The sequence below is a fragment of the Methyloligella sp. GL2 genome, assembly GCF_013341275.1.
Lineage (GTDB): Bacteria > Pseudomonadota > Alphaproteobacteria > Rhizobiales > Methyloligellaceae > Methyloligella.
In genome coordinates, this window is sequence record NZ_CP054476.1 from 871828 (window position 1) to 928199 (window position 56372).

General features: G+C 63.9%; 55 protein-coding genes (2 of these 55 only partly in view). 23 read left to right on the top strand and 32 right to left on the bottom strand.

Annotated features, from left to right (window positions below; genetic code table 11):
* The 7 genes from HT051_RS04095 to HT051_RS04125 all read right to left on the bottom strand — a co-directional run.
* Window positions 1-439: the start of an HlyD family type I secretion periplasmic adaptor subunit gene (locus tag HT051_RS04095; protein WP_174540852.1), read on the bottom strand. Its footprint begins 872 nt before the window's first position; 439 of the gene's 1311 nt are visible here — the first part of the coding sequence; it begins with the start codon at window positions 437-439; the stop codon falls past the left edge of the window.
* 10 nt (window positions 440-449) lie between these two features.
* The gene (locus tag HT051_RS04100) at window positions 450-2090 is read right to left on the bottom strand and encodes a type I secretion system permease/ATPase (protein WP_371740599.1); all 1641 of its coding nucleotides are present in this window, start codon (window positions 2088-2090) and stop codon (window positions 450-452) included.
* 274 nt (window positions 2091-2364) lie between these two features.
* Window positions 2365-3153: a copper resistance protein B gene (locus tag HT051_RS04105; RefSeq protein WP_174540854.1), complete on the bottom strand. Its 789-nt coding sequence runs from the start codon at window positions 3151-3153 to the stop codon at window positions 2365-2367.
* Window positions 3153-5048, bottom strand: coding sequence for a copper resistance system multicopper oxidase (locus HT051_RS04110; RefSeq protein ID WP_174540855.1), 1896 nt, complete (start codon window positions 5046-5048; stop codon window positions 3153-3155). Before HT051_RS04110 ends, HT051_RS04105 begins: the two co-directional genes overlap by 1 nt.
* Window positions 5049-5154: 106 nt before the next feature.
* Complete coding sequence (locus HT051_RS04115) at window positions 5155-5598, bottom strand: hypothetical protein (RefSeq protein WP_174540856.1); 444 nt, start codon at window positions 5596-5598, stop codon at window positions 5155-5157.
* A gap of 159 nt (window positions 5599-5757) precedes the next feature.
* Complete coding sequence (locus HT051_RS04120; protein ID WP_208454381.1) at window positions 5758-6153, bottom strand: hypothetical protein; 396 nt, start codon at window positions 6151-6153, stop codon at window positions 5758-5760.
* The gene (locus tag HT051_RS04125; protein WP_174540858.1) at window positions 6150-8555 is read right to left on the bottom strand and encodes an RND family transporter; all 2406 of its coding nucleotides are present in this window, start codon (window positions 8553-8555) and stop codon (window positions 6150-6152) included. The genes HT051_RS04120 and HT051_RS04125 overlap by 4 nt, the downstream gene beginning before the upstream one ends.
* 322 nt (window positions 8556-8877) lie before the next feature.
* Here HT051_RS04125 and HT051_RS04130 point away from each other — a divergent pair, with 322 nt between their 5' ends.
* Entirely contained in the window at window positions 8878-9114 is a 237-nt protein-coding gene (locus HT051_RS04130) for a hypothetical protein (protein ID WP_174540859.1), read from the top strand.
* A 78-nt stretch (window positions 9115-9192) separates the two neighbouring features.
* On the opposite strand, the gene HT051_RS04135 is transcribed toward HT051_RS04130, so the two are convergent.
* On the bottom strand, window positions 9193-9984 hold the full coding sequence (locus HT051_RS04135; RefSeq protein ID WP_174540860.1) for an alpha/beta fold hydrolase: 792 nt from the start codon (window positions 9982-9984) through the stop codon (window positions 9193-9195).
* A gap of 179 nt (window positions 9985-10163) precedes the next feature.
* Here HT051_RS04135 and HT051_RS04140 point away from each other — a divergent pair, with 179 nt between their 5' ends.
* Window positions 10164-11153 (top strand): aldo/keto reductase, encoded by a 990-nt coding sequence (locus tag HT051_RS04140; RefSeq protein ID WP_174540861.1) that lies wholly within the window; start codon window positions 10164-10166, stop codon window positions 11151-11153.
* Window positions 11154-11162: 9 nt separating this feature from the next.
* A complete protein-coding gene (locus HT051_RS04145) occupies window positions 11163-11639 on the top strand; it encodes a MaoC family dehydratase (RefSeq protein WP_174540862.1) in 477 nt (158 codons plus the stop codon).
* Window positions 11640-11648: 9 nt separating this feature from the next.
* Here the strand turns inward: HT051_RS04145 and HT051_RS04150 are convergent, their stop codons facing one another.
* On the bottom strand, window positions 11649-13331 hold the full coding sequence (locus tag HT051_RS04150; protein WP_174540863.1) for an FAD-dependent oxidoreductase: 1683 nt from the start codon (window positions 13329-13331) through the stop codon (window positions 11649-11651).
* 136 nt (window positions 13332-13467) lie between these two features.
* Entirely contained in the window at window positions 13468-14487 is a 1020-nt protein-coding gene (locus HT051_RS04155) for an XdhC family protein (RefSeq protein WP_174540864.1), read from the bottom strand.
* Between the two features lie 71 nt (window positions 14488-14558).
* Between HT051_RS04155 and HT051_RS04160 the strand changes: the two genes are divergently transcribed.
* The gene (locus HT051_RS04160; RefSeq protein ID WP_174540123.1) at window positions 14559-14729 is read left to right on the top strand and encodes a hypothetical protein; all 171 of its coding nucleotides are present in this window, start codon (window positions 14559-14561) and stop codon (window positions 14727-14729) included.
* 22 nt (window positions 14730-14751) lie between these two features.
* Here the strand turns inward: HT051_RS04160 and HT051_RS04165 are convergent, their stop codons facing one another.
* Both HT051_RS04165 and HT051_RS04170 read right to left on the bottom strand, forming a co-directional pair.
* On the bottom strand, window positions 14752-15765 hold the full coding sequence (locus HT051_RS04165; protein ID WP_174540865.1) for an alpha/beta fold hydrolase: 1014 nt from the start codon (window positions 15763-15765) through the stop codon (window positions 14752-14754).
* A gap of 29 nt (window positions 15766-15794) precedes the next feature.
* Window positions 15795-16388 (bottom strand): LysE family translocator, encoded by a 594-nt coding sequence (locus HT051_RS04170; protein WP_174540866.1) that lies wholly within the window; start codon window positions 16386-16388, stop codon window positions 15795-15797.
* A 256-nt stretch (window positions 16389-16644) separates the two neighbouring features.
* Here HT051_RS04170 and HT051_RS04175 point away from each other — a divergent pair, with 256 nt between their 5' ends.
* The 4 genes from HT051_RS04175 to HT051_RS04190 are packed head-to-tail and all read left to right on the top strand — an operon-like array spanning window position 16645 to window position 20250.
* Window positions 16645-17607, top strand: a complete 963-nt coding sequence (locus HT051_RS04175; RefSeq protein ID WP_174540867.1) for a metal ABC transporter substrate-binding protein — start codon at window positions 16645-16647, stop codon at window positions 17605-17607.
* On the top strand, window positions 17604-18548 hold the full coding sequence (locus HT051_RS04180) for a manganese/iron ABC transporter ATP-binding protein (protein ID WP_305798176.1): 945 nt from the start codon (window positions 17604-17606) through the stop codon (window positions 18546-18548). The genes HT051_RS04175 and HT051_RS04180 overlap by 4 nt, the downstream gene beginning before the upstream one ends.
* The gene (locus tag HT051_RS04185) at window positions 18545-19420 is read left to right on the top strand and encodes a metal ABC transporter permease (RefSeq protein WP_174540868.1); all 876 of its coding nucleotides are present in this window, start codon (window positions 18545-18547) and stop codon (window positions 19418-19420) included. The genes HT051_RS04180 and HT051_RS04185 overlap by 4 nt, the downstream gene beginning before the upstream one ends.
* Complete coding sequence (locus tag HT051_RS04190; RefSeq protein ID WP_305798177.1) at window positions 19417-20250, top strand: metal ABC transporter permease; 834 nt, start codon at window positions 19417-19419, stop codon at window positions 20248-20250. Before HT051_RS04185 ends, HT051_RS04190 begins: the two co-directional genes overlap by 4 nt.
* A 6-nt stretch (window positions 20251-20256) precedes the next feature.
* Here the strand turns inward: HT051_RS04190 and HT051_RS04195 are convergent, their stop codons facing one another.
* Window positions 20257-21027: a helix-turn-helix transcriptional regulator gene (locus tag HT051_RS04195; protein WP_246810172.1), complete on the bottom strand. Its 771-nt coding sequence runs from the start codon at window positions 21025-21027 to the stop codon at window positions 20257-20259.
* Window positions 21028-21119: 92 nt separating this feature from the next.
* Between HT051_RS04195 and HT051_RS04200 the strand changes: the two genes are divergently transcribed.
* Window positions 21120-22133, top strand: coding sequence for an MBL fold metallo-hydrolase (locus HT051_RS04200; RefSeq protein WP_174540870.1), 1014 nt, complete (start codon window positions 21120-21122; stop codon window positions 22131-22133).
* Window positions 22134-22403: 270 nt separating this feature from the next.
* On the opposite strand, the gene HT051_RS04205 is transcribed toward HT051_RS04200, so the two are convergent.
* The gene (locus HT051_RS04205) at window positions 22404-22787 is read right to left on the bottom strand and encodes a response regulator (RefSeq protein ID WP_174540871.1); all 384 of its coding nucleotides are present in this window, start codon (window positions 22785-22787) and stop codon (window positions 22404-22406) included.
* 656 nt (window positions 22788-23443) lie between these two features.
* Here HT051_RS04205 and HT051_RS04210 point away from each other — a divergent pair.
* The 3 genes from HT051_RS04210 to HT051_RS04220 all read left to right on the top strand — a co-directional run bounded on the left by HT051_RS04210 (window position 23444) and on the right by HT051_RS04220 (window position 26613).
* A complete protein-coding gene (locus HT051_RS04210; RefSeq protein ID WP_174540872.1) occupies window positions 23444-24760 on the top strand; it encodes a porin in 1317 nt (438 codons plus the stop codon).
* Window positions 24761-25021: 261 nt separating this feature from the next.
* Window positions 25022-25801 carry an ABC transporter ATP-binding protein gene (locus HT051_RS04215; RefSeq protein WP_174540873.1) on the top strand — a complete coding sequence of 260 codons (780 nt, stop codon included), beginning with the start codon at window positions 25022-25024 and terminating at the stop codon, window positions 25799-25801.
* Window positions 25798-26613 carry an ABC transporter permease gene (locus HT051_RS04220; RefSeq protein WP_174540874.1) on the top strand — a complete coding sequence of 272 codons (816 nt, stop codon included), beginning with the start codon at window positions 25798-25800 and terminating at the stop codon, window positions 26611-26613. Before HT051_RS04215 ends, HT051_RS04220 begins: the two co-directional genes overlap by 4 nt.
* A gap of 42 nt (window positions 26614-26655) precedes the next feature.
* On the opposite strand, the gene HT051_RS04225 is transcribed toward HT051_RS04220, so the two are convergent.
* From HT051_RS04225 to HT051_RS04245, 5 genes are read right to left on the bottom strand one after another with little or no spacing between them, the layout of a single operon-like run.
* Window positions 26656-27408: an ABC transporter ATP-binding protein gene (locus tag HT051_RS04225; protein ID WP_174540875.1), complete on the bottom strand. Its 753-nt coding sequence runs from the start codon at window positions 27406-27408 to the stop codon at window positions 26656-26658.
* A complete protein-coding gene (locus HT051_RS04230; RefSeq protein WP_174542859.1) occupies window positions 27368-28156 on the bottom strand; it encodes an ABC transporter permease in 789 nt (262 codons plus the stop codon). The genes HT051_RS04225 and HT051_RS04230 overlap by 41 nt, the downstream gene beginning before the upstream one ends.
* A 5-nt stretch (window positions 28157-28161) precedes the next feature.
* Window positions 28162-29139, bottom strand: a complete 978-nt coding sequence (locus HT051_RS04235) for an ABC transporter substrate-binding protein (protein ID WP_174540876.1) — start codon at window positions 29137-29139, stop codon at window positions 28162-28164.
* 3 nt (window positions 29140-29142) lie between these two features.
* Window positions 29143-29877, bottom strand: a complete 735-nt coding sequence (locus HT051_RS04240) for a response regulator transcription factor (RefSeq protein WP_174540877.1) — start codon at window positions 29875-29877, stop codon at window positions 29143-29145.
* Window positions 29874-31469: a HAMP domain-containing sensor histidine kinase gene (locus HT051_RS04245; protein WP_174540878.1), complete on the bottom strand. Its 1596-nt coding sequence runs from the start codon at window positions 31467-31469 to the stop codon at window positions 29874-29876. The genes HT051_RS04240 and HT051_RS04245 overlap by 4 nt, the downstream gene beginning before the upstream one ends.
* 443 nt (window positions 31470-31912) lie before the next feature.
* On the opposite strand from HT051_RS04245, the gene HT051_RS04250 reads away from it, so the two are divergent.
* Both HT051_RS04250 and HT051_RS04255 read left to right on the top strand, forming a co-directional pair.
* Window positions 31913-32716, top strand: coding sequence for a hypothetical protein (locus tag HT051_RS04250; protein WP_174540879.1), 804 nt, complete (start codon window positions 31913-31915; stop codon window positions 32714-32716).
* Window positions 32706-33530: a hypothetical protein gene (locus tag HT051_RS04255; RefSeq protein ID WP_174540880.1), complete on the top strand. Its 825-nt coding sequence runs from the start codon at window positions 32706-32708 to the stop codon at window positions 33528-33530. Before HT051_RS04250 ends, HT051_RS04255 begins: the two co-directional genes overlap by 11 nt.
* Window positions 33531-33545: 15 nt before the next feature.
* On the opposite strand, the gene HT051_RS04260 is transcribed toward HT051_RS04255, so the two are convergent.
* Genes HT051_RS04260 through HT051_RS15110 form a run of 4 tightly spaced genes read right to left on the bottom strand, consistent with a single transcriptional unit; the run spans window position 33546 to window position 36056 of the window.
* Complete coding sequence (locus HT051_RS04260; RefSeq protein WP_174540881.1) at window positions 33546-34301, bottom strand: energy transducer TonB; 756 nt, start codon at window positions 34299-34301, stop codon at window positions 33546-33548.
* 33 nt (window positions 34302-34334) lie between these two features.
* Window positions 34335-34775: a biopolymer transporter ExbD gene (locus HT051_RS04265; protein WP_174540882.1), complete on the bottom strand. Its 441-nt coding sequence runs from the start codon at window positions 34773-34775 to the stop codon at window positions 34335-34337.
* Window positions 34775-35398, bottom strand: a complete 624-nt coding sequence (locus HT051_RS04270) for a MotA/TolQ/ExbB proton channel family protein (RefSeq protein ID WP_174540883.1) — start codon at window positions 35396-35398, stop codon at window positions 34775-34777. Before HT051_RS04270 ends, HT051_RS04265 begins: the two co-directional genes overlap by 1 nt.
* A gap of 58 nt (window positions 35399-35456) precedes the next feature.
* The gene (locus HT051_RS15110; RefSeq protein ID WP_246810173.1) at window positions 35457-36056 is read right to left on the bottom strand and encodes a hypothetical protein; all 600 of its coding nucleotides are present in this window, start codon (window positions 36054-36056) and stop codon (window positions 35457-35459) included.
* A 735-nt stretch (window positions 36057-36791) separates the two neighbouring features.
* On the opposite strand from HT051_RS15110, the gene HT051_RS04280 reads away from it, so the two are divergent.
* Window positions 36792-39344, top strand: coding sequence for a TonB-dependent receptor (locus HT051_RS04280; protein WP_246810228.1), 2553 nt, complete (start codon window positions 36792-36794; stop codon window positions 39342-39344).
* Window positions 39345-39497: 153 nt separating this feature from the next.
* Complete coding sequence (gene pqqB / locus HT051_RS04285; RefSeq protein ID WP_174540885.1) at window positions 39498-40430, top strand: pyrroloquinoline quinone biosynthesis protein PqqB; 933 nt, start codon at window positions 39498-39500, stop codon at window positions 40428-40430.
* 22 nt (window positions 40431-40452) lie between these two features.
* On the opposite strand, the gene HT051_RS04290 is transcribed toward pqqB, so the two are convergent.
* The 9 genes from HT051_RS04290 to HT051_RS04330 all read right to left on the bottom strand — a co-directional run bounded on the left by HT051_RS04290 (window position 40453) and on the right by HT051_RS04330 (window position 52676).
* Window positions 40453-41454: a CHAD domain-containing protein gene (locus tag HT051_RS04290; RefSeq protein WP_174540886.1), complete on the bottom strand. Its 1002-nt coding sequence runs from the start codon at window positions 41452-41454 to the stop codon at window positions 40453-40455.
* A gap of 154 nt (window positions 41455-41608) precedes the next feature.
* On the bottom strand, window positions 41609-42217 hold the full coding sequence (locus HT051_RS04295) for a thiamine phosphate synthase (RefSeq protein WP_174540887.1): 609 nt from the start codon (window positions 42215-42217) through the stop codon (window positions 41609-41611).
* A gap of 16 nt (window positions 42218-42233) precedes the next feature.
* Entirely contained in the window at window positions 42234-43028 is a 795-nt protein-coding gene (locus HT051_RS04300) for a thiazole synthase (protein ID WP_174540888.1), read from the bottom strand.
* Window positions 43029-43039: 11 nt separating this feature from the next.
* On the bottom strand, window positions 43040-43237 hold the full coding sequence (thiS, locus tag HT051_RS04305) for a sulfur carrier protein ThiS (protein ID WP_174540889.1): 198 nt from the start codon (window positions 43235-43237) through the stop codon (window positions 43040-43042).
* Window positions 43221-44222 (bottom strand): FAD-dependent oxidoreductase, encoded by a 1002-nt coding sequence (locus HT051_RS04310; RefSeq protein ID WP_174540890.1) that lies wholly within the window; start codon window positions 44220-44222, stop codon window positions 43221-43223. The genes thiS and HT051_RS04310 overlap by 17 nt, the downstream gene beginning before the upstream one ends.
* 4 nt (window positions 44223-44226) lie before the next feature.
* Window positions 44227-45990 carry a gamma-glutamyltransferase gene (gene ggt / locus HT051_RS04315; protein WP_174540891.1) on the bottom strand — a complete coding sequence of 588 codons (1764 nt, stop codon included), beginning with the start codon at window positions 45988-45990 and terminating at the stop codon, window positions 44227-44229.
* Window positions 45991-46051: 61 nt separating this feature from the next.
* Window positions 46052-50035, bottom strand: coding sequence for an error-prone DNA polymerase (locus HT051_RS04320; RefSeq protein WP_174540892.1), 3984 nt, complete (start codon window positions 50033-50035; stop codon window positions 46052-46054).
* Window positions 50036-50152: 117 nt separating this feature from the next.
* Entirely contained in the window at window positions 50153-51970 is a 1818-nt protein-coding gene (locus tag HT051_RS04325) for a DNA polymerase Y family protein (protein ID WP_174540893.1), read from the bottom strand.
* Window positions 51879-52676 carry an ImuA family protein gene (locus HT051_RS04330; RefSeq protein ID WP_174540894.1) on the bottom strand — a complete coding sequence of 266 codons (798 nt, stop codon included), beginning with the start codon at window positions 52674-52676 and terminating at the stop codon, window positions 51879-51881. The genes HT051_RS04325 and HT051_RS04330 overlap by 92 nt, the downstream gene beginning before the upstream one ends.
* Window positions 52677-52937: 261 nt before the next feature.
* Between HT051_RS04330 and HT051_RS04335 the strand changes: the two genes are divergently transcribed.
* From HT051_RS04335 to HT051_RS04365, 7 genes are all read left to right on the top strand, one after another.
* Entirely contained in the window at window positions 52938-53132 is a 195-nt protein-coding gene (locus HT051_RS04335; RefSeq protein WP_174540895.1) for a type II toxin-antitoxin system HicA family toxin, read from the top strand.
* A gap of 19 nt (window positions 53133-53151) precedes the next feature.
* On the top strand, window positions 53152-53544 hold the full coding sequence (locus HT051_RS04340; protein WP_174540896.1) for a type II toxin-antitoxin system HicB family antitoxin: 393 nt from the start codon (window positions 53152-53154) through the stop codon (window positions 53542-53544).
* Between the two features lie 135 nt (window positions 53545-53679).
* Complete coding sequence (locus tag HT051_RS04345) at window positions 53680-54264, top strand: L,D-transpeptidase (RefSeq protein ID WP_174540897.1); 585 nt, start codon at window positions 53680-53682, stop codon at window positions 54262-54264.
* 194 nt (window positions 54265-54458) lie between these two features.
* Window positions 54459-55025, top strand: coding sequence for a type 1 glutamine amidotransferase domain-containing protein (locus tag HT051_RS04350; RefSeq protein WP_174540898.1), 567 nt, complete (start codon window positions 54459-54461; stop codon window positions 55023-55025).
* A gap of 272 nt (window positions 55026-55297) precedes the next feature.
* Window positions 55298-55930 (top strand): peroxiredoxin, encoded by a 633-nt coding sequence (locus HT051_RS04355; protein ID WP_174540899.1) that lies wholly within the window; start codon window positions 55298-55300, stop codon window positions 55928-55930.
* A 156-nt stretch (window positions 55931-56086) separates the two neighbouring features.
* Window positions 56087-56245, top strand: coding sequence for a hypothetical protein (locus HT051_RS04360; RefSeq protein ID WP_174540900.1), 159 nt, complete (start codon window positions 56087-56089; stop codon window positions 56243-56245).
* Window positions 56246-56364: 119 nt separating this feature from the next.
* Window positions 56365-56372, top strand: the 5' portion of a protein-coding gene (locus tag HT051_RS04365; RefSeq protein WP_208454382.1) for an NUDIX hydrolase. The gene runs 379 nt beyond the window's last position; 8 of the gene's 387 nt are visible here — the first part of the coding sequence; its start codon is at window positions 56365-56367; its stop codon lies beyond the right edge, outside the window.

A 56372-nucleotide genomic window follows, 5' to 3' on the forward strand; every position in this document is an offset into this window, starting at 1 on the left:
TGCTCTCGCCGTCGATCAGCTTGGCGACCACGGGGTCGGATTTGCGGTCCAGAAGCGAAGGGTCGAAGGACAGCGTCTCGGCGCCGACCTTCTCCGCTTCGAGCCGTGCGGCGCGTGCCATCAGCTCGTCGATGGAGCGCAGAATGATATCCAGATTGGCGCGTGTCTCGGTCTCGTCGAGCCGGACCAGCACCTCGCCCCGTTTGACGTGATCGCCGTCCCGAACCAGAAGCTCCCCGACTACGCCGCCGGTCGGGTGCTGCACCGTCTTGACGCTGGATTCGACGACCAGGAGCCCGTGGGCGATTACCGCGCCGGAGATTTCGGTCAAAGCCGCCCAAGTGCCGAGGCCGCCGACCAGCAGCGCGGCGGCGAGAAGCCCGAGCAGGATGTGGCGTCTCAGGGAGCGATGGGCGGTCTCGGTCTTTTCAGGCGCCATGGTGCCCGTCCTATTCCGCGGCCGCTGCCGGATGGACCAGGCCTTGCAGCACCTTGGACTTGGGGCCGAAGCGCTCCGGCCGGCCGTTGAGGAGAAGCAAAACCAGATCCGCCGCGGCAAGCGCGCTCGGCCGGTGGGCGATCACCACGACCACCCCGCCGCGTTCGCGCACCGAATGGATCGCGGCGGTCAGGGCCCGGTCGCCTTCCTCGTCGAGATTGGCGTTGGGCTCGTCGAGCACCACCAGGAAAGGGTCGCCGTAAAGCGCGCGGGCAAGGGCAATGCGCTGTCTTTGTCCGGCGGAGAGCACGGTCCCGGCTTCGCCGATCTCCGTGTCGTAGCCGTCGGTGAGGCCGAGGATCAGCTCATGCACGCCGGCGGCCTTCGCCGCGGCGATGACGGCGTCCGGATCGGCGTCGGTCTCGAAGCGGGAGATATTCTCCGCCACGGTGCCGGCGAACAGCTCCACGCTTTGCGGCAGATAGCCGATATGGGCACCTAAGCTTTCCGGCGTCCATTGATCGAGGCTTGCCCCGTCGAGGCAGACCCGGCCGCGGGCCGGCTGCCATACGCCGACAAGCAGGCGGGCGAGGGAGGATTTTCCCGAGGCGCTGGGGCCGATGATGCCAAGCGCGTTGCCGGCGGGGAGGGCGAAGCTGACATCGCGGACCACGATATGCGCATCGCCCGGCGGCACGGCGACTACGTTCTCCACGGTGAGCGCACCCTCGGGCTTCGGCAGGGCGAGCGGCGTCCCGGTGCTCGGCAGCATGGCCAGCATATGTTTCAGCCGTGCCCAGGCCTGGCGGGCGGCGACCAAACCCTTCCAATTGGCGATGGCGAGCTCGACGGGGGCGAGGGCGCGGGAGACCAGGATCGAGCTGGCGATGATCACGCCGGGGCTGGCGTCCTGGCGGATCACCAGATAGGCGCCGATGCCCAGCACGATGGACTGGATCAGGAAACGCAGCATGCGGGACAAGGTGCCGAGTCCGCCGACGACGTCGTAAGTGCGGCGCTGGGTCTGCTGATAGGCACGGTTGGTCTCGCCCCAGCGGGAGGCCAGACGCCCACCCATGCCCATGGCTTGCACCGCCTCGGCATTGCGCCGGCTGGCTTCCAGAAGCGCGTTGCGCGCTGCGCCAAGCTCGGCGGCCTGGCTGGCGGGTTTCCGGGTCATGATCTCGGCCAGAAGCGTGATGCCGAAAAGCAGTGCGCCGCCGATCACAGCGGCGAGGCCGATCAGCGGATGGAACAGGAAGCAGAGGCCGAGATAGAGCGGGATCCACGGCAGGTCGAACATGGCTGCCATGCCGCTGCCGGAGAGGAAGGAGCGGATCTGATCGAGATCGCGCACCGGCTGCATGCCGTCGCCGGCGTTGCCGCGGGAGAGCAGGGGGATGCGGGAAATCAGGGAATAGACGCGTTCCGACAAGGCTTCGTCGAGGGATGCGCCGACCCGGATCAGCACGCGGCCGCGGATGCCCTCCAAAATTGCCTGAAACGTGTAGAGGATGATCACCAGAATGGCGAAGCCGAGCAGAGTGGCGACGGAGCGGCTCGGCAGCACCCGGTCGTAGATCTGCAGCATGAAAAACGGCCCGGTCAGCATCAGCACATTGATCAAGGCGCTGAACAGGCCGACGCTCATGAAGGCGCTACGGCAGCGGGAGAGTGCTTCTGCAAGCTCCGAACGCGCTGTGGGGAGGGAACGGTCGGACGATCTCATAGCCTATATGCGGCTTCCCAAACGCTCGGTCGTTTTTGCCCAACAAATAGCCGAAGCGAATTGCGCGCTTGGTTATGCGCATTCTCTACTCCAGCGTGTAGCATCGTAGGGTGATGAGCGGTCTCTCGCAACCGGTTGGGCCGGCGGAATGACAACGTCGTTTATTTTCTGCTCAAGGTTTTTTCGCTCCGATTTTTCAGTACCAGAGCCGCAAACCGGCGACGAAGGCGGTGCTGGAGACATCTTCTCCGGCGGATTCGGCGAAATCCGCCGTCTCGCCGAATTTCCGCTCCCAGGAGACGCCGATATAGGGCGCGACCTCGCGGACGATGTCATAGCGGAGCCGGAGACCCAGCTCGCCCGTGGTGAAACCGGAGCCTTGCAGGGCCTCTGGATCGCTCTGGCTTCGCAGGTTGAGCTCCATGCGGGGCTGAAGCACCAGGCGCTGGGTGAGGAAGAGGTCGTATTCGGCCTCGAAATAGCCCAGTGTCAGGCCGTCCTCGCCGAAGAACACCGAGGCGTCGAGCTCGAACCATTGCGGCGCGAGACCATGCAGGGCAAAGGCGGCATAGCCCTTGCTCTCGGGCGCCGGATCGTGGCGGAAACCGGCTTGTAGGTCGAAATAGCGCGAGATGGCGCGGGAATAGAGATATTGCAGCTCGGCATATTCGAAGGACTCGTCGGCGTAGTCGTAGGTGCCTTCGGTCTTGAACCAGAAGCGGTTGATGTCGCCGCCGTACCAGCCTTCCGCATCCCAGACGAGAAGATCGCTGCCGTCATCGTCGCGATGATATTCGAAGCGGTCGGCCATCAGGAAGAGATGGCGGGTGTCGCCGCTTCCGTGCTGCAGCTGACGCTTGGCGGCCTGCATCTCCGCCGGATCGTAATATTGGTCGGCGGCGTTCCAGGTGCCGGTCTGGGCATATGCCGGCGCAGCGAAAGCGAGCGCCAAAAGGGCAAAGGCCGGGCTGAGGAGGATACGCATCACATATCCTCCATATGATGGTGACCGCTCATGTCGTGGCCCGGCATCGGGGCCTCCATTTGCGGCATGGCACCCATTTGCGGCATAACGCCGGGGCCCGGCGATACGGTACGCGCCCCACCATGTCCCGGCCGCACCGAGACGACCTGCATCATACCGGCATGCATGTGATAGAGGAAATGGCAATGAAAGGCCCAGTCGCCCACCGCATCGGCGGTGATGTCGACGGAAAGCTTCTCCCCCGGCTTGACGATCACGGTGTGCTTGCGCGGGCAGTGGCGTCCGCCGCCGTTGACCAGCTCGAAGAACATGCCGTGTAGATGGATCGGGTGGGGCATCATGGTGTCGTTGACCATGGTGAGGCGGAGGCGTTCGCCTTCGTGGAAGACGATCGGATCGACCACGTCGGAAAATTTCACGCCGTCGAACGACCACATATAGCGGTCCATATTGCTGGTGAGATGGATCACCAGCTCGCGTCCCGGCGGCCGCGGATCGGGGTTCGGGGCAAGGCTGCGGAGCTGGCTATAGGCGAGCGCCCGGTGGGGCACGTTCTCCAGACCGATGCCGGGTTCGTCCAGGCGGCTTTGCGGCGCCATGGCGATGTTGGCGACCCCCGGTCCTTTGCGGATTTGGGGGGCGTTCATGCCACCCATGCTCCCCATCTGCATCTCGCCCATATCGCCGGTGGCATGGTTCATCCCGCCATGGTCCATCGAGCCGTGATCCATCGAGCCGTGATCCATGCCGCCTTGTCCCATCTCTCCGTGCCCCATCTCTCCATGCCCCATGCCCATGTCCTTCATGGTCAGAGTGGGGCGCTCGCGTAAGGGCGGGATGGCGGCTTCCATGCCGGGGCGCGGTGCCAGCGTGGCGCGGGCATAGCCGGAGCGGTCGATGGATTCGGCCATCAGCGTGAAGGCGCGGTCGGAGGGCGGCCGGACCACGATGTCGTAGGTTTCCGCAACGCCGATCTGGAACTCGTCGGTCTCCAGCGGCACCACGTTCTGCCCGTCCGATTGCACCACGGTCATCGGCAGGCCGGGAATGCGGATATTGAAGATGGTCATGGCCGAGGCGTTGATCAGGCGCAGGCGCACCCGCTCGCCGGGGCGGAACAGGGCGGTCCAGTTGTCGGCGGGACCATGGCCATTGACCAGATAGGTGTAGGTGGCGCCGGTCACATCAAGGATGTCGGTCGGCGACATGCGCATCTGCCCCCACATCATGCGGTCCTTGAGGGTGGCGAACAGCCCGTTCTTGCGGGTGTCCTGCACGAACTCGCCGGCGTCGCGTTTCTGGAAGTTGAGGCTGTCGCCCTCCTTCTTCAGCTTGGCGAAGAGACGGTGGGGATCGAGAAAGGTCCAGTCGGAGAGCACGAGCACGTATTCGCGGTCGTAGGCGACGGGATCGGCGCCGGCCGGGTCGATGATGATCGGGCCGTAGTGGCCGACCTGCTCCTGGAGCCCGGAATGGCTGTGATACCAGTAGGTGCCCGACTGCCGGACGGGAAAACGGTAGGTGAAGGTCTCGCCCGGCTTGATGCCGGGGAAGCTGACGCCGGGCACGCCGTCCATCTGGAACGGGATCAGGATGCCGTGCCAGTGGATCGAGCTGTCCTCGCGCAAGCTGTTGGTGACGCGCAAGGTGACCTCCTCGCCCTCGCGCCAGCGGAGAAGCGGCGCCGGCAAGGTGCCGTTGACGGTGATGGCTTTGCCGCGGCGGCCGTCAATGGCGACGTCGGTCCGTCCGATAACGAGATCGAACCAATTGCCGGAGAGGCCGTAGCGGGTGGCTGCTTGGGCGCTGCGCGCCCAAGGGGGCAAAAGGCCTTGGCTTGCGAGAAGCGCGCCGCAAGCGGCGGAATTACGTAGGAAGGAACGTCGGTTGATCATGGCGCAGGCTCATCGATTGGGCTTCTAGGGCGTGCAGGCAATTGCGCACGCGGGACGCATCGAGACATGGCGAAGCGCGAGGCTTCGCAATGCGGGCGGCCAGCCGCTAGATGAGCAGGCGGGTTTTCAGGGTAATTGGGCTTGCCGGCAAGGCGGCAGACGGGGCTGGCGCGGGATCCGGCGGGCGGGTGTCTGCGGCAAGTGCGAAGCGAGGCTTTGCCTGCGCGAGCCACGCTGCGGCGGGAAGCGTGATCTTGAGCGGTGCCACTAACGCCGGGACCGAGACTGCCGCTGCTTCCAGCCCGTGACAATGCGAGCAGGCCGTCTTAAGCGCCGCCTTGGTCGTTGTGGCGTGATCGCAGCTCTGGTCTTGATGTGAGGCTGCGACGACATCCATGTGGTGGGTCTGCGCGGCATGTCCATCGCCGGCAGCCATCGCATGTTCCGCCGTATGGGTGACCGCCATGGCCGGGCAGGCGCAAGCCGCCTGAATCCCGGCGAAGAGCATCACCAGGGCGGCGAGAAGAGCGGTGGCACGGCGTGCGGTCATGGCGCGATGCTAAGCGAGAAGGCTTCCCGCGTCACCGATCTTGGGTGCCGCAGGGGCAAAGCGCGCCGGGAGCCGTGGGATTTCTGCAACAAAAAGGCCCGGCTTCAAGCCGGGCCTTTTCTCATCCAGCCTGAGAGGGCCGGGGAATGTCTTCGCCGCTTAGCGCTTGCGCAAGGTCACGGTTCCGCGACCGCGCGGGCTTTCGAAGGAAACATTCTGGGTCGAGCCGCTGACGGTCACGCGGACGCGGCCAGAGACGTCATACTGGGCATTGTAGAAATCGCCCACATAGCGGTTCGGGTTCACCTCGAGCAGCGAACCGGTCTGGTTGATCTTGTTGGAGCTCGTGGCGCAGGTGGCTCTTATTCCATAGACGTTGGAGCTCTGCTGCTTGTAGGTCACGCGGCAGCTGACCCGCTCCGGCTTGCCATCCTTGGGATGGGCGGTTCCGCTACCGGACCAGGTGCCTTCGATGGAAGAGGCGGCGCTAGCCGTGCTCAGGGGAAGAACGAGGGCGAGCGATGCGAAAAGCATCAGCAAAAACGGCGCTCTCATTTTGGTCTCCTCGAGTGTTTGTCGTTGCTGTGTGTGGTGGCTAACGCCACATTAACCGAGTTGCTCTGCGCTGAGAATGGCCGGCCACGCACAAACCTGGACGAGACCATGATCAAGGCCGGGAGAATTATCAGGTCCGCGAGCAACGCGAAGACTAAGGTTGATAGGCAAATCAGCCCGAACTGACGGGTCGGCGGCACGGCACTGAGCTGTGTGATGGAAAGCCCCGCAAGCAGTACGACCGTCGTCAAGATCAGAACCGTTCCGATCATGCGCATCGTGCGATCGATGGCGAATGATGTGGTGTCTGAACGCTGCATTTCAAGTTCGAAGCGGTTGAGCACATGGATGGCGTCATCCACGGCCAATCCGAATGCCACTGTCAGCCCGACAATTGTTGCGTAATCAAGGCCGCCTTGCAGAAAAGCCAGCCAAGTTGCTGTGGCGAATAGCGCAAACAGGTTCGGGATGGTGCTGAGCCCGGCGAAAATCATCGAGCCGAAGGCCAGCCCGATCACCACGATAACGATGGCGATGGCGCCCAGCATGGAGAGGCTGAGCTGGGAGATGATGCCGGTAGAGCGGGTGGCGCCGACGCTGGCAAGTCCGGTCAGGGTCAGCTCGATATCGGGATGGCTGGCCTGAACCTTATCGAGTGCAGGCTTCAGCTCGGAGCGGATCTTCAGCACCTCCTTGGCCTCCAGATCGCCGATATAGCCGGAGACGAGGGCGGCGTGCTGCTTCTCGTTGACGTAGCGGGCCATGATCTCCGGCGGTACGGTCTCCATCAGCCGGGCGGAGGCTTCGGACGGAGAAAGCCCGCCGGATTCGGCCCAGGTTTGCAGATCGGCGAGGGAGTTCACCTTGCTGATCGCCGGGTGCTGCTGCAGCACCTGGTGCACTTCCTTGATCGTGTCGCGGACTTCCGGCGACTCCGCCGTCTCATCGTCGGGCCATTGCACCATCACGCTCAAGGGGAACAGCCCACCGAGCCGCGCTTCCATGCGGTCGGCGACGATGGCCGCGCTGCCCTGGTCGGGGAGCATGTCGCTCAAGCGATAGCGCGGCTCGAGCTGCAGATAGCCGATGGCGAAGAGAACGGTGAGCACCGTGCCGATCACGGCGATGGTGGTGGGCCATTTCAGCACGAAGCCGCTCAAGGCGGCGGTCGCCCGGTCGAGCAGCGCGACGCCGGCATTGGCGCCGTCGCTCAGATATTTCGGTCCGCCCTCTTTCAGGAACAGCACGGCGAAAAGCGGCATCACGCCGATCACCAGGATTAGCGCCACGATGACCGAGACGCCGGCCATGATGCCGAATTGCTGGATCAGGGCCGAATTGCCCAGAGCCAGCGAGAACAGCGCGATGGATGTGGTGATCGAGGTCAGGGCGCAGGCTGGGCCGACCTCGGCGAGGGCTTTTTGAATGGCCTCTTTCTTATGGGCGCCGTCGTCGAGATTTCGGCACAGGCCGAAAAGGAAGTGCATGGCGTTGTTGATGGTGACCACCAGCACCAGCGGCATCACCGCGTTCAAAAGCGGGTTCAGCAGCGTGCCGCTCCAGCCGAACAGGCCGAGCGACCAGATGATCGCCAGCACGGCGGGGCCGATGGCGATCAGCACCAGACGGATATGACGGAAATAGAAGCCGAGCACGACGACACCGACAAGCAATCCGACGCCGTTGAACAGGCGGATATCCTTGTGAGTGCGGTCGATCACCTCCGCCTTCATCGCCGGGATGCCGGCAAGGCCGATCTTGAGATCCTGGGCCGCGGCGCTGGCCTGAATGATCTCGTCAAGCTGGCTCATCACGCCGGGAAGGCCGTATTCGTAGATCGCCTCCTGGCTCAGGGCGACGACGAAGAGCGCAAGGCGGCTGCCATCTGCATCCGGCTTAGAGAGCAGGCGGCCGCCGGCCAGAGGGTGAGTGTCGATGCGCTTTTGAATATCGGCGAGCTGCTGGGGATCGCCGGACAGCTCCTCGGGAATGATCGGTTCGGGAACGCCGCCCTCGCTCAGCGGTGCGCGCAAGGAGAAGATCGACATCACCGAGACGACCGGATCGGATAAGAGCAGGTCGAAGTTGAGGTCCCGCATCTGGTTGAGATGCTTCGGGCTCAACAGGTTCTTGCCTTCGATGGTCAGATAGACGTCGCGGTCGCTGGAGGGGAAGCGCTCGCGCAGGCGTTCGAAGGCCTGGTAATCCGGGGTGGTGGAGCGCAGGAATTGATCCAGCGCATCGTCGGTCGCAAGTTTGGAGACGCCAACCCCCATGATGGCGGTGAGCACCACCAGGATAATGAGGGATGCGATCGGCCAATGGGCAGCCCACTCGCCGACGGCCAGCAGCGGGCGCGTGAAGCGGTAAAGGCGGGTTGATGAGCGCAGCTCGCCGGACATGATGGGTTTTCACCCTCTGCTGGGGTTTCGTAAAATCTTGGGCCTACCCGAATGGGGCGGGCCAGCGCAACTGCCCCGGGCCTTACGAGGGCGACAAACGATTCGGTCCGATATAGGCGAATTGGCAGCATTCGCAAGGTTTTTTGACGCATTTGGCATAGGCCGGTTTAGCGCCGCTACACGGCCTGGGGCGGGCTCGGCGGCACTGCCGGTGCGGCCATTTGTCGGAAGCGAGGAGCGGACCGCTGCCGGGCCGGCCGGCGTTATTCCTCATGCAAAGCCCCGAACTCCCTTAGGGGCTCCCCCGAACCAAGAGGAGGAAATGATGAGAACGTTCATCGTTGCAAGTCTCTTGCTGATGGCCATGGCGGGACCTGCCGCCGCAGCCAGCCCGCATTATCTGGTCAAGGATACCGTGGGCAATTGCTCCATGCTGCCGAACAAGCCGACATCCGATCCGGGGATGACGATCGTCGGCAGCCAGAGCGGCTATCCGTCCGCCGCTGCGGCGAGCAAGGCGCTGCGTGGCCTGTCCGGCTGCAGCAGCATCTTGGAGTAAAGCGAGCCGAAAGACCCCCATGTGCTTTCCGGGGACTTTCGATTGTTCGAGCCGCCGACCTTTAGGCCGGCGGTTTCGCTATCCAGACGGGAAGGTGACGGTCAGAAAACGCTCGATCATGGCGGTGATCTGATCGGGCACTTCCAGCTGACAGAAATGGCCGGAGCCGACGGTCTTGCCGGTCAGCATTCTCGGAACCAGCTTCTGCAGGCGGCTCATATCGGCGCGGGGCACCGGCTCGTCGGCGGCGATATAGAGGCTCGGCATGACGAAATCTTCGCCGGCAGGGCTCGGATCGTATTCGGCCAAGCCTTCGAGGCAGGACACGATCACGTGCTGCGGGGTGCTGGTCATTTGGTCGAGGATCGAGGCTTTGCGCTCCGCATCGTCGCTGGGCATGAACAGTACCTTGGAGACATAGCTGCGCAGGGCCGCGCGATAGTCGGGGCCGCGCAATTCCTCGATCAGGTTGGGGATCGCCGCCTTGGTCGATTCCGGCAATGCGACGGCGGCATCGAGCATGACCACGGCGGACGCAAGATGCGGATAGCGGACCGCCATCTCGAAAGCGACGATGCCGCCCATGCTATGGCCGACGAAGACCGGCTCCAGTAGCCGGACCTCGGCACAGAGCAGCGCGATGTCGTCGGCGAAGATCTGCATCGTATAAGGGAGATCGGGCTTGTCGCTACGGCCATGGCCGCGCAGATCCATGGCCATCACCGTGTGGCCGTGGCGGACGAAGTGCGAGAAGAGCGGTCCCATATAGGTGCTGTCGCAGCACCAGCCATGAATCAGCACGATGGGCCGCTTGCGGCCGATGGCCCGGCGGTAGCTTAAGGAGACCCGTTCGGTATCGTCGTCTGGCATGGGCTTTCGTGCGGTTTGCTTTGCGCGCCAAATTGTCCGCGCCGGGTTTCGTCGCCTCCGCAACCATCCTATCTCCGGCAAAGAGTTCGGCACCAGCCCTCAGATACCGAGGCTCGGCTTAACGGTTTGGCGGGCGGGCCGCGTTAAACCCGAGGGGCGGCAATCGGGAGAAATGCGACATGGAACAGATCGAAATCGGAAAATCCGGCGTCACGGCCTCGCGGGTCGGGCTCGGCACTTGGGCGATCGGCGGCTGGATGTGGGGCGGCACGGAAGAGGCGGACGCCATCGCCACCATCCAGGAAGCGGTGCATGACGGGGTCAGCCTGATCGACACCGCGCCGGTCTATGGTTTCGGCCAGTCGGAGGAGATCGTCGGCAAGGCGATCGCGCAAGGTAAGCTTCGCGACAGGGTCGCGATCGCCACCAAGGTCGGCCTCAACTGGAAGGACGGAAAGGTGTTCCGCGATTCCAGTCCGGCCCGCATCCGCCAGGAGATCGAGGACTCGCTGCGCCGGCTGCAGACCGATGTGATCGACCTCTATCAGGTGCATTGGCCGGATATCCATGTGCCGTTCGAAGAGACGGCGGAGACGCTGGAGGCGTTGCGCAAAGAGGGCAAGATCCGCGCGATCGGGGTCTCCAACTATTCGCCGGAGCAGATGGATGCGTTTCGCAAGGGCGCAAGGCTCGATGCGGTGCAGCCGCCCTATAATCTGTTCGAGCGGGAGATCGAGGCGGATGTGCTTCCCTATGCGCAGAAGACGGGGCTGACCTCGCTTTGCTACGGTGCGCTGTGCCGCGGATTGCTGTCCGGCAAGATGAGTGCGGACCGGAAATTCGAAGGCGACGACCTGCGCAAGAACGATCCGAAATTCCAGGCGGACACGCTGCCCGACTATCTCGCCGCGGTGGATGCGCTGCAGGCGCTGGCCGAAGAGCGCTACGGCAAATCGGTGCTGGCGCTCGCGGTGCGCTGGATCCTGGATCAGGGGCGGACCATCGCGCTTTGGGGCGCGCGCCATCCCGGTCAGCTCGCCCCGATCAAGGAAATCGCCGGCTGGCATATCGACGAAGAGACCAAGCGCGATATCGACGCCATTCTGAACAAGACCGTCGAGACGCCGATCTCGCCGGAGTTCATGGCGCCGCCGGTGGAGCGGGTTTGAGGTTTGACGATGAACGAGCAGGGAGCAGAGGCGCCGGGGCTGTTACAGGGCCACTATCTTGAGGATCTCAGCGTCGGGCAGGTGTTCGAGACCGGCCGCTATGAGATGACGCCAGAGGCGATCAAGGCGTTTGCATCCAAGTTCGATCCGCAGCCTTTCCATACCGACGAGGCGGCCGCCGAAAAGAGCTTCTTCGGCGGGCTGGTGGCGAGCGGCTGGCATACCGGCTCGGCCACCATGCGGATGCTGGTGGATAGCGGGTTCCTGGCGGACGGGTTCATCGGCGGCGGTGCCGAGGTCACTTGGCCGCGCGCCACCAAGCCCGGCGATATCTTGCGGGTGCGCGGCGAGGTTCTGGAGATCAAGCCGTCGCGCTCAAAGCCAGACCGCGGCATGGTCACGGCGGAAGTCACGACCCTCAATCAGCGCGACGAGGTGGTGCAGCGAATGGTGACCACCTTGGTGGTGCATCGCCGTCCGGCCTAAGCCGGGCTGTTATTGTCCGGCGAGGAAGCCGTGCAGCGAGCGCACCACCTGGGCGCCTTCACCGATGGCGCCGCCGATCCGCTTTACCGAACCGGAGCGCACGTCGCCGATGGCGAAGACGCCGGGCACGGTGGATTCCAGCGGTAACGGCGTGCGTGCGTCCTCGGTGCTGTCGCGGCTATCGGTGATGACGAAGCCGGCCGGGTCGAGCGCCACGCCGCAGCCTTCCAGCCAATCGGTCTCCGGCTCCGCTCCGATGAACAGGAACACGTCGGAGATGGATGCGCGCGCTTCACCCGTTGCTTTGCTGCGCCAGCTTACCTCGTTGAGACCGGTCAGACGGTCGCCCTCCAGACCGGTGATTTCCGTTTCGAACATCAGCTCGATATTGGGCGCCGCCTCGATGCGTTCGATCAGATAGCTCGACATGCTCGCGGCGAGGTTCGGTTTGCGGACCATCATGCGCACCTTGGAGGCATGGCCGCAGAGAAAGACCGCGCCTTGGCCGGCGGAGTTGCCACCGCCGACCAGGATCACTTCGCGGTCCTTGATGCGCTGGGCCTCGATGGGAGAGGCCCAATACCAGATGCCGCGGCCTTCGAGCTCGGCGAGCTTTTCCAGCTTGGGGCGGCGGTAGCGGGCGCCGCTGGCCACCACGACGGTGCGGGCGCGGATGGTCTCGCCGTCTTCCGTCTCCAGCACGAAGATGCCGTCCGGCCGGTCGCAATCGAGCGACTTGATCTCCACTGGGATGCGCATATCGATGCCGAATTTCTGCGCCTGGACGAAGGCGCGGCTGACCAAAGCATGGCCGGTAATGCCGGTGGGGAAGCCGAAGTAATTTTCGATACGCGCGCTGGCGCCGGCCTGGCCGCCGTAAGAGCGGCAATCGAGCACGATCATCGACAGGCCTTCGGAGCCGCCATAGACCGCAGCCGACAGGCCTGCCGGTCCGGAGCCGACGATGGCGACATCGTAGATCTCGTCGGAGACCGGCTCGCCGAGCATGCCCATGGCGCGAGCAAGATCGCGCTCGCCGGGGTTCTTCAGGAAGGTGCCGTCGGGGCAAATCACGAGCGGAAGCTGCTCGCCGGTCAGGGGGCAGCGGTCGAGGATCTGGCGTGCCTCCATGTCCGTATCTGGATCCACCAGGTGATGGGGATAGCCGTTGCGGCGGAGGAAGTTCTGCAGCCGCATGACATCGGCATTGCCGGCATCGCCGATCAGCACCAGGCTGCCGAAGCCGCTTTGCAGCAGGCCGACGCGGCGGAGGATCAGCGCGCGCACGATACGCTCGCCGAGATCGGCCTCGGCGATGAGAAAAGCGCGCAGGCCTTCCGGAGTCAGCAGCAGCGCCTCGACATCCTCTTCGGCGCGCCCGTCGACCAGGGCGGCGCGATTGGAAAGCTGGCCGACCTCGGCCAGGAACTGTCCCGGGCCTTGCTCGACCACCGGCGTGACATTGCCGAGCCCGTCGCGCTGGGTGATGGCGACATGTCCCTTCAGCAGCACGAACATGCCGGGCGCAGGCCTGCCGGCCTGGAACAGCATCTCGCCTTGTTTGTACTGGCAGGGCGTGCCGAAGCGGCTAAGGCGCCCGATCTCTTCCTCGGTCAGCGTCGGGAAGGTCTGTTCGTAGCGCGGCGGCTTGTCTTCCGCCGCCGCCGCGGGGGCTTCTTCATCTTCGGCCATGATACGTCCCCTTTTCGCATGCCGCTTGGCATCTTACGCCTTGTAGGCGGGGCTTTCGCCGTTGTGCATCAGACATTGGTTTTAGAGGCGCGAGCCTTACGTATCGGTATGACGCCGATGCGGCGCCGATCCACAGTCACAGATCGCCGGTGCGGGCGGTCTGGATCACCTCGGCGAGAATCGAGACGGCGATTTCGGCCGGCCCCACCGCGCCGATATTGAGGCCGATGGGGGCGTGAATGCGGGCCAGCTCGTCCTCGGAGAAGCCGGCCGCGCGAAGCCTCTCCAGACGATTGGCGTGGGTGCGCTTGGAGCCCAGGGCGCCGATATAGAGGCAACCGGATCTCAGGGCGAGGCGTAGCGCCTCGTCATCGAGCTGGGCGACATGGGACAGCACCACGACGGCGGTGCGCCCGTCGAGGCCGATTTCCGGGATCGCCGCCTCCGGCCATTCGACTCTCAGATCGACATCGCCGAAACGCGCCGCGGTGGAGAAGGCGCTTCTCGGATCGACCACGACGACATCGTAGCCGACGGTGCGGGCGAGGGCGCAAAGATGCTGGGCGATATGGCTCGCCCCGACGATGAGCAGCCGGGTGACCGGCATCAGCGCATGCACGAAGATCTGGGTTTCGCCGCGCTCGGCGAGGAAGCTTTTGCCGGCTCGCGCCTTGGCGGCGATTTCCTCGGGGAGAGCGAGGCTTTCGCCGTATTCGCGCATTCCGGTCTCGACATCGGTGACGACGAAGAGGGGCGCGCGGCGCCCCGCGGCGTTCAGCAGCGCCTCCAGAAAGGCGCGATCCGTCTCGCCGTTCAGCGCTTCGAGAAGCACCTGGATGGTGCCGCCGCAGGGCAGCCCGACGCTCCAGGCGGTCTCGTCGTCGACGCCGAAGCTGAGCAGCGCCGGCTTACCCCGCTCCATCACCGCTTGCGCCTCGACGATCACCTCCACCTCGACGCAGCCGCCGGAGATCGAGCCTTCGAAGCGCCCGTCCGGCGCAATGACCAGCTGGCCGCCGACGGGAACCGGGGAGGAACCCCAAGTGGAGACCACGGTCGCGATCGCCGCTTGGCCAAACTCGGTTAGCCAAGCGGTCGCGATCTGCTGGATGCCGGGACCCACCTTGTCGGCGCCCGGTGCTATTCCAATGTTCATGAGGGAACTTAGTATGGTCTCCAGCACGGTTTTCAAGCACTGGGAAAGCAATCGTCACAAGGTGGGCCCTCGTGCGCAGCTCGCGCATCTTGGGTTTTGCGGCCATTTGGGATGAGGCGCCGGGCGGCATCGGCGAGCCGGGGACGGCCGGGATCGCGCCTGCCGTCTACAACGCGATCTTCGCCGCGACGGGCAAGCGCCTGCGCTCCATGCCGGTGGATACCAAAGCGCTGTCGTCCTAAGGGGGCGGCGGCGCCGAAAGGCTTAGCGGGCGAGGAGTTCGCCCGCGGCCTGGTCGAAGGCGGTTTTGAAGCCCGGGTCGTTATTGCCGGACGCGGCGCAATGGCCGAAATCCGATTTGAACGGACGGCATTCGGCGTCGGGCATCTTGTCCGCCTCGATCTCGTTGTCTTCCGGCGGGAAGTAGAGGTCGGTGGTCGATGGCATCAAAATGGCGCGCGCCTTGATGGCACCAAGCGCCTTATCGATGTCGCCGCAATAGCGGGGGTTGGCGCTGATATCGCCATGCTGCCAGGCCCAGAGCATGGCGAGAAGATCGTTGGCGTCCCACGTCTCGTGGTCCTTCTCCCAATCGGCCAGCAGATCTTCGAAGGTGGCAAAGCCGAGCCGCTTATAAAGCCCCTCGCGGAAGAAGGCCTGGGAGTAGGCCCAGCCGCAATAGACCCGGGCGAAGGCGCGCAAACCTTTCAGCGGCGGTTCGGTATAGGCGCCGTCCTCAAAGGCGCAATCGGCCTTGAGCGCCGCCTTCACCCCTTCGAGGAAGACGTAGTTGTGGGGCGAGGTCTTGGCCGAGGCGCAGAAGGGCAGGATCGCTTCCACCATGTCGGGATATTGCGCGGCCCATTGATAGGTCTGGCAGCCGGCCATGGACCAGCCGGTGACAAGGGCGAGGCGCTCGATGCCGAACAGGCGGGTCAGCAGCCGGTGCTGGCAGGCGACATTGTCGTACAGCGTGACCTTGGGAAAGTTCGGCCCGCGTTGGGCGCGATGCGCGTTGCTCGGCGAGGTCGAGAGTCCGTTGCCGAACATATTGATGGAGACGATGAAATGGCGTGCCGGATCGATGGCGCGGCCTTCGCCGAAATAACTCTCGTTGCGGGTGTGGGTGCCGGTATAGAAGGTCGGCATCAGCACCACATTGTCGCCGGCCTCGCTCAAGCGGCCATAGGTCTTATAGGCGAGTTGCGCGCCCCTAAGCGTGCGACCCGACTGCAGGGCGACGTCGCCGAGGCTGAAAGTCTCGTAGTCTGCAGTCATTCGCTTCGCACTCCTTCTTCCGCCCGCCGCTAGATCCAGAATATCAAGCCGGTCAGCGCCGTCATGACCGCAAGTGTGCGATTGACCATGATGAGGTGCTTGTCGTGCTTGAGAAAGCGCCGCAACGTGGCCCCGAAGGTGAGCCAGGTGGTGGAGCAGGGGAACATGGAGACCATGCACACGACGACCACCAGGATCAGCGAGGCGACATAGTCCGGGCCCGGCGTGGTATATGCGGCCACGGCCGTGACGGCCAGAACCCAGGCTTTCGGATTGGCGAACTGGAACGCCGCCGCCTGGAGGAAAGTGATCGGTTTGGAGGCGGTCGCTTCGGGCAGTCCGGCCGCGCGCCAGAGCTTCCAGGCCAGGTAGAGCAGATAGAAGGTGCCGCCGACCTTGATCGCGAGCTGCAAACGCGGCTCGTAGGCAAAGGCCGCTCCCAGCCCGGCCCCGACGATGGCGATCTGAAGCCCGCCGCCGGTGGGGATGCCGAACAGATGCGGCAAGGTCCGCTTCATGCCGAAGATCAGCCCTGAGGTGGCCAGCATCATGTTGTTGGGGCCAGGCGTGATCGCCATGACGAAGATGTAGAGCGCGAGCGGCGCGATGATCGCGGTATCCATGGAGAAGCCTGAGGCTTGAGAGGTGATCGGCGACGATCTGGCGGGCGTAAGAACAGGGGATGGATAGGACGTGAGTCCCGGCAGCGCCGTCAATGGTGACAGCAGATATGGCGCAGGGCGAAAGGCTTAGAAACGGGCCAATTCGCCGCCCCTTCTTTTATTGCAAATGATTTGCAACTAGATAGAGTAGGCAGGGTTGAAGAGGCGGAGTGAGCCGTCCGGACGTCTTTTTTAGATCACCGGCAGGAGAGCTTGTATGGGTTGGCGCACTCGGTTTGCGCAGAATCTACAGTTATGTCTGAGAGCCGCGGGCGCGCTGCTACTGGCGTTCGCTTTGCTGTTGCCGCTCGGGGCTTGCGAGCCCGACGAGACAGGCAGCGGCGACGGCAAGCTAAAGGTGGTGACCACCTTCACGGTGATCGCCGACATGGCCCAGAACGTTGCCGGCGACAAAGCGGAGGTCGCCTCGATCACCAAGCCGGGCGCGGAGATCCACAACTACCAGCCGACGCCGGGCGATATCCTGAAAGCGCAGGATGCCGATCTGATCTTGTGGAACGGGCTCGATCTGGAGCGCTGGTTCGAGAAGTTCTTCCGCAATCTGCGCGATGTGCCGAGCGTCGTCGTCTCCGACGGGATCGAGCCGATCAGCATCTCGTCGGGTCCCTATGACGGCAAGCCTAACCCCCATGCCTGGATGTCGGTCTCCGACGGGGAGATCTATGTGAAGAATATCCGCGACGCGCTGATCGAATACGATCCCGACAATGCGGAGACCTATAAGGCGAACGCGGACGCCTATATCGCCAAGCTGCACGCTATGGCGGAACCGATCCGGAAAACCTTGGCGGCGGTGCCCGACGACGAGCGCTGGCTGGTCACCAGCGAGGGGGCTTTCAGTTATCTCGCCCGGGACTATGATCTGAAAGAGCTCTATCTGTGGCCGATCAATGCCGATGCGCAAGGGACGCCGCAGCAAGTACGCCATGTGATCGACGAGGTGAGGGCGAATAAGATTCCGGCGGTGTTCTCCGAAAGCACGGTCTCGGACAAGCCTGCCAAGCAGGTGGCGCAGGAGACCGGCGCCCGCTATGGCGGCGTGCTCTATGTCGACTCCTTGAGCGCGGCGGATGGGCCGGTGCCGAGCTATCTCGATCTGTTGCGGGTCACCTCCGAGACCATCGCCAATGGGTTCCAGGATAAAGGGCCGTCGGAATGAAGCCTGAGAGGGGACTGAAATCCGACGGCTTGCGCCGGGACCAGATGCCGGGAATATCGGTCCAGGGCGTGACCGTGACCTACCGCAACGGCCATACCGCCTTGCGGGATGTCAGCTTCACGATCCCGACCGGCACCATCACGGCGCTGGTCGGGGTGAACGGCAGCGGCAAGTCCACCCTGTTCAAGGCGATCATGGGTTTCCTCGACATCGGCAAGGGGACGATCTCGATCCTCGGACACTCGGTGAAGGAGGCGTTGCGGCAGACGCAGGTCGCCTATGTGCCGCAAGCCGAGGAGGTGGACTGGAACTTCCCCGTCCTGGTCGAGGACGTGGTGATGATGGGCCGTTACGGCCACATGAATTTTCTGCGCATTCCGGGCAAGCGCGATCACGCGGCGGTGGAGGCGGCGCTCCAGCGGGTCGATATGCTCGATTTCCGCAAGCGGCAGATCGGCGAGCTGTCCGGCGGTCAGAAGAAGCGGGTATTTCTTGCCCGGGCGTTGGCACAGGACGCCAAGGTGATCCTGCTCGACGAGCCGTTCACCGGGGTCGATGTGAAGACCGAGGATGCCATCATCGTCCTGCTCAAGGCGCTGCGCGACGAGGGGCGGGTGATGCTGGTCTCCACCCATAATCTCGGCTCGGTGCCGGAGTTCTGCGACCGGACCGTGCTTTTGAAGCAGACCGTGATGGCAGCGGGGCTCACCAAGGAGGTGTTCACGCAAGCCAATCTGGAGCGGACCTTCGGCGGCGTGCTGCGCCATTTCGTGCTGGGCGATCAGCGGCAGGCACCGGGCGCGCCGGGCGAGGCGGTGACGGTGATCTCCGACGACGAGCGGCCTCTCGTGGTCTATGGCGACGAGGGGCGGAAGCACGGGAACGCCGCGCGCGCGGATGGCGAAACAGAGCCCAGCGCGGCGGAAGAGGAGAAGCGATGACGGCGCTGCTCCTGGAGCCGTTCACCTATAGCTACATGGTCAACGCCATGTGGGTGAGCGCGCTGGTCGGCGCGGTGTGCGGCTTCCTCTCGGTCTATCTGATGCTGAAGGGCTGGTCGCTGATCGGCGATGCGCTCTCCCATTCCATCGTGCCCGGCGTTGCCGGCGCCTTCATGCTGGGGCTTCCGTTTTCCATCGGCGCGTTTCTGGCGGGCGGGCTTGCGGCCGGTGCCATGATGTTTCTCAACGAGCGGACCAAGCTGAAAGAGGATGTGGTGATCGGGTTGATCTTCACCTCCTTCTTCGGGCTCGGCCTGTTCATGGTCTCGCTGTCGCCGACCTCGGTGAACATCCAGCAGATTGTGCTCGGCAATATCCTGGCGATCACACCGGAGGATACGCTGCAGCTGGTGCTGATCGCCGGGGTGTCGCTGACGCTGCTGGCGCTGAAATGGCGGGATCTGATGGCGGCGTTCTTCGACGAGAGCCATGCCTATTCCGCCGGGCTCAGCCCGCCGGCGCTGAAGCTGCTGTTCTTCACCTTGCTCAGCGCCTGCACCGTCGCGGCGCTGCTTACGGTCGGTGCCTTCCTGGTGATCGCCATGGTGGTGACGCCGGGGGCGACGGCCTATCTGCTCTCCGACCGGTTTCCCCGGCTTATCGCGATCGCGGTGGTGATCGGCGCGGCGACCAGCTTCGTCGGCGCCTATGTGAGCTATTTTCTCGACGGAGCCACGGGCGGGGTGATCGTGGTGCTGCAGACGCTGGTGTTCCTCACCGCCTTCGTGTTCGCGCCGAAATACGGGCTCCTGGCGGCGAAGCGCAAAGCCCGCGAGGCCTTGAAGGGCGGACCGCAGGAGGCGTTGCCATGATGGACTGGCTGCACCATCTCGCCCTGCCGTTCCAATTTCCGTTCATGCAGCAGGCCTTCCTGATCGCGCTCACCGTGGCGGTGCCGACGGCGCTGCTCTCCTGCTTCCTCGTCTTGAAAGGCTGGGCGCTGCTTGGCGATGCCACCAGCCATGCGGTGCTGCCGGGCATTGTGCTGGCCTATGTGGCCGGGGTTCCGCTGGGGCTCGGCGCCTTCACCGCCGGGATGATCTGCGCGCTTGCCACCGGCTATCTGAAGGAGAATAGCCGGGTGAAGCAGGACACCATCATGGGTGTGGTGTTCTCCGGAATGTTCGGGCTCGGCATCGTGCTCTACACCAAGATCGAGACCAATCTGCATCTCGATCACATCCTGTTCGGCGACATGCTGGGGGTGAGTTGGGCGGATATCGCGCAATCGGGCATCATCGCGCTGGTGACGGTGACGGCGATTCTGCTCACATGGCGCGATCTCCTGCTGCAGGCCTTCGATCCACAGCAGGCTAAGGCGCTGGGCCTGCGTGTCGGCTTGCTGCATTACGGGCTGCTCTGCATCCTGTCGCTGACCATTGTCGGGGCGCTGACCGCGGTGGGGATCATCCTCGCCATTGCGCTTCTGATCGCGCCGGGCGCTATTGCCTTTCTGATCACCAAGCGCTTCGGGCCGATGCTGATGACGTCCGTTGCCGTCGCGCTGCTTTGCGCCTTCGCAGGCGTCTATCTCAGCTTCTTCATCGACAGCGCGCCGGCCCCGACCATCGTGCTTCTGATGACCATCACTTTCATCGGCACGTTTTTGGCCACGCGGCGGCCGGCGATAGCGGCAGCTTAAACCGCGTCAGCGGCGGAGCTTGACAAGGCTCGGCGAGGCGGGGGCGCCGAAGGTCTTGCGGAAGGCGCGGGCGAAATGGGCTTGATCGAAGAAGCCGGCCTGATGCGCCGCCATGGTGAAGCTGCTGCCTTTGACGATCTCGGCGATGGCGATGCGCAAGCGTTGCCAGGTTCGGTAGCGCCGATACGGCACGCCGACATGGCGGGTGAAGAGGTGCTGGAAGCGTGAGGGCGAAAGCCCCGCAGCCTTGGCCAAGGCATCGACGGGAATTTGCGCCCCTTGCGTGGTGGCGATGGTCTCCACCGCGCGGCGGAAGCGGGGATCGATGGAGTTTCCGTTCCGGCTTTCGCCGAAGCGTGTGAGGTCGGCAAGTGCCGTGTCGGCCCAGGACATAGCACTGGCCGCCTCGTAGATCTCCCGCATGATGCCGATCTCGCAGTGGCGCCCGATCAAGGCGCCGCCGATCTCCTCGGTCTCGTCCATCAGCGGCGCGAGCGTTTCGGCGCCGCCTTCGACCGGATCCAGATAGAAGACCGAGAGCGGGGCACCCGCCATGTCGAACTCGTAAGCCACGCCGGCGGGGATCACCGCGCTACGCACGGTCACGAAGGGACGGTGGCCGATGCTCAGGGGAAAGCTGTCATAGAGCCCGGTCAGCAGCACCGCGGTGCTGTGGCTGTGCAGCCGGTTATGGCCGAGCGGGCCGGCAAACAGCGCCCGGCCGTCCTGCACGGACCAGATCGGTGCCAGGTCCGGGCTGTCAGCACGTTCGTACAAGCGCGGCGCGTCGGCCATGACTTAAGACCTTGCTCTGCGGCCGCGGGACCGAGTTCCCGCAGCCGATCCAGAAGAGTGAAGGGAGCTATATCATGGCAGGAAAGGCAAAGGGTATGGGCCTCAGCCGGCGTTCGGTTCTCGCCTCGGCGGCGGCGCTCGCTGCGGGGCCGCTGATTGGGCAAGGCGTGACGAGCGCGGCTTTCGCTAAGGCACCCTTCCTAGGCGCGGCCCGGCCCGATCATTACCGGTTCAAGCTGGGGACATTCGAGATCACCATGGTGGCCGATGCCCGGGCGATGCTGGACGGGCCCTGGCCGATCGTCGGCGAGGATCAGGAGCCGGAGGTAGTGGCGCAGTTGATGCGCGCAAATCTCCTCCCCGAATCGCGCTTCCGGCCCGGCTTCACGCCGATGGTGGTGAATACGGGCGAGGCTCTGATCCTGTTCGATACCGGGAACGGCGCGGACGGGTTCGTGCCCCGGCCCGATGGCGGCTGGCTCGCCGCGCAGCTTGAGCCGGCAGGCTTCTCGCCGGATCAGTTCGACGTGGTGGTGCTGAGCCATTGTCACCCCGATCATATCGGCGGGATGATGGAGGCCGGTGCGCCGCTGTTTCCGAATGCGCGCTACGTTGCCGGGGCGAAGGAGTTCGACTTCTGGAACAAGGAGGATCGGCTCTCGGCTTCTCCCGACGATATTGAATTCCAGACCGCACAGCTGTTCCGCAAGCATATGCTGCCGGTGGCGGAGAAGTTAAGCTTCATTGAGCCGGGAGACGAGGTGGTGCCCGGTATCCGCGTCGTGGAAGCGTTCGGCCATACGCCGGGACATCTCGGCTTCCATCTGGAAAGCGACGGCAAGCAGTTCTTGTTCTGGGGCGATTGCGCCCATCACCAGGTGGCCTCGCTGGCGCGGCCGGACTGGCATGCTTTCTTCGATATGGACAAGGAGAAAGGCGCCGAAACGCGGCGGCGAATCTATGCCATGGCGGCGGCAGAACGGCTGCCGGTCGCGGGCTATCACATGCCGTTCCCGTCCGTCGGCTTCGTGGAAAAAGCGCAGGACGGCTATCGCTGGCTGCCCGTCTCCTACCAGTTGGATCTCTGAGATTCGATCGATTGTGACATCGCTTTAGGAAATCTATCGATCTATCGGGATTCCCAATCGACAAATGACATGGAGGCGATTAGGGTGCGCATCAACCTGACCCGAAAGAGGCAGGACGGCCCAAGTCTTGGGAGGGCCTATCCGACGAAGAGTTGCCGCTATCCACCGTCGCGTAGCCGAGGTGAGGAAGCGGCACTCCCCGGCTCCGCCGCCGCAGCAATCCCGACATCACCGGAAAACACGTAGCCCCGCCGGGCGGGTGTTCTGCGCTTACAGCGCCGTCAGGCTCGAAAGGATGCCGTCGCGCAGCTCGGCAAGGGCGTAAGGCTTTTGCAGCACCACATGGCCGTCATAGCCATTCTGCAGCGAGGTGGTGCCGAGCCCGGCGGTAAACAGAAACGGCAGATTGCGTTCGCTCAAGGCCGCGGCAACCGGATAGACCAGCTCGCCGGCCACGTTGAGATCGAGCAGGGCGAGATCGACGGATTCGCGCTCGAGCATGGCAATGGCGTGCTGCACCCGGGCGGCCGGGCCGACTACGGCGCAGCCGAGGCTTTCCAGCATATCTTCGAGCTGCAGCGCCGTCAGAGCTTCATCTTCGACGACTAGGATGCGCAGACCTTCAAGCTGACGGTGATCGTGGGCTTGATCCATGACAGAACGTTCCCCGCTTGGATTTGGCGGATTTATCATTGGCTTATCCCGGTGCCCCTCCGCCAGGGCGAGGCGGGCTCTGTGTCTTCTTAACGTATCGGCGACCGGAGGCAAATCAGCTTTCCAAGCGAATAAAGTGAAGCTTTTCAATGATCTTTTATGTCGCAGCCGAAGCCGGCGCCGATTCGGGGAGGCCGGACGAGTGGTGCTGCCGCCGAAATGTGCAATTGGGGCTGAAATCGCGGCAAACCCTGCCTATTCGGCTGCATAGAAACTGGTCAGAAATTGTTCACTGCGGCGGTTGTGGCAAAGGGGCAGGAAAACCTTCCAAATCAGTTGCCAGGGCTTGAAGGTCCGGAGTCGATGGTCTTAAGAATTCGTAAACCAATGTTTTTATTGAAGATTATTAGGCCGGTATACTGCGGCGAGGGGAAAATTGCCCCTGCGGCGTCGTGGCGCAAATGTCACAAGACCGCCAAAAACCAGGTCGCCTGCTTTGATAGCAATTTACCTGCAAAGCGGAATCCGTATAACCAAGAGTAGAACTCTCTCAAGGGAGGGGCTGTCGCAGCTGCGCAGTCTGCACTGGGGGATTTAGCTTTTAGCAAGTCCGGCCTGAGAGTTTGGATGGGACTTTATTTTTAGGGAAGGTGGAGATGGATATGTTTGGGGGACTGAAAAGAACATCCAGCCGCATCACCATCGCAACCGCGCTGGGGTTGACCCTCGGCGTGTATGCCATGCACGCAAGCCCGGCCAAAGCCGCGGATTTCGGCGGCGATTGTTGCGCTGATCTGGAAGAGCGGGTGGCTGAGCTTGAGGCGACGACGGTCCGTAAAGGCAATAAGAAAGTTTCCGTCACGATCTCCGGTTGGGTCGTCAAGACCATTAACGTCTGGGACGATGGCGATGTCTCGAACTTCGTTGTCGGCGATAAAGACGCTGACTTGGCCAGCCGTTTCGCGATCACGGGTGAAGCACAGATTTCTCCCGGCTGGTCGGCTGGTTACAATCTGACGGTCACGGCTCCGGCCGACGTGTTCGGCATCGGGTCGAACCAGATCGTCGACGATGTCAATGGCGGCATCAACACGCTGTACTCCTACATGTATATCAAGAGCGATAAGTGGGGTACTTTGAACTGGGGTACGCTGAGCCCCGCCACCGATAACGTGGCGGTTCTGGCCGACGCCTCGGGCACCGTCATCGAATCGAATGCGGTGTTCTTCGAGGGCGCAGGCTTCTTCCTGCGCAACAATGCGGGCCTCTCCAACCTGACTTGGGGCAGCTTCCTGCAGTGCGCCACGCTCAGCGGTGCCGGTATCGGTGCTGACTGTAACGGTGCGCCGTATGATGCCGTTCGCTACGACTCGCCCACCATCGCGGGCTTCCATCTGGAAGCTTCGTTCGGTGAGGACGACAAGGGCGACATCGCCGTCTTCTACGCCGGCGATTGGGGCAACATCCAGGTCAATGCCGCTTACGGTTATACCCACACGACGCCGTCGCAGGTCGGTTTTGCGCCGAACGCCGATGCCAACCTGCATCAGGCCGGTGCGACCATCATGCACGTTCCTTCGGGTATCGGCCTGTATGGCTTGTACCAGTACGAAGAGATGAGCATCTCCGGTCCGATCACCGACTCCAACGTGTGGTACCTGAAGCCCTTCGTGAAGACCGATTGGACCCCGCTGGGTGCCACGACCTTCTACGGCGAGTATGGCAACTACGAAGACCAGGCCTTCAGCCTCGGCAATGCCAATCTCTGCACGGCGGCCAACCCCTGTAACCTGACCGGTTCCGAGGTCGACCGCTGGGGCGCCGGTGTGGTGCAAGAGATCGACGCCGCTGCGATGCATGTCTTCGCTCGCTGGCAGCACCAGTCGATCGATCTGGACACCACGGGTCCTGCGGCTACGCCGAGCTTCGACGACTGGGATCTGTACCAGGTTGGTGGCGTGATCTTCTTCTAGATCGAACCACCAAGCAGACGACTTAAACGGAAGCCGCCCTTCGGGGCGGCTTCTTTTTTGTCTGCACGGGATTGCAGGGGGTTGCGGCTTCGACGGCCCGCAGCCGAAGCCGGCCCGGCATCGCCGAACCGGTTCATTAACATCAGCTTACAAAGCCGCTCGCAGGCTTGTGCGGGGTCCGGTCCAGGTCTATTCCTGAGACGGGGTTGGAAACGAAGAGCACAGGACGGGCTGCCGATTGATGCGGTCCCGCGAAGGCCTATGCAGAAGGATCTGACGCATGGGGAGCCGGTGAAACAGCCGGTGCTCCTGGTCGAAGGCGTCTCCTATTACTACGGCGAGAAGCAAGCGCTCGACGATGTCAGCTTCAAGGTCTATCCGGGCCGAGTGACGGCGCTGCTGGGGCCTAACGGCGCCGGCAAGACCACACTGTTTTCGCTGATCACCCGGCTGTTCGACGCGCCAACGGGAAATATCGAAATCGACGGACTGTCGCCATCAAAGGTGGGCAGCCGGGCGCTCGGTCCGCTCGGCGTGGTGTTTCAACAGCCGACCCTCGATCTCGATCTGACGGTGCGGCAGAACTTGCGCTATTTCGCATCGCTCCGCGGCCTGAAGCGCAAAGAGGCGGATGAGCGCATGGCCCGGGCGCTGGATGCGCTGGATATGAAAGAGCGGATCGGCGAGAAGGTGCGCTCGTTAAATGGCGGCCACCGGCGCCGGGTGGAGATCGCCCGGGCGATCCTGCACGATCCGAGCCTGCTGCTGCTCGACGAGCCGACCATCGGTCTGGACAATCCGACCCGCATGGCCATCGTCGCGCATATCCATAACCTGGCGCGGGAGAGCAATATCGGCGTGCTCTGGGCCACCCATCTGTTCGACGAGATCGAGCCGGAGGACGACCTTCTGGTGCTGAACCGCGGCCGTATCGTCGCCCGCGGGCTGGCCAAGGCGGTGGTGGCGGAGACCGGCGCCAAGGATCTTGGGGATGCCTTCAAGCGTCTCACCGACACGGCGGAAGAGGGGGTGGCGGCATGAGCGCGATTCATCTCGCCCGCGCCTTTAATGGCATCGTTTCGCGGGAGATGTTCCGCTTCCTGCAGCAGCGGGAGCGCTTCCTGGCCGCGCTGGTCCGGCCGCTGATCTGGCTGGTGGTGTTCGCCGCCGGCTTCAGGGCTGCGCTCGGCGTCAATATCCAGCCGCCCTACGAGACCTACATCACCTATCAGGTCTATATCACGCCGGGCCTCTTGGCGATGATCCAGCTGTTCAACGGCATGCAAAGCTCGCTCTCCATGGTCTACGACCGGGAGATGGGCTCGATGCGGGTGCTGCTCACCACGCCGCTGCCGCGCTGGTTCCTGCTCTTCTCGCGGCTGTTCGGTAGCGTCATCGTCTCGCTGTTCCAGGTCTATGCCTTCTTGGGCGTCGCCTATCTGTTCGGCGTGGAGATGCCGCCGATCGGCTATCTCACGGTGATGCCGGCGCTGATCCTGGCCGGCATGATGTTCGGTGCGCTGGGCATGCTGATTTCCTCCACCATCAAGCAGCTGGAGAACTTCGCCGGGGTGATGAACTTTGTGATCTTCCCGATGTTCTTCGCCTCCTCGGCGCTCTATCCGCTGTGGAAGATGAAGGAGGGGTCGGAGATCCTGTATGAGATCTGCATCTGGAACCCGTTCACCTATGCGGTCGAGCTGATCCGCTTTGCGCTCTATGCGCAGGTGAATTGGCAGGCGCTCGGCATCGTCGCCGGCTGCGCCCTGGTGTTCCTGGCGCTGTCGGTCTGGGCCTACGATCCCTCGCGCGGCATCCAGCAGCGCAAGGCGGGGGCAGGCGCCGCGGCGTAAGCGGGCCACTGCCAAGAGGCTACGGCCGCGCCGGATGCGCGGCTAGAGCCCGGCGAAGTTCTCCGGATAGCGCTGCAAGAGCTCGGCATAGATCGCCTCGATGGCGGCCGGGTCACGTTCGGCTTGCGGCGTGTCGATGGAAATGATCTCCACCACACGGGTCGGGCGCGGTGCGAGCAGCACAAGCTTGTCGGCCAGCATCACCGCCTCGCGCGGATTATGGGTGACCATCACCGCGGTGGTCGGCCGTGCCGACCAGACCTCCAGCAGCAGACGGCGCAGCCGGTCGGCGGTGGGCTCGTCGAGCGAGACGAAGGGCTCGTCGAGCAGCAGCAAGTCGGGCCGGGTGGCGAAGGCGCGGGCTAGTGCGGCGCGGCGGGCCAAGCCGAGCGAAAGCTCGCCCGGATAGACGGTCAGCTTGTCGGCGATGTTCAGCGCCTCGGCAAGCTGCAGCAGATCCTCGTCGGTGAAGCCGGGATCGGCGACCAGCTCGATATTGCGCCTTACGGTGCGCCAGGGCAGCAGGCGCGGCTCCTGGAACATGAAGCCGATGCGGGCTTCCTCGGGCATGTCGAGCGAACCGGAGAAATCGTGATCGAGCCCGGCCAGGATGCGCAAGAAGGTGGTCTTGCCGCAGCCTGACGGGCCCATGAGCACGGTCATGCTCTCAGGCTCGATCTCAAGCCGGAAATCGCGAATGGCCAAGACCTCGGCACCGTCGGCGCCGCGATAGATCTTGGAAGCGATATCGATTTCAAACCGGCCGGTTACGCCAACGGGTCGTGTATCGTTCAAAGGGCTGCACCAAGAAAAATTCGATTGCGAGCATGACGGTGATGAAGGCCAGCGTGTAGCCGAGGATCGCCGTCACATTGAAAAGCTGAAAATTCAGATGGAGCTCGAAGCCGACGCCGTTCGGCCGGCCCAAAAGCTCGACCACCAGCACGATCTTCCAGATCAGGGAAAGCCCGGTGCGCGAGGCGGCCGCGATATAGGGCTGGAGCTGCGGCAGCACCACATGGCGCAGCCGCTCCATCGGCGGCATGCGGTAGGCGCGGGCCATCTCGTCCAGCCCCGGATCGAGGGCGCGGGCGCCTTCGCGCAAGGTGACGATGACATTGGGGATCTTGTTCAGGGCAACGGCGCCGATGGCGGCGGCCTCGGTCAGCCCGAACCAGACATAGGCCAGAATGATGATCACCAGCGCCGGCAGGTTGAGCAGCACGATGAGCCAGGGGTCGAACAGGCGGTTCAGCTTCGGCGATTGGCCGAGGATAATGCCGATGACGCAGCCGATCACCATGGCGACGACGAAGGAGGCGGCGACGCGCCATAGCGTGATGCCCAGCTCCGACAGCAGCGGGCCGTGGATCGCTTCGTCGACGGTGTACTCGACCACCTCAACGGGGCCGGGGAGAAGCCGGCTATCGGCTACCGCCGCGGCGACATACCAGATGCCGACGAACACCAGGAACGAGATCAGCGAGGCCGCCCAGGCCCGGCGGGACCCGGACTTTGCGTCCCGGTTCGGCTGGGCGATCATGACCGTCACGCCCCGTTCCCCGTCCAGAAGGTGCCCGGCGCCAGCTCCTGGCTCGGCCCGACCAGGCGTTCGCCGCCGAATTCGCGCAAGAAGTGATACAGCACCTTGGCGTCGGCCTCGTTCTGGGCTGTGGAGCGCTCCGGGATGCCCTCGCGGTAGCGGCGGCGTAGCGCCTCGAAAGTGGCTTCGTTCTCCGCCTTCATCAGCGGTTTCAGCCGTTCCCAGGCCGCATCGTCGGTGGCCAGGATTTCATTGGCCTTCTCGGCGGCGCGCAGGAAGCCGCCGATGGCGTCCGGATTATCCTTGGCCCAGGTCTCGCTGAACACGAAGCCGACCATGGAGACCTCGCCCTTGGCGCCAAGCTCCTTGACCACATCCTCGATGCCGATGAGCTGGGTAAAGCCCTTGGCCTCGAGCCGGGAGGCATAGGGCCAATAGTTCAACACCGCGTCGATCTCGCCCTGCTGCGCCTTCTCGGACAGAAGCGGCGGGGCGCCGAACACCTGGCGGGTGTCGGTGCGAAGGTCGATGCCGGCGGTGCGCAAGGCATAGGCCACTGTGAGCAGCCAGCTCTTGTCCAGCGGCCCGCCAGCGATGCCCAGGGTCTTGCCCTTCAGATCGCCCAGCGTCTTGATGTCGGAATCGGGGGGCACCATGATCGCGCCGAGCGCGGTGGTGAAAGGCGAGAAGGTGAAGTCGGAGCCGCCGGCACGCTCGCGCGAGACCCATAGCCAGTCGGTGGCGATGATGTCGACGGAGCCGCCCTGCAAGCCCACTGCGGTCGCCTGATTGCTGGCCAGGGGCAGCACGTCGAGCTTGATGCCTTCGGCCTTGTCCAGCCCGTAATGCTGCATGGTGTCGAGCAGCCAGCTGATGGTGCCGAATTTCAGGACGCCGATAGAGAGATCCTCCTCGGCGGCCGCAGGCGCCGCGGCGAGGCCGGCGCTAAGGGAAATCACGAGGGCGAAAAGAAGGTTTCGCAACGGTCACTCCTTCGACGAGGTTGCGGATTGGGCGGCGCTTTTTTCGGCTTCGGGCTTTTCGCTCGGCGCTTTCAGCCGGTAGCCGTGGCCGCGGACGGTTTCCAGCAGAGGTTCGCGCTCTTCGGTATCGATCTTGCGACGGAGCCGGGCGATATAGACGTCGACCACATTGGTGAGCGGATCTTCGCTATAGCCCCAGACCTGATTGAGGATGCGGGTGCGGGAGAAGACCCGGCCCGGGGCGCTCATCAACAGCTCCAGAATGGCGAGCTCCTTGGCGGTGAGCTTGATGGTCTCGCCGCCGCGGGTGACCTCCAGCGCGTCGCGGTCGAGCGCCAGATCGGCCACTTGCAGCACGTTGGAGTTGGGCGCGAAATGATGCGAGCGGCGGACCAGCGCTTCCATACGGGCCAGCAGCTCGTCGAAATCGAAGGGCTTGGGCAGATAGTCGTCGGCGCCGATCTTCAGCCCCTTGATCTTGTCCTCCAGCGTGTCCATCGCCGTCAGCATCAGGATCGGGGTGTGGATGCCTTCGGCACGCAGGCGTTGGCAGACATCGTAGCCATGCATATCCGGCAGCATCAGATCGAGCACGATGACGTCGAACTCGCCGGTGCGGGCAAGCTCAACGCCTTCGCCGCCGGCCGATGCGACGGTGACGCCATGATTTTCCGCCCGCAAGCCCCGATCGATGAAGTCGGCGACCCGCGGTTCATCCTCCACTAGAAGCACGTTCACGATGCCCTCTCCGCTTTTTCGGCGGGCAAGGTGATGGTGACGGTGGAGCCTTTGCCAAGACGGCTCTTCATTTCGATCCTCCCCTTGTGAGCCTCGACGATGGCTTTGGCCAACGGCAAGCCGAGACCCATGCCTTCTTCGTTATGCTGCATGGCGTTTCCTCCCCGACGAAAGCGCTCGAAAATGCTTTCCAGCTCGTCGGGTGCGATACCGATACCGTCATCGGCAACGCGTATGGTCAGGGTCTGCCCCTTCTTGGTGAGCTCGACCTTCACGGTCCCGCGCGGCTTCGAATAGCGGATGGCGTTATCCAGCAGAACGCCGAAAAGCTGCCTGAGCCGCGCCGGGTCCCCATGGACATAAGCCTCTTTGGCCTTGTTCTCAAAGGTTACGGTAACGGTCTTCGACTTGGCGATGACCTCGACATCGCCGCAGACCCGCTCCAGCAGTTCGCCCAGATCGAGATTCTGCAAATTGATCTTGGCGGCGCCGGCACCCTGGCGGGCGATGAACAGAAGGTCGTTGACCAGCACCGAAAGGTGCTTGGCCTGTTCGACGATGCGGTCGATGGAGTGCTTGTACTCGGCGATGCGCTTGTTCTTGCCGCGCAGCGCGATCTCGCCTTCGCCGCGGATGATGGTGAGCGGGGTGCGCAGCTCATGGCTGATATCGGCGAAGAAGCCGCGGCGGGTCTCGTCGATATGGCGCAAGGATTCGTTGGCGCGGCGCAGCTCTTCGGTGCGCTCGGCGACCATGGTCTCCAGATTGGCCTGGGCGGATTCCAGCGCCTTTTGATGGGCCTGCAGATCGGCTGCCATCTGATTGAAGCTCTGGCCGAGATCGGCGAACTCGTCGCGGCCGCGAATGGCGATGCGGTGGGAGAGGTCGCCCTCGGCCAGCGAGCGGGTGCCGCGCAACAGCTCGGCCAGCGGCGTGCGCAAGCCATGCAGCAGCAGCGCCACAAGCGCCAAGGTGGCGACGATGGCGATGGCGGCGTGGATCTGGCTGATCTGCTCCAGCCGGTTCAGCAGACGGGCGGCATCGGCGTCGATCTGATTCACCTCGGCGGTCTCGTCGGCGACGGCCTGTTCCACCAGCTCGTTGAGCTTCTGGTCGATGCCGCCTTTCAGGAGATCGATCAGCCGCTGCCAGGCGATGTCGGGGCGGCCGCGGCTTCGAAGCTGCTCGACCTCAGCGAGCTGATCGAGGGTGTGCTGGAATTCTTTCTTGATGGCGTTGAGCCGGGTGATCTCCTCTGCCTCGGTGTCGTATTCGGCCTCGCCGACCAGCTGCAGCTCGTGCTCGCTCTGCTGTTCCAGCTTGTCCAGATCGGCTTCGATCACCTTTTCCAGGTAGGCCGCGCCGAAGGGGCGCTGCGAGGTGCCGGTCAGCAGCGTATCGGTCCAGGCCTTGAACAGCTGGCGGCTGTGGCGCGAGAGCTGAAGCTGGGTCTCCAGCTCCTCATGGGCAATGCGCGAACGGGTGAGATAGTCGTGGGACTTGGCGACCCCCCAATAGGCGAGACCTGCTGCAGAAAGAGACATGGTGAGCAATAACCCCGCCGTGATCACCAGCTTGGTCTGGTAACGCATTCCCAATCTCACGTTTCAGGATCCGGCGCTGGCTGCGGCGAACCCTTGCGGCCGGCCGAGGGCGGATTCGGACCCGACTTCCCCCTCAACCAGACAATCCTCTCCCTCTCTATACCGCATGTTCCCGGCTTTGCCCCGTGCTGCACCCGCTGTCGTAATTGGATTTTCATCTGGGTTTCATCTCCGTTTCATCTTCGGAGCGGTTTGCGGCATCGGAGAAGGGCTTCTGTGGCACCGAGGCCACCGGTTTCTCTATCCTCCCGAGCGCATTGCCAATTTATCCCGTTCATTATTGGAGATGTGGCAATCGACTGATATGACAGTCCGGTTACGGCGGCGTGCCGCCGGTTCCGAGATCGATGCTGCTTTGGGGGGACAGCTTGCGATTCGGCCGACGAGTAATGCGTAGGAGACGTGTGTCCGGTCGGATCGTTGTTCGGCCTATGTTGCCGCGTCTGGTGTTTGTGGTGCCGGCGCTGTTGGCGGGATCGCTGATTTGCGCACCGGCGCACGCCGAATTCGAAATCCCGCAAGTTAATGTCGACGCCAACACGATCGAGGCGGAGTATCGCGGTGCGGCCCATAGCGGCGTGCCGGAGGCTGAGCCGGGCGAGGAGAAGCCGCTTCGCCAAAGCCATGAGCTGGAATTTCAACTGGCCCCCACCGATTGGTGGATGTACCGCCTGACGCCCGGTCTGACGCAAGTCTCCGGTGGGGATCTGGAATTCCGCGATCTCAGCATCGAGACGCAATTCGTGCTGCACCGGCGCCCCGGGGACGGTTACGGCCTCGCTTTCATGTTCGGCTATATCAGCCATTTCCAAAGCGCGCGCGAGGAGCCCGACGAGTTCGAATACGGGCCGATCTTCGAATATGCGTCCGGGCCCTGGCTGCTCACCCTCAATCCGATGCTGAATCTGGAGCGGGGTAATTTCGCCAAGGACGGCACCGGCTTCGAATATGCCAGCCAGCTGGAATACCGCTTCGCCGAGCATTGGTCGATCGCGGCGCTGGCCTTCGGCGAGATCGAGGAGCTGGCCCATTCCGGCCCGCTGGACGACCAAACCCATCAGGCCGGCCCCACCCTCTACTACCTGATCGGCGAGAGCGAGGAAGAGCTCTACGAGCCGGAGCTGGAGGGGCCGGGACGGAAGACCGCCTGGCGTATCGGGCTGGGGCTTCTATTCGGCCTGACGCCGGCAACCACCGATCTCTCAGTGAAAGCGATGGCGGCCCTTGAGTACTGAGCGGCATAGGCTTCTGCTCCTCGGAGCTTCGCTCGCTGCGCTCGGCGCTTTGGCTTCGCCGGCGCTTGCCGAGTTCGAGGTGCAGGAATCGACCATCGATGCGGGCGAGATCCAGCTGCAATATCGCGGCGCGACCCATCATGGGCTGGCGGAGACCGACGATCCCGACGACGATCTACCGCTGGATCAGAGCCAGGAATTCGAGCTGCAGATGAGCCCGACCAGCCATTGGCTGCTGGCGTTCACGCAAGGCTACACCCAGCCGGATGGCGAGACGTTCGACATCAATGCCATCGAGTTCGAGACCCAGGTGGAGATCGTCACGCTGGAGGGAGACGGGTTCGGCTTCGCCATGCAGGGCGGCATCGAGCAGCCGGTTGGCAATGGCCGGGGCGATCCCGGCGACCTGCATTTCGGGCCGATCTTCGAATACGGCAAGGGCGACTTTCTGCTCACCAACGACATCTTGTTCTTCAAGGAAAAATGGGGGCCGAGCGAGCAGCAGGGGCTCGGGCTCGAATACAGCCTGCAAGCCGCCTATAGCGTCAGCGATCGTCTGGTGCTGGCACTGGAAGCCTTCGGCGAGGTGGACGATCTCGCCGCGACGGGGCCCTTCGGCGCGCAGGAGCATTATGTCGGACCCGCCTTCTATTACACCTGGGGCAATGACGACGATTTCCTGATCGAGGCGGGCGAGGGTGACTTCCCGGAGAAATACGACGAGTTCACGGTCAGCTTCGGGGTGCTGTTCGGCCTGACCGAGGCGAGTTCCGACGTCGCCGCCAAGGTTTTCGTCGGCTACGAGTTCAACTAGCCTGGTTTGGCTGAGCTAATTTTTTGCGATGCTAAATCGGTACGGGATCTTCATCGTGAAACTGTCTTGCGACAGCTCGCTGGGAATAGCCGGATAGGGGGCGGCTTGCCGGACGGATGCCAACGCGGCGTCATCGAGAGCTGCATGACCCGAACTTTTGATGACCTTGGAGGAAAGCAGCTCGCCGGACCCATCGATGGTAAATTCAACAATCACGTAGCCGACGCTCTTGGAGCGTAGCTGCGGTTTAAAGTTCTCGATATGCTTGCGTAGAGAGCCGATGAAAGCTTTCCGTGCCGAGGTGCTCCCGCCGCCGCTCTGCGCCGCACCACGCATCGTAGCCACTTGGTCGGGACGGTAATCCATGGTGATTTCCTGGGTGGGCTGAGGTTCGACCTCCTTCACCTCAGGCTGGATTTCCAGCTCTTGCTGCGGTCCCTCGTCGGATTCAATCACTTCGGCGTCTTCGACGGTCTCTGCTTCTTGCGCTTGCTCTGGCGTGACTTCCGTCGTCTCGGCAGGTTTGACCTCTTGAACTTCATCGGATGGAACTTCGGCGAGTCGCTGGCGCTGGGGGAGAATTTCCTGAGCCGTCATCGCGTCGCTTCCGAGACTAGCGAGATTCTGGATGGCGGGGCTCTGCTGCACCACCACCATCAGATCCTCGCCGGAGCCCTTCTGCAGAGCCAAGCCGCCGGAGCTGTCGAGCAAGAACAGCGCGAGCGCGGCGTGAACCGCGATGGAGAGGAGCCATGTGAAAAGGCGGATCATCGTGTCGGCCCGTTCTCGAGCAAGGGGGCGGGGTTACTCGCCGCCATGCTTGGGCTGGGAAAGCAGCGAGACGCGGCCATAGCCGCTCTTGCCCACGAGCCCGAGGATATCCATCACCTTGCCGTAGACGGCGCTCTTATCGGCGCGCACATAGACCACGGTGTCGCCCTCCTGGGCGCGGATCGCCTGCAGGCGCGGGATGAGCTGCGCTTCGGTCACCTGATCTTCCCGGATATAGAGCCCGCCATCGGCGGTGAGGGAAACGATCATCGGCTTTTGCGGATTGCTCACGCGGGTGGCGGAGGTGGACGGCAATTCGACGGGCACGCCGGCCATCATCAACGGCGCGGCGACCATGAAGATCACCAACAAGACCAGCATCACGTCCACCATGGGCGTGATGTTGATCTCGGCCATGGGCTGATAGCCGCCCTCATCGGCCTCGCCACCGCCATTGCCCACGAACATCGCCATTACTCGGCAGCCTTTCGGACGGCGACATGGCCGCGCGGGAAGCGCCGGGCGATCTCCATGATGGAGCTATTGGCGGTCTTGGAGGCGCGGCCGAGCGAGACCGCGATCATGTTGTAGGCGATCACCGCCGGGATGGCCGCGGCAAGACCCAGCGCGGTGGCGATCAGCGCTTCGGCGATGCCGGGCGCGACGACCGCAAGGCTGGTGTCCTTCTGCTGGGCGATGGCGGTGAAGGCGTTGACGATGCCCCAGACCGTGCCGAACAGGCCGATGAACGGTGCCGCCGAGCCGGTGGTGGCGAGAAACGGCAGGCCGGTCTCGATGGCCTGCAGGTCCAGGCGCAGGGCCGACTTCATGGCGCGCTCCAGACGGGCGCGATATTCGGACAGGGATTCGTTGGGCGCCTCGACCTCGCGCTCCGCTTCCGCCGCGGCGAGCACATCGCCCACCAGGCCGGGCGCGTTTTGCGGGATGATGTCGGCCTTGGCGACCTTATCCAGCTTGCGGATGGCGCGGCCCAGAACGAACAAACGGACGATCTTCTCGAAGATGATGGCCCAACAGGCGATCGAGGCAACGAGAAGCAGGATCATGACGCCTTTGACGACCGGATCTGCGGCCATCACCAGGCCCCAGACGGAAAAATCAGGCGTAGCGGCTATTGTCTCCACGGTGGTGCCCCTACTTGCTGAGCTGCGCTTCAGTGCGCGATGAAAGGGTAAGCTTCGAGAAGCAGTCGTCAATCGGTCCGGACGACGTGCGGCATTCCAGGATGTCGTTGACCAGGAAGCTGCCGATATCGGTGCAGCTGCTTCCGGCGATGTCGAACAGCTTCACCTGCTGCTTGTTGGGCCGGACCGGTCCGAGCTGAATGGCGAAGCGGTGGCCGATGATGCCGTCGGTGCGGAACTCGATCAAATCCAATTTGAGACTCTCGTAGCGGCTGTCGGCCTTATTGGTGATGACCATATAGGCCCGGCAGTTCGGGCCGGCCGGCTCGAGCTTGTTCAACTCCAAAGCCAGGCTTCCGGGTTCCGGGCTGCCGGATTGCGGCGTGGCCGGCGCATCGGTCTTCGTCTCTGCGGCCGGCTCCGGCGTGTCCTGTGCCAGGGCGGGGACGGGCTGGATCAGCGCCGCCGCGGCGAGCCATGCCGCGGCGAGGAAGGCTGCGAAACCGACGCCATAGAAGTCGCTAACGCCGCGATGTCTGGAAGGACGGCGACACATGCGCCGCGGCCGGCAGAGCGCTTCGCGGCTATTGGCGAGACTTTCCACAAACATTGAACCACACACCCGCAAAATCTTTCGCCCGCACGCGACCCGCCGTTTACCATCGGGCAACCTTGCTATACGCGCTTTGGCAAAGCTTCACACGCCGAAACGGCAATTTTCTCCGCGGCCACCGCGCCAAAATTTCGGCGGGCCGCTCGTATGTTGGATGCGGCAAATCACCCGAGATAATAGGCCGCGGCAATGGGTAGCGGGAGTTGTTGGGTGAATCAACTGCCTTGCGGCCCTTGCGTTAAGGGCGAAACCGCATCTCGCGGCGGCGGGTCGAGGGCAAGACTTGCTTCTTTAAAGCGCTGAAAAGTTGGGAAAGATCGGGACTGTTGGCAATTGAAATGCCAGGTTTTCCCGACCATCGTAGGATAGCGTTAATAGTCCCTTCATGTTCTATTCATTTCGGGACTGCGAAGATTCGTAGCAACGCGATACGCCAGTTGGGGGGCGATCGGGGGCATTAAGATTAGGGGATGAGCCAGGGCCCTTTTAGTAATTCCGGCCACTGGCAAAAAGGCAACATTCCGGCGACGCACCGCATTGGGGGCGGCTTCGCCGGCATCCTTAAACTTCTCAAGCTCTCCGAACTTCCCACGACACGGCAAGCATAAGGGCCAAAACGGCCCAGACAAATGTGCCCATGCGGTTCGGTTGACCGTGTGGGGACCGATTGGACTTGCAGGGGGTGGGACTATGACTGAAAGGCTATTTAGCCTTGGCATTTTGCTTTGCGGGATGCTCTTCGTGCCGGTAGCGGCACATGCACAAGCGACAGATACGGAACAGCAGGAAGTCGAAGCGCCGGCGACGGATACCGTCACCGATGGCGAAGTCGAGGTTCCGCCGGTCGAGGTGATCCAGGAGCAGCCGCCGGTTGCGCCGCCCCCGCCGCGGGTGACGACGGCGCCGCGTCCTGCGCCGATCCCCGCTCCCGCTCCGGTGGTGCAGCCGCCGATCGAGGTGGTGGATTTCGATAACGACTTCGTCGGGTTCCCGGTTGGCGGTGTGCCGATGTCGCCCTATCCGGGGTCCGAGATTCCGCTGAAGAAGGTGCCGAGCGGCACCGCCTATGTTTCGGGTCAGGAATTCGCCCGCCAGAAATATATCGACTCGATCCAGACCGTACTGGAGCAGCGCGTGCCCAGCCTGATCGTCGACGATCTGCAGGGCAATTCATTCCAGACCAACATCCAGTATCGCGGCTTTGAATCCTCGCCGGTGCAAGGCGTGGCGCAGGGCCTGGCGGTCTATCAGAACGGCATCCGGATCAACGAGTCGTTCGGCGATATCGTCAATTATGACTTCCTTCCGGAGGTCGCGATCCAGGATATCGGCGTTGTCAGCGGCAACCCGGTCTACGGCCTGAACGCCCTTGGCGGCGCGATCACCATCCAGATGAAGGACGGCTTCACCTATCACGGGGCCGAGCTGACAACGTCGGCCGGCTCTTACGGCCGTGTTCAGGGCAGCGCCGAGATCGGCATGCAGAGCGGCAACTGGGCCGTCTACTATGCCGCTGAGCGCATCTCCGACGATGGCTACCGCGACTTCTCGGCTTCGCAGATCCGCCGCATGTATGGCGATATCGGCTTCAAGAACAGCAAGACCGAGATCCACGCCAATGTGACCGTCGCCAATAACGATGTTGGCGTGACCGCGTCGGCACCGGTGCAGCTGCTCAGCTTCGACCGCGAGCGCACCTTCACCTCGCCGCAGACCACTGCGAACGAGATGGTGATGCCGTCGATCACCGCCAGCTACAACGTCAATGACGACATCACCGTGTCGGGCGTTGCCTATTACCGTCACTTCAAGCAGAGCCATCTGGACGGCAATATCTCCGAGGCGGAGCCCTGCGACGACGACGAAGACATTCTCTGCATGGAGGGTGAGGAAGCCTTCGATCTGAGCGGCAATGCCATCCCGACGCCTGCCGGGGAGCTCGGCTCCATCGACAGCACCGGCCAGACGGCCAATAGCTGGGGTACCGCAGCGCAGTTGGTGAACCGCAAGGATCTGTTCAATCACGGCAACCAGTTCCTGATCGGCGCCAGCTACGACCAGGGCGATGTCGACTTCAATGCGCAGAGTGAGCTGGCTGTGTTCCAGCCGCGTTTCGTGGTGAAGGGAACGGGCACCTATTTCGGTGGTCCGGACGAGGTCGCGCCGAAGGACATCAACACGCAGAACAAGTATTTCGGTCTGTTCTTCTCCGATACCTTTGACGCAACCGACCGTCTCTCGCTGACCGTCGGCGGCCGCTACAACTACGCCAGCATCGAGCTGAAGGATCTCACCGGCGAAGACCCGGCATTGGACGGCACCAATGTGTATGAGCGCTTCAACCCGGCGGCCGGTCTGACCTATCAGCTGACGCCGAACGTCACGGCCTATGGCGGCTATTCGGAAGCCAACCGTGCACCGGTGCCGGCGGAGCTGGCTTGCGCCGATCCCAAGCGTCCGTGCCTGATCGAGAGCTTCCTGGTCGCCGACCCGCCGTTGGATCAGGTGGTGTCCAACACCTGGGAAGCGGGGCTGCGCGGCGAGCGCATCTCCAAGGCCGGAACCGAGCGTCTGATGTGGAATTTCGGTCTGTTCCGCACCTACAACAACAACGACATCGTCACCGTCGTCACCAACTCGACCCGCGGCTACTTCCAGAACGGCGCCGACACGTTGCGTCAGGGTATCGAGGCGGGGCTCTCCTATCAGGCGGAGCGTTGGCAGGCTTACGCCAACTACTCCTATATCCGGGCGACCTACGAATCGAGCCTGATCGTCAACTCCCCGGATAACCCGTCGGCCGAGGAAGAGATCTGCGACGCTGGCGATTTCGACGACGAAGGCGACGATGACGACGAAGGGGAACTGGCCTGCGTCCATGTCCGCCCCGGCGACCGTCTGCCCGGCGTGCCGCTGCACCGGTTCAAGGCCGGCATGGATTACTGGGTGACTCCGAAGTGGAAGATCGGCGGCGATGTGACCGCGGCCAGCAGCCAGTATCTGTTCGGCGACGAAGCCAACCAGCAGCCCCAGCTCGGCGGCTATTGGAGGCTCGATCTGCACACTTCGTATCAGATCACGCCGCGGATCCAGATTTTCGCTCTGGCCAACAATGTCCTTGACCAGGAATACGGCCTGTTCGGCACGTTCTTTAACCTGGAAGGCGGCAATGAGGGCGCCGAGGCCGATCCGGCCTTGGGCGAAGATTTCTTCACCAATCCGCGGACTTACACACCCGCGCCGCCTGCTGTGATCTATGGCGGTGCCAAGATCAAGCTCTGGTAAGAGCAGGAATGTCACCGGGTGGGCCACCCGTCCTAGGCCCACCTAAAGTCCCTGACGCCTTGCGGCCTTCGCATTCAGCGAGGGCCGCATTTTTGTGCGCGGCGCCAAGTTTGGTCTTGACGGAAGCGGGCCCGGACGGCCATCCCTTTAGCCATGTTTATCCGGGTACTCGGCTCAGGGGCGGGCGGCGGCCTGCCGCAATGGAACTGCAACGGGCCCAATTCCGCCGCGGTGCGGAAGGGCGATCCGGCGATCCGGGCGCGGACGCAGTCCTCGCTCGCGGTTAGCGCCAATGGCAAGGATTGGGTGCTGCTCAACGCGACCCCGGATCTTCGCCAGCAGATCAACGAGACGCCCGAGCTTCATCCCGATCCGGCAGGGGCCACGCGCAATAGCCCGATCAAGGCGGTGGTGCTGACCAATGGCGATGTGGACCATGTCGCCGGTTTGCTCAATCTGCGCGAGGGCCAGCCCTTCACCATCTATGGCAGCGAGCGGGTGCTCGGCGTTCTGGCCGAGAACTCGATCTTTCAGGTGCTGGCCGAGGATCTGGTTCGCCGCGTGCCGCTTCGCCTCGGGGAGAAGACCGTGGTCGAAGGCCCGGACGGTCCGGTTGGGATCGAGGTGGAAGGTTTCGCCGTGCCGGGCAAGGTGGCGCTCTATCTGGAAGACGAATCCGCAGGCGAGGATTTCGGCACGGAGGAGGGCGATACGATCGGCCTCAAGGTGACCGACACCAATACCGGCGCCTATTTCTTCTATGTGCCGGGCTGTGCCGAGGTGGACCAACCTTTGCGTGAACGGCTAACCGGTGCACCGCTCGTGTTCTTCGACGGCACGCTATTCACCAATGACGAGATGATCCGCCAAGGCATGCTGCAGAAGACCGGCGAGCGTATGGGGCATATGAATATGTCCGGGCCGAAGGGCACGCTGGCGATCTTCGAGCCGCTCGGCGTGGAGCGAAAGATCTTCATCCATATCAACAATTCCAATCCCGCTTTGCGCGAAGACTCGCCGGAGCGCGGCACCGTTGAGGCGGCCGGCTGGACCGTCGCCCATGACGGGATGAAGCTGGAAATCTAACCGGAAATCTAGAAAGACAGGCTTAGCCGACGCGCCATTCGTCGGACTTACCGAAGCGGAGCACGTTGCTTTCTTCGCTGTCGTCCTCGCTTGGCGCGGCGTCCTGCTGGCCACTCTGCGGATCGGGCTTCTGCCGGTCGGCGATGGCCTGCCAATGCGCCTCGATGCGGTCGAGGAAGGTCTTCGGCTTCTCGGCGAAAAGACGTGCGGCGAGGTGTTTGGCCTCGGTGCGCAAGCCCTTCTGTTCTTTCAGGCAGTGCTTGGTGAGCTTCTTGGTGTCGCCGGATTTTCCGAACGACATGGCCGGTGCGGCAAGCAGCCGGCGCAGATTGGACAGATCGTGATCGTCGCCGAGGAGCTGGGCCAGGCTGTGGACATGTTCGGCGCGTGGGCCCAGCGTTTCCGGCCAGCATGGGGTGAGCAGCTGCAGCTGGCGCCAATGCTGCTGCACATGCTTGCGCCAATCGTGCAGCGCCTCATCGGTCTTCTTCTTGAAAGCGCGGTCGGCGGCTTTGCGCGTGGCGCGGTAGGTCTGTTCCAGCCCCTCGCCGATGGGCTCGAAGTTGTCCGGATAAACGGTCAGCTTGGCGAATTGCGGCCGCAGCGCATCGAGATCGGCCAAGGCCTTGGCCACCGGGTCGGCCTGGCTGCGGCTCTCGACCACGGAGCGCCGTTGATCCAGCCAGCCGCGGATCTCAGGCAGAGCCGAGCCTTTCGACAGGGCGGCGGAATTCTTGCCCATCTTCTCGACCGTATCGATCAGGGCTTGGACATCCCGCGCCGGGGCCAACTGATGGGCGGTATCTTTCAGGTTGTCGGTCAGGTAATCGAAAAGCGGTTCGGAAATGCCGGGGCGGATCAGTTCAAGAAGCGAACGCAGGCGCTTCAGACATTTGCGCGCGTTGTGTACGCCGGCATGGAAGTCGGGGTCGCACAGCCAGCGCTTCGCGTTGTCGATCTCTTTGAGAGCGACCTGACGCACGCTTTGGGTGACCGGTTGGGCTGGATCGAGACTATAGCCCATGAACGCCTACTCTCCCCGCTGATGTGGCTATGATTCCGAGGTCAGTATGCCTGGTCAAGGTTAAACACCGGCATATTGTCATTCGGGGGAGTGAACTATCGACGCGGGGCGACTCGATTTGCCAAATCAAGCGCGCTAACTCAAGTGCGCCAACTTAAATGCGCCAAGGGGCCGTCGCTTCGATCCATTCGCGCGTGCGGGCTTCCGGGTCTTCGGCGCGGATGATGTCCGTCACCACGGCGGCGCTGTCGGCGCCCGCTTCCAGCACACCCGCGACGGTCTCGCAGGTGATGCCGCCGATGGCGACCAGCGGGATGCCGATCTTGGCGCGCCACTCGCTAAGACGCGGCAGACCCTGCGGGTCCCACGCCATCTTCTTCAGCTTGGTCTCGTAGACCGGGCCGAGTGCCACGTAATCGGGCTCGGCGGCGAGCGCCGTATCGAGCTCATCGAGACTATGGGTGCTGACGCCGAGCTTCAGCCCGGCCTGCTTGATGGCGTTGAGGTCGGCATCGGCCAGATCCTCTTGGCCGAGATGGATGAAGTCCGCCCCGAACGCGATGGCCTCGCGCCAATAATCGTTGATCACGAGGACGCAGTCATGCTCGGCGCAAAGCCGGATGGTCTCGGCGATGTCCGTTTCGATCGTCTCCTGACTCGCCTCCTTGATGCGGAGCTGCAGGAACTTCACCCCTTGCGGCACCAGCCTCTTGGCGAAGGTCGCGTCCGGGACGATGGGATAGAACGGATCGAGCTTGAGCAAGGCGGGCGCGGCGCGCTTAAGACGCGTTGTCGATTGTGAAGAAGGGCGTGCCGGCGACGGGCGTGGAAGGGCTCGCCATCTCCTGCGGCTCCATCAGCCCCGCCTCGAAAGCGAGACGGCCGGCCTCGATGGCCTTGCGAAAGCCTTGCGCCATCTGCACCGGATCGCCGGCCTTGGCGATGGCGGTGTTGAGCAGCACGCCGTCGAAGCCGAGTTCCATGGCCTCCGCGGCATGGGAGGGGGCGCCGATACCGGCATCGAGGATCAACGGCGTTTCGGGGAAATAGGCGCGCATGGATTTCAGCGCATGCGGGTTTGCCAGCCCGCGGGCCGAGCCGATCGGCGAGCCCCAGGGCATCAAGACTTCGCAGCCGGCGCCGACCAGCTGCTCGGCAGCGCTCAAATCTTCGGTGGTGTAGGGCAGCACTTTGAAGCCGTCGGCGCAAAGCGCCTTCGCCGCCTCCACCAGGCCGAACAGATCGGGCTGCAGCGTGTCGTCATTGGCGATCACCTCCAGCTTGATCCAGTCGGTGGCGAACAGCTCGCGCGCCATCTGGGCGGTGGCGATGGCCTCTTTCGGCGTGTGGCAGCCGGCAGTGTTGGGCAGCACGCGGAGCCCCAGCTCCTCGATCAGCTGCCAGAAGCCCTGGCCGGTGCGCTGCCTGGCCGATTCCCGGCGGAGCGAGACGGTGACGATGGCAGCGCCGCTCGCCTTCACCGCGCGGCTCAGGATTTCCGGCGAGGGATAGCCTGCCGTGCCGATCAGCAGCCGGGAAGAAAGGGGGGTATCGTAAAGCGTCAGTTGGGTCATGCGTGGTATCGTTAGCCGCCTTGGCGCGGGGCGACGATCTCGATCTCGTCTCCGGCGGCGAGCTGGGTTGTGCCGCGGGCCTCGGCGGGCACGAAGGCGCCGTTCCGCGCCGTGGCGATCTTAGCGTCGCCGAGCCCCAGCGCGGCGCAAAGCGTGCCCAAGTCGGACGCCTCGGTGGTCAGCGGTTCGCCGTTAACAACGATCTGCAACGAAAATCTCCGGTTCGGCCGCGCCGTCCTGCAAATAGCTCAGCATCAGCTCGGCGAGGACCGGCGCGAGCAGGAAGCCATGGCGATAAATCCCGTTCACGTAGATATAGCGACCATGGGAGATAATCCTAGGGCGATTATCGGGGAAGGCGGGGCGGACGCCGGCGCCTTGGGCGATGATCTCCGCCTCGCCGAAAGCGGGATCGACGGCATAGGCAGCGCTTAACAGCTCCAGCGCCGAGCGCACAGTGATGGGGCCATTCTCGTCGCTTTCGATGGCGGTGGCGCCGAGCATGAATTCGCCGTTGCCCCGCGGCACGACGTAGAGCGAGAGGCGCGGATGCAGCAGGCGGAGCGGCCGCACCAGGCTGATTTCGTCGCTTTTGACGATGATGCGCTCGCCGCGTACGCCGCGAAGCTCCGGCAAATCCGCCTTCGCGCCCATGCCGCGGCAATCGATGGTGATGTCGGCGGGCTGGCTCACCTCCGCCTCGCCGGGGCGGAAGATGGCGCCGGCCTTCTGGGCCTCTTCGAGCAAAAAGCGCATGGCCGGCTCCGGCGCCATATGCGCTTCGTCCGGAAAATACAGCCCGGCGGGAAAGCGCGTGCCGAGCTGCGGCTCGAGCTTCGCAATCTCATCCGCATTCAGCCGTTCATGGGCTGAGGTCATCTTGGCGAAGCGCTCCAGCAGGGTGCGCTCGCGGGGATGGGCGATCACCAGGCTGCCATGGGTGAGCGTGCCGGGATAGGCGGCCTGCCACAGTTCAACGCCGCGGAGCCCTAAGCGCCGGACCAGCGGCTCGGCGCTTTCCTCCTCGCAGCGCGGGGCGAGCATGGCGCCGGCATAGCGGCTGGCGGCATCCGCGAAGGGGGCGGGCGAGGCCTCGTATAGCGTGACCGGAAACCCGCCGCGGGCGAGGGTGAGGGCCTGCCAAAGACCGACGATGCCGGCGCCGCGAATGGCGATTGCGGGTTTCTCCGCCATGGATCTAGTTCCCGAGGGCGACGCCGTCGCGGCGGGGATCGGCGCCGCCTTCCAGCCCCTTCGGCGTCACGGCGATGACATGCAGGCCCGAGGTGAGCGCCGAGCGCTTCACCTTATAGCCGAGCGCCTCCAGCTCGGTCGCCAGCGCGTCCAGCTCCGGTCCCTCCTCCAGCATCACCGTGTTGCCGACAGCGCCGAAATTGGGCAGCGAGACGGCGGCTTGCGGATCGAGATGCCAGTCGATCATGGCGATTAGCGTCTTGGCGACGAACAGAATGATGCCCGGGCCGCCGGGGGAGCCCAGCACATAGCGGAGCTTGCGGTCGGTGCCGTCCTCGCCGGAAAAGACGATGGTCGGGTCCATGGAGCTGCGCGGCCTTTTTCCCGCCTCGACCCGGTTGGCGATGGGGGTGCTGTCCTCGTCTTCGGGCAGGAAGGAGAAGTCGGTCAGCTGATTGTTGAGCAGGAAGCCGCCGACCATGGTCTTGGCGCCGAAGCCCTGCTCGATGCTGGTGGTCATGGAGAGCGCGTTGCCGTCGCGATCAACGATGGAGATATGGCTGGTGCCGTGGCGTTCGCGGGTTGCGTCCTTGCCGAAGAAGCCTTGGCGCGTGCCGGGGGGCGTGCCGGGCTCGGCCTTGGGCAGGCGCGTATCCGGCGTGATCAGGTCGCGGCGCTTGCGCAAATATTCGGTACTGAGCAATCCCTTCACCGGCACGTCGACGAAATCGCTATCGGCGAGATATTTGCCGCGGTCGGCGAAGGCGAGGCGCTCGGCATCGGCGATGATCTGCATCGGCGGCATGGCGAAGGGCTTCTTGCCGAGGTCGAAGGGGCGCAGTAGCCCCATGATCTGGCCGACGGTGATGCCGCCGGAGGAGGGGAGGCCGGCGCCGCAAACCTCGTTGCCGCGATAGGCGGCGCAGGCGGGCTTGCGCTCCATAGCCTTGTAGGAGGCGAGATCCTCGATCGTAAGAAAGCCGGGGCTGCGCGGATCGTCTTGCGCCGCGTTCGCCATCTGCTCCGCCAGCTCCCCGGCATAGAAGGCCTCGGGGCCATCTTCGGCGATTGTCTTTAGCGTCTCGGCGAAGGCGGGGTTCTTCAATGTGTGGCCCGCCGGCCAGGGCTTGCCGTCCTCATCGAAGAAGTAGCTCCGGGCGGCGTCGGTGAAGCGCGCCGGCCCGTCATTGGCGAGCAGCGTGTTCAGGCGCCCGGAGACCGGGAAGCCTTGCTCGGCGATGTCGATGGCCGGCTGGAACAGATCCTTCCAGGGCAGCTTGCCGTAGCGCTGATGGGCGAGCCACATGGCGGCGATCACGCCGGGCGTGCCAATGGATTTGCCGCTGGCCACGGCGTCTTCGAATTTCAGCGGCTTGCCGGTCTCGTCGAGAAACAGGTCGGGTCCGGCCTTCATCGGTGCGGTCTCGCGCCCGTCGAAGCCGGCGAGCTTTTTGTTTCCTGCGTCCCAGTAGAGCAGGAAGGCGCCGCCGCCGATGCCGGAGGATTGCGGCTCGACGAGATTGAGCACGAGCTGGACGGCAATGCCGGCATCGATAGCCGAGCCGCCTTTCTCCAGCATGGCGAGGCCGGCTTGGGCCGCCAGCGGATGGGCGGCCACCACCATCTCGTGGCGCGCGGTGACCAGCTTCTTTTCGGCGATGCCGCTGGCGGCTTCCGGCTGGTCCAGCGCGGCGGCCGGGGTTGCGGCGAGAAGGGCGGCGGAAAGAGACGCGGCCAGGAGCGGCCGGAGGAGGCGAGGATAGGTCATGGCGCCAAAGATAGGCATTTTGGCGCTGGCCGCCACTCTCGGGTCGCAGGCCAGGTGCGGCCTAATGGAAGTCCCGGGATTTCGGGATGATGCGTGCGTTGCGCGGATGGCTTCGTGCCCAGCGGGGATGGGGCCGGCTATATTCCTTTCCGGTCTCGGCATCGCTCGCGCGCCAGGAGCCCGGATCGGGCTTTCGCACCTCGTCGGCATTGGCGAGAAGGGTGTTGGCGTGGAGCCCGCCTTCCAGAAGCAGGCTGAGCCAGTCGCTTCTGTCTTCCAGCCTATTGGCGACGACATGGATGATGTCCTCGTGGCGCTGGATGCGGCCGCGGATCAGAACCAGCCGCGCGGCCATCACCTGCTGCCGGTGGGCCTCGAAGATCTTCGGCCAGATCACGGCATTGGCGATGCCGGTTTCGTCCTCCAGCGTCATGAAGATCACGCCGACGGCGGAGCCCGGTCTCTGGCGGATCAGCACCGCACCGGCAACGGCGACGGGCGCGCCATGGCGCAGCTTGCGGAGATCGGCGCAGGAGACGATGCGCTCCTCTCGCAGAGCGTCGCGGAAGAAGGACATGGGGTGGGCCTTCAAAGAGAGGCGCAAAGTCCGGTAGTCGTTGATCACATGCTCGGGCAGCGGCATCTCGGGCAGCGTCGTCTTCTCCTCTGCACCGAGCTCGCAAGCAGCGGCGTGATCGAACAGAGGCAGCGCCTTGGTCTCGGGCAGGCCGCGCAAAGCCCAGAGCCCTTCCCGCCGGTCGAGGCCGAGGGAGCGCAAGGCATCGGCATTGGCCAGCCGTTCCAGCGCGCTGCGGGCAAGGCCGCTTCGCTGCCAAAGATCGTGGAGATCGCGATAGGGGGTATCGCGCGCTTCGCTCATGGCATCTGCGTCCTCCTCGCGGAAGCCGTCGATCTGACGGAGGCCGAGACGAAGGGCGAGGGGCTTCGTTGGGCACAGATCACCTCTCCCCGCTGGGGAGAGGTCGGCGCATGGCGCCGGGTGAGGGGGGAGAGGACTCCCGATGGATTCGCTCCCCCTCACGCATTCTTGCTTCCCCCTCACCCCAACCCTCTCCCCAGCGGGGAGAGGGCGTTCGCCCGTGCCGGGAAGAGAGACCGGATCCCGGCTTTCGCCGGGATGACGGCTTCCTTTGTGACTTAGCAGGACCTGCTCCCTCCCCCTAGAAGGGGGAGGGCCGGGGTGGGGGTCTGCAACGTTCTCGTCCATTGATTGCCCCCCACCCGTCGCCGGCCCACTCGGCGTTGACCTTGGGCCGCCGCGCGCCTCTCCCTTTCCGGGGGAGGGTGCTGCGATAGGCTCAAGGGCGCAGTCCCAGGCGCTGTAATTGACGTCGGGCGCGCGCGTCTCCACGCCGTGGTCTTGGGCACAGCGGACAATCTGGGCCGGGGCGTAAAAGCCCATAGGCTGGGCATTCAACAGGCTTGCGGCGAAGGCGGCCGGGTAATGGCATTTCAGCCAGGCCGAGACATAGACCAGATGGGCAAAGCTCGCCGCGTGGCTTTCGGGGAAGCCATATTCGCCGAAGCCCTTGATCTGGTTGAAGCAGCGTTCGGCGAAATCGCGCGGATAGCCGCGCGCGCTCATGCGGGAGACCATCTTTTCCTCCAGCTTGCCGATGGTGCCGCGGCGGCGAAAGGTGGCCATGGCGCGGCGCAGCTCGTTGGCCTCCTCGGACGAGAACTTCGCCGCCACCATGGCAAGGCGCATGGCCTGTTCCTGGAACAGCGGCACGCCCATGGTCTTGCCGAGCACCTGATGCAGCTCGTCTTCCGGCCCATGCTCCGGGGCGGGCGAGGGGAACGCGATTTCCTCCTCGCCGGCGCGGCGGCGCAAATAAGGATGCACCATGTCGCCCTGGATCGGGCCGGGGCGGACGATGGCGACCTCGATGACGAGATCGTAGAAGCAGCGGGGCTTGAGCCGCGGCAGCATGTTCATCTGGGCGCGGCTTTCCACCTGGAAGACGCCGATGGAGTCGGCGCGGCAAAGCATATCGTAGGTGGCCGGGTCCTCGCGCGGGACGGTGGCGAGGCTGAGATCGCGGCCGTAATGGGTCTTCAGCAGCGCGAAGCATTTGCGGATGCAGGTGAGCATGCCGAGGGCCAGCACATCCACCTTCATCAGGCCGAGCGCGTCGAGATCGTCCTTATCCCATTCGATAAAGGTGCGGTCCTCCATGGCGGCATTGCCGATGGGGACGGTCTCGCAAAGCGGGCCGCGGGTCAGCACGAAGCCGCCGACATGCTGGGAGAGGTGGCGGGGAAAGCCGATCAGCTCTTGCGTCAATGCCAGAGTGCGGGCGAGGCGCGGATCGTCCGGATCGAGCCCGGCCTGGCGGATATGGGCGTCGGGCAGGCCGGAATTGCTGCGTCCCCAGACGGTGGAGGAGAGCGTGGCGACGGTGTCTTCGGACAGCCCCATGGCCTTGCCCACCTCGCGGATCGCCGAGCGGGCGCGATAGGAGATCACCGTGGCGGCGAGGCCGGCGCGATCCCTGCCATAGCGGGCGTAGATATATTGGATCACCTCCTCGCGCCGCTCATGCTCGAAATCGACATCGATATCGGGCGGCTCGTTGCGCTCCGGCGAGATGAAGCGCTCGAACAGAACGTCGATCTCGGTCGGGTTCACATTGGTGATGGCGAGGCAGTAGCAGACGGCGGAATTGGCCGCCGAGCCGCGGCCTTGGCAGAGGATGCCGCGGGAGCGGGCGAACTGCACGATGTCGTGCACGGTGAGGAAATAGGGCGCGTAGTTGAGCGCGGCGATGAGGGCGAGCTCCTTTTCCAGAATAGCGCGGATGGGGGCGGGGATGCCGTCCGGGAAGCGATGGGCGGCGCCCTCCCAGGCGAGCTCCTCCAAATGGGATTGCGGGGTCTTGCCTTGCGGTACCGGCTCGTCCGGATATTCGTATTGCAGCTCGTCGAGGGAGAAGCGGCAGGTTTGCGCGATTTCTTTCGTGCGGCGGAGCACGTCGTCATAGCCGGCGAAGAGACGCGCCATCTCTTGCGGCGATTTCAGATGCCGCTCGGCATTGGCTTGAAGCTTCAAACCGGCCTCTTCGATGGTGCATTTTTCGCGCACGCAGGTGAGCACGTCCTGCAAGGGGCGGCGCTCGGGCGCATGATACAGTGTGCCGGTGCTGGCGATGAGCGGCGTGCCGGTCTGATCGGCGAGGCGGGCCAGGGCTTCGAGCCGGGCCCGGTCGTGGCCGGTATAGAGATGCCGCGCGGCAAGATAGAGCGGGGCTTTAAGCGCGGCTTTGAGGCGGCGAAGCTGGCTGGGGAAGGTGCTTCCTAAAGAGGCGTCATCGCCCGGCTCACCTTCGCAATCCAGTAACTCCTGCTTGGGCTCTTTCACGAAGGCGGTGGCTACTGGATCCCGGCTTTCGCCGGGATGACGGCCGCATTTGCTGTTCGGCAGGGACTGCTCCCTCCCCCTGGAAGGGGGAGGGGTGGGGTGGGGGTCGGATAGGGGCTCGTCTGTTGCGTGACCCCCACCCGGCGCCGGCCTTTGGCCGTCGCCACCCTCCCCCTTTCCGGGGGAGGGGTGAGGCTGTGCCGTCTTGCCCGGGAAGGGCACGATCTCGGCGGTTGGGGCGGCGGGCGCGATCTCAGCCGAGGTAAGCGGCAGGTCGCCGGGCGGGAGGGCGATGAAGATCTGCCCCTCGGCATGGGCGTTCACATCTTCCAGGGTGAGGAGGCAGCTCCCCTTCTCGGCGCGGCGCTGGCCGAGGGTGAGCAGGCGGCAGAGGCGGCCATAGGCGGCGCGGTCCGTAGGATAGACCAGAAGGCTCGGCGCATCGGTGAGATCGAGGCGCGCGCCGACGATGAAGCGGATGCCGGCTTCCTTTGCGGCGAGATGGCCGCGCACCACGCCGGCAAGCGTATTGCGGTCGGCGATGGCGACGGCCTCCAGCCCCAGGGTCTTGGCCATGGCTACCAGCTCTTCCGGATGGGAACCGCCTTCCAGGAAGGAGAAATTGCTGGTGACGTCGAGGGCGGCATAGGCGGTTTGAGACATGGTTCAAGCCTTGGTCATTCCGGCATCAGCCGTCCGGCCGCTTGCTCGCATCGCCTGTTTGGATCCCGGCTTTCGCCGGATGACGCTGCGGCATGGAGTGGGGTGTGGCCGGGGCGATCATCCGAACAACCCGTGCATATACCAGGCGGGCGGGGTGTCGCCGGGCTCGGTATAGAGCCCTTCGCGGAACACCCAGTAGCGGCGGCCCTGGTCATCCTCGATACGGTAATAGTCGCGGGTTCTGGGGGGTGGCTTACTCCTTTCTTTTCGGTCTCTCTCCGGCTCGACTGGGCAATCCGCCGCCCCAAGATCATTAGCGACTGGATCCCGGCTTTCGCCGGGATGACGGCCGCGTTTGCCGCTTGGCAGAGACTGTTCCCTCCCCCTGGAAGGGGGAGGGCTAGGGAGGGGGTCGGGTCGGTTTTCGCTCGTTGCTTGACCCCCACCCGGCGCCGGCCTTTGGCCGTCACCACCCTCCCCCTTTCTGGGGGAGGGAATACGCCACCATTCGGGAGCGATGCGTTCCGGCCCTTCGGCCTTCACTACGCGGCGGGAGAGGCGGCGCCAGGTGAAGCGGGCCGGCGGGCCTTCCGGGATTTCGGCCATGACGGAGAGCGGCTCGGGGCGCGGCAGAAACAGAGCAGGACGTCGGGGCCGCGCGGCGAGATGGGACAGCACCTCGCGCGGCCAGGGGGGCCGTTTGGCGATGGCGCTTTGGGCGCGCTGGGCCCGCTCGGGGATGTGGCTTTGCCGGGGCGCGAGATAAAGCAGGGCGGCCGGCCCGAGCCGCCCGGCAAGGCGGTCGATGAAAGGGGCGAGCTCTTGCTGCGCCGTCTTGGTGAGGGCGTTCTGGGATGGCGGCAGGGGCTCGGTGAGAAGCGCGACAAGCCGCATCGTATCGATGCCGAAGCCAAGATCGAGTCCGTCGAGCTTTTCCTCCAGCAAGCGGCAAAGATGATCCGCTTCGCGGCAGGGGGCGCTGAAGCCGGCTTGCGCGAGGCCGGTGCTACCGTCGCTGCGGGACAGGCGCAGCTCGACCCGGCGGGCGCCGCGATGGGCGCGAGTCAAACGGCGGCAAAGTTCTTCGGCGAGGACGGCGAGGCCGCCGATCACCCCGTCATGGCTGATCAGTGGTTCGGGGAAGGGCAGCCGTGCCTCGAAGCGCGGCTCCGGCCGCAAGGGAGAGAAGCTCTCATTGGCACGGCCCAAAGCCTGGTCCAGACGGAGCAGCACGGCCTTGGCGGCTTCTTTTGACGTGAAGCGGCGCTTCAGGCTGACGCGGGAGATGCCGTAGAGCTGACCGATGCGCTTCAGCCCCAGCCGCTGCAGCAGAAGCACCGCCTCGCGGCTGAGACGCAAGGCCTCGACGGGAAGCGGCGCGAGGGTCTGGGCAATCGTTCCCTCCGTGGCGATGGTGGCGCGGCCGGGGGCGAAGCGGGCAAGCGCCCAGGCGCCGCCGATGGTCTCGGCAAGACCGATGCGTGCGGTGAAGCCGAACCGCTCGAGGCTGTTGGCGATGGTGCCGAGAAGAGCATGCTCGCCGCCGAAAAGATGAGACACGCCGGTGACGTCGAGGATCAGCCCGTCCGTTCCGTCGGGCGCGCGCAAGGGGCTGAATCGCTCCGCCCAGCGGGTCAGGGCCAGCAGCGCGCGGGCATCTTTCTCGGGCGTTGCCGGAGCGGTGAGAAGATGTGGGCAGATGGCGCGGGCATCGGCGAGGGACAGGCCTTCGCTCAAGCGCAAGGCGCGGGCCGGGCCGTTCACCGCGGTGAGCTGCAAGGCCTGAGCCTCGCTCGCCACCAGGGCGAAGGGCTGGCCGCCGGGCCAGGTCTGCCTCGTCTCGTTAGCTTGCGCCTGCGGAGCTGCGCTGCGCCGCTCCCGCCTCAGCCTCTCGATCGGCCAATGGGGGAGCCAGACGGAAACCATACGCCTCATCGTCCCACTCCATGGTCCAGCTTCGCCCCGGCGGGAGAGACGGCGCCCGCTCCAGGGTCAGGTGAAAAGTGCAAAGCCCGGGGGCTTTCGCATCCAGCTTCGCTTCCCGGCTGGCGGCTGTCTCAATGCGCCAGCGGGTCAGGGTGCCGGGGAGGCCGCCTTGCCCGTGGTCCGATAAAAGCAGGCAAGGAAGACCGCCCGATTTGGCGGCGAGACCCAAGCGCCGCGCCATCACCGGCTGCTTGATCTCCGTCTGGCCGAGCAGGGCGGCGAGGGCGCCGCTTTTCAGCCCCTCCTCCAGAACCCAGGCGGCCTCTTTCGGCCGCTGCGTCTTGACGATCAAAAGCCGCTCCGGATCGAGGCCGAAGCCGAGCAGGCCGGGGGCGTAAGGCGCGCCCCATTCCTGGATGGCGCTTTCGGTGAGGCACCAGAGCAGCGGAGCGGTCTCGGCCGCCGAACCGCGCAAGGTCAGACTCAACATGCCGAGGGCGAAACCGAGTGCCGCCGGGGTGTCGCCGTGAGAAGCGGGCTTCAGCTCATGCAGTCCCGCTTCAGTGAGGGTATGCAGCGGCGGGGCTTCGGCCTGCTCCCCGCCGGTCGAGGAGCAGGCGGGCGGGCGCGGGGCCGTGCCCGGCACGGGGGGATGGCCGAAGGTCACGGGTACGCGTTCGATGGCGCGGATCTCGGTCCGCAGCCGCTCGATCAATCCCTCTCCCGGCCCGCCTGCTTTCTCGATGCCAGCCGACAGGACGCAAGACCTCCGATCGCCGTCTGGAACGCGGTTACGCACGGGGATACTCCGATAAATGTTCCTATTTTGTTCTACAGAAGAGTCGGGGATAGAGTCAATCGACTTTGCTTGATCTCCTACATCTGTGTGTATAGGGTGTGTATTGGTGTATTACCTCCCGATCCAGGAGTGAGCGATGAGAGTCGAACTTGGACAATCCATTCTTGGGAGAAATTTATGCCTCTCTCCTCAAAACAGATCATCCGCGCCCTGGAAACGGATGGCTGGTACCGGGTCGGTCAAACCGGCAGCCACATTCATTTCAAACATGCCAACAAGCAGGGGAAGCTCACGGTGCCGCACCCGGTGAAAGATCTCCCCATTGGCACGTTGAAGAGTATCGAGAAGGCTTCTGGCGTGAAGCTGCGCTGAGCAGCATGGAAGCGAGCACATGGCAAAACTGTTTTATCCGGCGATCCTAGAGAAGGGCGACAACACCTATGGCGTCTCCTTTCCCAACCTTCCCGGCTGCGTGAGTGCCGGCAGCACGGCTGAAGAGGCGTTGGTGAACGCGCACGAGGCGCTGGCCGGGCATGTCGCGCTGATGGTGCAGGACGGCGATCCGCTGCCCAAGCCCAGCCCGGTCGATGCGGTGGTCGCCGATCCGGAAATCAATCTCGTTGCCGTGAGCCTGGTGGGGGTCACGCTCCCCGGGCGGGCAAAACGCGTCAACGTCACTTTGGACGAAGCGTTGTTGGATGAGATCGATGCCGCGTCGGAGAACCGGTCGCGCTTCTTGTCCGATGCGGCACGCGCCGAACTGGCCCGCCGCAGTGCCGGCTAACGCCCGTTATCCCCTCCAAACTCCTAGCCTTCGTATCAAAACGATGCGCTTTGCGCCGCTTTCATCCGGGCTTTAACCGGCTGGAAACCAAAATCGTGGCAGAAAGGTGGGGCGTTAAGAGACGGGGTTTTTGTTATGCGTATCCAGCTCTCACACGCGGTGGTGATTGCCGCCGTGCTTACCGCACTCTGTGCGTTCTTCTCACCGGCTCATGCTGCGACCGGCATTCTCAGCATGTTCCAGCCGGCCCCCAACCAAAATTCCAGCGGTGCGAGGCTCGTGACCTTCACGCCGCAGGTCAATCCGGGGACGATCATCGTCTCCTTCGCCGACCGCAAGCTCTACTACGTGCTGGCAGGCGCCCGTGCCATCTCCTATCCGATCGGCGCGCCGGTGGCGGATGCACGCTGGCAGGGCACCATGAAAGTGACGGCCAAGAAGGTGAACCCGACTTGGACGCCGACGCCCGATATGCGGCGGGAAAATCCGATGCTTCCGGCTTATGTGCCGGGCGGCCATCCGCGCAATCCCTTGGGACCGCGGGCCATGTATCTGGGGAACAGCCTCTACCGTATCCATGGGACGGACGCGCCCTGGACCGTCGGGCAGGAGGTCTCCCATGGCTGCATCCGCATGTATAACCGGGATGTCATCGATCTTTACAACCGCGTGCCCGTGGGCACCAAGGTGGTGGTCACCTGGCAGCGGTTTATGGGGTAACGACTGGGGTTTACGTCGCGGTCAAAGTGCGACTCGCCACCGGCTTTGGCCGCCCCCTTGGAAGGGCCGCCCGGGATCTCCCGGGCGGCTTTTTCGTGTGACCATCCGACTTCCTCCGTCTCTGAAACCAACGCGCGCGGAGCGGCGTTGAAGGCGCAAGAGGCAACAAGACCGAACGAGGAAGGAGGACTGTCATGAATACGCTGCAAGGAAAGACCATCGCGATCCTCGCCGCCGACGGTTACGAGGAATCGGAGCTGATGGAGCCGAAACGGGCCATCGAGGCGGCCGGCGGCAAGACCGAGATCATCTCGCTGGAGCCGGGCAAAATCCGCGGCTGGAAAGGCAAGGACTGGTCCGGCAACACGGTGGCGGTGGACCGCACCGTGGATCAGGCGAAAATCGCCGATTACGACGCGCTGGTGATCCCCGGCGGGCAGATCAATCCCGATTTGTTACGTGCCAACGACAAGGCGGTGACCTTCGTGCGCGACTTCTTCGATTCCCAGAAGCCGCTGGCCGCGATCTGTCACGGACCTTGGGTTCTGGTGGAAGCCGGTCTCGCGCAAGGGCACAAGATGACCTCCTATCGCTCCATGGCGACGGACGTGAAAAATGCCGGCGCCCATTGGGCGGATAAGGAGGTGGTGGTGGATCAGGGGCTGATCACCAGCCGCAGCCCCCACGATCTGCCTGCGTTTTGCGACAAGATCATCGAGGAGGTGCTGGAAGGCCGGCATCTGAAGCGCGAAGCCGCGTAAGGGTCCTGACGCGCTTCTTTCCGGCAAAGCGGGCGAGGGGTCTTATTCTCCCTTATGGCCTCTCGTCCGCGCCGGAAACCGGCTAAAGCAACATTGCGGTTTTTGCCGGTTTGGCAGTGCCGCAATTGCGCGCCACAGGTCTTTCACCGGAAACATATTGCTTTTTCGTCGCGGAGAGATTGAAGCGCGCTATCGCGCGTTACATTTGAAAGATAATCAGTGCGGGCGGGGTCATATTTGCTCGTATATTCGTAAGGATTGGAGACATAGTCATGGCATTGCAGCTTGGCGACATCGCCCCGGATTTCGAGGCGGATACCACCGAAGGCCACATCAAATTCCACGAGTGGCTCGGCGATTCCTGGGGCGTGCTGTTCTCGCACCCGAAGAATTTCACGCCGGTCTGCACCACCGAGCTCGGCGCGACGGCAAAGCTGAAGCCGGAATTCGAAAAGCGCGGCGTCAAGGTGATGGGGATCAGCGTCGATCCGCTGGACGCCCATGAGGCGTGGTCGAAGGATATCGAGGAGACGCAAGGCGCGGCGCTGAATTTCCCGCTGATTGCCGATCCCGATAAGAAGGTCGCGAATCTCTACGGCATGATCCATCCCAACGCGTCGGACACGCTGACGGTGCGTTCGGTGTTCGTCATCGGGCCGGACAAAAAGATCAAGCTCCGGCTGGATTACCCGGCCAGCACGGGCCGGAATTTCGACGAGATCCTGCGGGTGATCGACTCCTTGCAGCTGACCGCCGAGCACCAGGTGGCGACCCCGGTGAACTGGAAACATGGCGAGGACGTCATCATCGTGCCGGCCGTAAGTGACGAAGAGGCCAGCAAAAAGTATCCGGAAGGCTGGCGGGCGGAAAAACCGTATCTCCGATATGTGCGCTCCCCGCGCTAGACCTTTAAAATGGGGAAAACTTGTTGGCATCCCCGGCTTCTCCGCCTAGTAAGATGGTGTACGGATTGTATTAATGTACATTGGGGATGCGGCCTTACGGGCCCAGGATACTAGTAGGAAATAATGTCAGACCCGGAGTATCCGGAGGGTTCCCAAATGGAATCCAATTCTCGGACGATCGCCGGCGCGTTTGCGGAAAGACTAGGACCGATGGTGGACCAGGCCCGCACACAACAGGATCTGGTCTTCCTCGCCTATCTTTTGGGAATGGCGCTGAAGGAGGCCCGGCGCCTTGCCGCGCGTGATGACAACTAAAAAAGGGGCGCACCTTCGATCTACGGTTCTTGCCGCGAGCCGTATTGGTGCGCCCTGCCGGTAAGGGCTAGGTTCGCGTCATGGCCATGCCGCCGACCCCATCTCTCACAACCGATTGCGTGGCGTT

Excerpts from the sequence above, each read along its gene's own strand:
- HT051_RS04155 (WP_174540864.1), bottom strand. The coding sequence starts at position 14,487 with ATGAACATTGGAATAGCACCGGGCGCCGACAAGGTGGGTCCCGGCATC.
- HT051_RS04335 (WP_174540895.1), top strand. The coding sequence starts at position 52,938 with ATGCCTCTCTCCTCAAAACAGATCATCCGCGCCCTGGAAACGGATGGC.
- HT051_RS04290 (WP_174540886.1), bottom strand. The coding sequence starts at position 41,454 with ATGGGCTATAGTCTCGATCCAGCCCAACCGGTCACCCAAAGCGTGCGT.
- HT051_RS04300 (WP_174540888.1), bottom strand. The coding sequence starts at position 43,028 with ATGACCCAACTGACGCTTTACGATACCCCCCTTTCTTCCCGGCTGCTG.
- HT051_RS04150 (WP_174540863.1), bottom strand. The coding sequence starts at position 13,331 with ATGGCCGAAGATGAAGAAGCCCCCGCGGCGGCGGCGGAAGACAAGCCG.
- HT051_RS04170 (WP_174540866.1), bottom strand. The coding sequence starts at position 16,388 with ATGGATACCGCGATCATCGCGCCGCTCGCGCTCTACATCTTCGTCATG.
- HT051_RS04310 (WP_174540890.1), bottom strand. The coding sequence starts at position 44,222 with ATGGCGGAGAAACCCGCAATCGCCATTCGCGGCGCCGGCATCGTCGGT.
- HT051_RS04145 (WP_174540862.1), top strand. The coding sequence starts at position 11,163 with ATGAACGAGCAGGGAGCAGAGGCGCCGGGGCTGTTACAGGGCCACTAT.
- HT051_RS04260 (WP_174540881.1), bottom strand. The coding sequence starts at position 34,301 with ATGATCCGCCTTTTCACATGGCTCCTCTCCATCGCGGTTCACGCCGCG.
- HT051_RS04345 (WP_174540897.1), top strand. The coding sequence starts at position 53,680 with ATGCGTATCCAGCTCTCACACGCGGTGGTGATTGCCGCCGTGCTTACC.
- HT051_RS04125 (WP_174540858.1), bottom strand. The coding sequence starts at position 8,555 with ATGTCCGGCGAGCTGCGCTCATCAACCCGCCTTTACCGCTTCACGCGC.
- HT051_RS04280 (WP_246810228.1), top strand. The coding sequence starts at position 36,792 with ATGCTCTTCGTGCCGGTAGCGGCACATGCACAAGCGACAGATACGGAA.
- HT051_RS04265 (WP_174540882.1), bottom strand. The coding sequence starts at position 34,775 with ATGGCGATGTTCGTGGGCAATGGCGGTGGCGAGGCCGATGAGGGCGGC.
- HT051_RS15110 (WP_246810173.1), bottom strand. The coding sequence starts at position 36,056 with ATGTTTGTGGAAAGTCTCGCCAATAGCCGCGAAGCGCTCTGCCGGCCG.
- HT051_RS04175 (WP_174540867.1), top strand. The coding sequence starts at position 16,645 with ATGGGTTGGCGCACTCGGTTTGCGCAGAATCTACAGTTATGTCTGAGA.
- HT051_RS04135 (WP_174540860.1), bottom strand. The coding sequence starts at position 9,984 with ATGCCAGACGACGATACCGAACGGGTCTCCTTAAGCTACCGCCGGGCC.
- HT051_RS04130 (WP_174540859.1), top strand. The coding sequence starts at position 8,878 with ATGATGAGAACGTTCATCGTTGCAAGTCTCTTGCTGATGGCCATGGCG.
- HT051_RS04185 (WP_174540868.1), top strand. The coding sequence starts at position 18,545 with ATGACGGCGCTGCTCCTGGAGCCGTTCACCTATAGCTACATGGTCAAC.
- HT051_RS04250 (WP_174540879.1), top strand. The coding sequence starts at position 31,913 with ATGTTGCCGCGTCTGGTGTTTGTGGTGCCGGCGCTGTTGGCGGGATCG.
- HT051_RS04220 (WP_174540874.1), top strand. The coding sequence starts at position 25,798 with ATGAGCGCGATTCATCTCGCCCGCGCCTTTAATGGCATCGTTTCGCGG.
- HT051_RS04115 (WP_174540856.1), bottom strand. The coding sequence starts at position 5,598 with ATGACCGCACGCCGTGCCACCGCTCTTCTCGCCGCCCTGGTGATGCTC.
- HT051_RS04165 (WP_174540865.1), bottom strand. The coding sequence starts at position 15,765 with ATGACTGCAGACTACGAGACTTTCAGCCTCGGCGACGTCGCCCTGCAG.
- HT051_RS04340 (WP_174540896.1), top strand. The coding sequence starts at position 53,152 with ATGGCAAAACTGTTTTATCCGGCGATCCTAGAGAAGGGCGACAACACC.
- HT051_RS04120 (WP_208454381.1), bottom strand. The coding sequence starts at position 6,153 with ATGAGAGCGCCGTTTTTGCTGATGCTTTTCGCATCGCTCGCCCTCGTT.
- HT051_RS04350 (WP_174540898.1), top strand. The coding sequence starts at position 54,459 with ATGAATACGCTGCAAGGAAAGACCATCGCGATCCTCGCCGCCGACGGT.
- HT051_RS04100 (WP_371740599.1), bottom strand. The coding sequence starts at position 2,090 with ATGAGCGTCGGCCTGTTCAGCGCCTTGATCAATGTGCTGATGCTGACC.
- HT051_RS04180 (WP_305798176.1), top strand. The coding sequence starts at position 17,604 with ATGAAGCCTGAGAGGGGACTGAAATCCGACGGCTTGCGCCGGGACCAG.
- HT051_RS04270 (WP_174540883.1), bottom strand. The coding sequence starts at position 35,398 with ATGGCCGCAGATCCGGTCGTCAAAGGCGTCATGATCCTGCTTCTCGTT.
- HT051_RS04110 (WP_174540855.1), bottom strand. The coding sequence starts at position 5,048 with ATGATCAACCGACGTTCCTTCCTACGTAATTCCGCCGCTTGCGGCGCG.
- HT051_RS04230 (WP_174542859.1), bottom strand. The coding sequence starts at position 28,156 with ATGATCGCCCAGCCGAACCGGGACGCAAAGTCCGGGTCCCGCCGGGCC.
- HT051_RS04355 (WP_174540899.1), top strand. The coding sequence starts at position 55,298 with ATGGCATTGCAGCTTGGCGACATCGCCCCGGATTTCGAGGCGGATACC.
- HT051_RS04190 (WP_305798177.1), top strand. The coding sequence starts at position 19,417 with ATGATGGACTGGCTGCACCATCTCGCCCTGCCGTTCCAATTTCCGTTC.
- ggt (WP_174540891.1), bottom strand. The coding sequence starts at position 45,990 with ATGACCTATCCTCGCCTCCTCCGGCCGCTCCTGGCCGCGTCTCTTTCC.
- HT051_RS04205 (WP_174540871.1), bottom strand. The coding sequence starts at position 22,787 with ATGGATCAAGCCCACGATCACCGTCAGCTTGAAGGTCTGCGCATCCTA.
- HT051_RS04215 (WP_174540873.1), top strand. The coding sequence starts at position 25,022 with ATGCAGAAGGATCTGACGCATGGGGAGCCGGTGAAACAGCCGGTGCTC.
- HT051_RS04200 (WP_174540870.1), top strand. The coding sequence starts at position 21,120 with ATGGCAGGAAAGGCAAAGGGTATGGGCCTCAGCCGGCGTTCGGTTCTC.
- HT051_RS04325 (WP_174540893.1), bottom strand. The coding sequence starts at position 51,970 with ATGAGGCGTATGGTTTCCGTCTGGCTCCCCCATTGGCCGATCGAGAGG.
- HT051_RS04140 (WP_174540861.1), top strand. The coding sequence starts at position 10,164 with ATGGAACAGATCGAAATCGGAAAATCCGGCGTCACGGCCTCGCGGGTC.
- HT051_RS04360 (WP_174540900.1), top strand. The coding sequence starts at position 56,087 with ATGGAATCCAATTCTCGGACGATCGCCGGCGCGTTTGCGGAAAGACTA.
- HT051_RS04245 (WP_174540878.1), bottom strand. The coding sequence starts at position 31,469 with ATGCGTTACCAGACCAAGCTGGTGATCACGGCGGGGTTATTGCTCACC.
- HT051_RS04210 (WP_174540872.1), top strand. The coding sequence starts at position 23,444 with ATGGATATGTTTGGGGGACTGAAAAGAACATCCAGCCGCATCACCATC.
- HT051_RS04320 (WP_174540892.1), bottom strand. The coding sequence starts at position 50,035 with ATGTCTCAAACCGCCTATGCCGCCCTCGACGTCACCAGCAATTTCTCC.
- HT051_RS04105 (WP_174540854.1), bottom strand. The coding sequence starts at position 3,153 with ATGCGTATCCTCCTCAGCCCGGCCTTTGCCCTTTTGGCGCTCGCTTTC.
- pqqB (WP_174540885.1), top strand. The coding sequence starts at position 39,498 with ATGTTTATCCGGGTACTCGGCTCAGGGGCGGGCGGCGGCCTGCCGCAA.